The sequence below is a fragment of the Methylobacterium sp. 13MFTsu3.1M2 genome, from assembly GCF_900112625.1.
GTDB lineage: Bacteria > Pseudomonadota > Alphaproteobacteria > Rhizobiales > Beijerinckiaceae > Methylobacterium.
The window spans coordinates 1-52,218 of record NZ_FOMM01000036.1; the positions used below are offsets into that span (position 1 = coordinate 1).

Below are 52,218 nucleotides of genomic sequence, written 5' to 3' on the forward strand. Positions count from 1 at the left end.
GCATACGGGAACGGCGGGGCTCTCGCCCCGCCGCTCACGCCGTCCGTTCGGGCAGTCCGTCGCCCGGGCGGCCCCGAGGGCCACCACGGCTCAGAAGCCCATCAGCACCCCGGCCGAGCCGGTCACCGTCATCGCGAGGCCGCCCAGGAAGGCGCCGATCATCGCGTAGGAGAAGCCCTTCAGGACCATGTCGTGCACTCCTTTCATCAAGCGGCGGGTCCTCAGCCGGACCCGGTCGGTTCGTCTGCAATGATGATGCCGGATCGGCCGGGCGCGTGCGGTGCGAAGAGTCACGCTGCGCCGCGGAACCGTTCGGCGCGCGTTCAGGCGGCGTCGGTGAGCGAAACGGCCGCCGGGCCCGTCTCGCTCACGCGAAATGGGCCGGCAGGCTGAGGGCCTGCGCGTAGGTCACGAGGGCGACCGCGCCGGCGATCAGGGTCGCGGCCAGGGCGATGCGGTTGGTCCAGGTCATCGTCATCTCCATCGGGTTCGCGACTGTGTTCGCGGTGTGATCCCGATGTACGCTCAAGCTTTCAGGTCCGGCGTGTCCCGGAACACCTGCAGGGCCGCCGCTCGCGCACGGATCCCGGGCCGCCCACCGGCCGGAGGCGGGCTGGGAGGCCGCCTCCGGGCTCGGAGGGCCCCGCAGAGCGGGACCGGACCCCGACCCGCCGGCCCGCTCTATCCGGCCTCGGCGCGCTGATCCGCGTTGGAGGCGACCGTGAAACCCTCGCGATCGAAGACGGTGTAGAGGATGCCGGCCGGATCGAGGCCGAGGCCGCCGATATGCGCGATCGCCGCTTCCTTGGCCTCGGCCAGCGTGCTGAACGGGTCCGGCAGCTGATACATCCGCGAGGCCTGCTCGGCGCCGTCGATCCGCACCGGCGGCGTGGTGATCTCGACCGTGTAGGGCACGACGACCGTCCGCCGCGGCCTAGTGGAAGACGCCGAGGAAATACAGCAACAGGATGATCGGCAGCGGGATTCCCAGCAGCCACAGCAATCCACCGCGCAGCATTCGCGCCTCCTCTATGTCGACAATCGCACCGAAATATCGGCCGGTTCGAGATTGGAACGCGCGAACATCGGAAAGGGATGCACAATACTGGCGCGAATGCTCGGAGCGCACCTTCGGTAGAGCTGCGTGAGATCTGCAGGCGTCCGCCCCGCGCGAATGGCCGTTCGCGCCCGACCTCCGCCCAGCCGCGGCTGGGACGGCTCAGCGATGCAGCGCGGCGATCCAGTCCCTCAGCGGATCCACCACGTAGGCCATCCAGGTCCGCGCCCAGGCCAGGGCAGGGCGGTTCGCGTCGATCGGCCGGGCGGCCATCAGGGCCGCCACGTAGGCGTCCTCCTCGGGTTTGCACGCGTCCAGGGCGCCCCGCTCCCGGCCGGGCCTGCTCCGGTGCGCCGGCTGCCGGTCGAAGGCCTCGCGGACGCAGCCGTGCCACGCCCGCTCCAGGCCCGGCAGGTCGGCCGGCTCCACTGCCAGCGCCGCGGCGGGCTCGGCCCCCGCCAGGGCCGCGAGGAGCGTCAGGCCGGCCGCGAGGGGCGAGCGCCTACTCATCCGACGCGCGCTCCGTCTGCGGGGCCGCGTCGGCGAGGGTCATCGCGCGCGCGGCCGTGCGCAACTCGTGGCGGGCCACGCCGTCCGCGAGCGCGACGAGGGCGACGAGCACGAGCCCCAGCATGAGGAGACGGCGGATGGTCGGGGCGGGGATGAGCATCGAGGGCGCCTCAGGGAGACGTCCGCACCGTAGCGGAGCCGTCGCGCGCCGGCTGCCACTCCGATGCCACATGAGTACGGAAAGCGAACGTCCGTCCACGAAATCCCGGCGGGAGCGCCCCGGCGCGCCCGCGAGTCGCGGATGCCGGCCATCGCCGCGCCGGATCGAGCCGCGGTGCCGGGCGCGCCCAAAAGGGGCCGGTCCGGCGCGACGAAGAGACCTCGCGCTCGATCCGATACTGACGATTGTGCGGCGTCGCACGCATTCGCGGCAACCGCCGGCCTAACATCCATGTTGAAGGATGACATTCGGCCCGACAGAGCCGAGGCGATCAAGACCGCCGGAACGACGATCTTCCTCACTCGCGACAGTTGACCGGATGACTTCGTGCCGAAGTCAGAAGAGGTTTGCCATGACCGTCCGCCTGTTCGCTGCCGCCGCGCTCGCCGCGACCCTCGCCGCCGCCCTCGCGACGCCCGCCTCCGCGCAGGGATCCGCCGCACGCCACGGCCTGTCCGACGTCACCGCGGTGATCCTGCCCGAGATCTCCGTCACCTACCACCGGCCCGTGCCGGCCGACCGCTCCGCCGGCCCGCACGTCGCCGGCCCGGCCGGCCGCCAGCCGCGCTGACCGGCCGGGCCCGGCACCCGCAGGACTACCGGCTTTCCGCGATCTGACCTGCACGAGGCCTGCACGGTGCCCGCATGATGCCCGGCGGGGAGGGCGCGTCTCACGGCGCGATGGCAGATCTCGATCCGGTCGGGCCGGGCGGCGACGCGCATTCGCCGAGCGCGCGCCCGGTCGACATGCACGCGCGATTAGTGTTGACGGCCGTCAATGCTATGCTCGGTGGTCCGTCCACGGTATGCATCGACTTCAGGAGCGCGCCGGGACGCGAAGGGCCGATTGCTATGACACGCTTGACCGTCGCCGCGCTGGTGTTCGCCCTCGCAAGTCCCGCGATCGTCGCGCAGGCCCAGCAGGACATCCCGATCCAGCAGGATCTCAAGCGCATGGATCGCCTCGATCAACGGCTCGGGCGCGAGGATACCGAGTTGAAGGTCGACCCCAACGTGACGCCGGACAATCCGGACGGCGTCGTCGGCTTCGACGGACCTCCGTTCAACTACGGGGATCCCGGCGTGATGGGTGACGGCCCCCTCCCGCCGGGATCGCCCGCCGACGACGACGACTGGTACTGACCGGGGACGGCGCGGCCCGCGGTTCTGAGACCGCGGGGCCCTGCCCGGTTCTCAGCGCGCCTCAGCGCCCCTTCTTGTAGAGCTTGCTGGCGATCTCGAAGATCTCCTCGGGGGCGTAGTTGGGCGCGAAGGCCCCGTAATTGCCGTCGAGTTCCGGGATCTTGCCGCCCTCCGGCAGGCCGTCGACGACCTCCAGGTTGCCGGGCGGATCCCCCGGCAGCGCGACCTCGTCGTTCGACCAGACGCCGGCCGCTTCCTTGTAGTCGTCCGGGCTGAAGCGGTAGAGGCGCCGGTGCGAGCCCTCCTGCAGATATTTCTGGCACTCTGGAATCTTGTCGAGAACGATGTTCGGGGTCGGCAGCATCTTCTCGATCTCGACGCCGGTCAGCTTCTTGAGCGCCAGCGCGTAGGCGTGCGCGTGCACCGAGCCGCGCACGAGCAGGTAGCCGCAGACCTCGCGGCCGGTCGGGTCCTTCAGGGTCTCGTAGACGCGCAGCTTGTGCAGGCGCGCGCCGCACTCCAAGTGGAAGTTGTGCAGCAGGTCGATGATGATGTTGCCCGTCGTCGTCACCATGTCGACGTTCCAGGACTGCGCGTTGGAATTGACCGGCGTCGCGCCGCCGCCGTTGCTCAGGAAGCTGCCGGCGAGCCGGATGTCCTGCATGTCGTGGAACGGGGCCTTCGAGACGTCGACCTCCTCGGTGTCGTCGCCGGGGCCGTTGTTGAGCATCGCGATGCCGGTCGAGACCAGCTCCACGTGCCCGAGCTCCTCGGCGAAGATACTCGACACGAGGCTGTAGAAGGGGCGCAGCTTCGACTTGTTGCGGAAGTTGAAGCTCTGGAACATGTAGTTCCCGAGGGTCGACATCTCCCCGTACTTGCCGCCGAGCAGCTCCTGCAGCGCGGCCGCCGCGTTGGGATCGGGCTTCTTCGGCTGTGGCAGTTCGGCCTGAAGGCGGTCGAGCTTCATGAACATGCGAGCAGCTCCGTTCGCGCGGGGTGCGCATGACGGCATCTTCCCGCACGGACGATTGTTCCTGCGGCTGAGATGGGGCGGCCCGCGGGCGGCCTCCCGGCGGCCGGCGCCATCCGGCTGTGGACAGGGGCCTCGGCGCGGGCGCCCGGCCGCCATCCTTTCCGGAGCGGTAACCATGCCGGTCCTACCAGCCGCGACCCCGGACGGTGAGGCAGGTGGACGAATGGGCGACGACGTGGCGGCGATCCTGTTGACCCTCGTGACCGAGAATTCCGAGCTGCGCGAGCAGCTCGCCAGCGCGCAGGACATGCTGATGGAGACGGCCATCGATGCCGGGCAGCTCCATGCCCGGATCCAGGGCCTGGAGGCCGAGCGCGACGCGTGGCGGGCCGAGGCCGGGCACCGGCAGGCCCCCGCCGCCCTGACCGCCTGACGGTTCGGCGGCGCACCGACCGGGCGCGGAGGTGGGGCGGGGCCGGATGCGCGCGGGTCGGATTTCGCGGTCGGATCGCGGAGCGTGTACGCTCGGCGGCCGTCGAACAATCGGCACGGGAGCGCGCGGCCATGGTGACGAACGTCCTGCCCCCGCTCGATCCGGCCGCCCTCCCGGCCGGGATCCGCGCCCGCTTCGTCGAGGGCGTCAACGGCCTGCGCATGCACGTGCTGGAGGCGGGCGACGGCGGTCCCGACCGCCCGCTCATCCTCCTGGTGCACGGCTTCCCCGAGATCGCCTATTCCTGGCGGAAGGTCATGCCGGCGCTGGCCGCGGCGGGCTACCACGTCGTCGCCCCCGACCTCCGGGGCTACGGCCGCACCGCGGACGCGCCGGTCGCCTTCGCGGACGACCTCGCGCCCTACCGGCTGCACAACCTTCTCCTCGACCTGCTGTGCCTGATGAGCGCCCTGGAGCGCGACAGGGTCGCGGCGCTCGTCGGACACGATTACGGGTCCTGGGTCTGCGGCTACTGCGCCCTGGCGCGGCCCGATCTCTTCGGCATGGTCGCCCTCATGAGCGCGCCCTTCGCGGGGGCGCCGGGGCTCGACGCCCTGGCCCGCGGCCTCCGGACGCCGGCCGACGACCCGATCCACGCGGCGCTGGCCGCTCTGCCGCGCCCGCGCACGCACTACCACCGCTACTACGCGACGCGCCGCGCCGCCGCCGACATGGAGCGCAGTCCCCAGGGCCTCGCCGCGTTCCTGCGCGCCTATTTCCACCACAAGAGCGCGGACTGGCCGGACAATCGTCCCCGCGCGCTCGCCGGCTGGACGGCCGAGGCCCTCGCCGAGATGCCGACCTACTACGTGATGGATGAAGGCCGGACGATGCCCGCGACCGTGGCGCCGGAGATGCCGGAGCGGGGCGGCGCGGACTGCGCCTGGCTGACGGAGGCGGAACTCGCCGTCTACGCGGCCGAGTACGCGCGCTCCGGCTTCCAGGGCGCGCTCCAGGGCTACCGGTGCCGCATGGATGGCAGCATCGACCGCGACCTCGCGCGGTTCGCCGGCCGGCGGATCGAGGTCCCCCTCCTGTTCGTGTCCGGGGCGCGCGACTGGGGCCCGTTCCAGGCGCCGGGCGCGCTGGAGCGCATGAAGGAGGCCGCCGGCGCGGGCCTGGTCGGCTGCCACTTCGTGGCGGGGGCGGGGCACTGGGTTCAGCAGGAGCAGCCCCGGGCCGTCGCGGACCTCCTGCTCGACGCGCTCGGTCGCGGCGGGGCCGGATCCCGCCCCGGCGCGTAGGCGCCCGCCGCCGCACCGCGTCCGCTCCTATCGGGGCGCCGACGGCCCGGCTATGTCACCCGCGAATTGACCGGAGGCCCGGTCGGATCGGGCGCCCGGCGTCCGTTCCGGATCCTCGAGGGGGCGACGATGGATGTGGAAGCGCGCGCCATCCGGCGGGTCAGCAGGCGGCTCCTGCCCCTCCTGATCACCTGCTACTTCATCTCCTACCTCGACCGGGTCAATGTCGGCTTCGCCGCGCTGACCATGAACGGGGACCTCGGCATCTCCGCCACGGCCTACGGGCTCGGGGCCGGCATCTTCTTCCTGACCTACTTCGTCTTCGAGGTGCCGTCGAACCTGATCCTGGAGCGGGTCGGGGCGCGGGTGTGGATCGCCCGCATCATGCTGACCTGGGGACTCCTGTCGGGCGCGATGGCCTTCATCGTCGGCGAGAAGAGCTTCTACGCCGTGCGCCTGCTGCTGGGCGCCGCGGAGGCCGGGTTCTTCCCCGGCATCATCTTCTACCTCACGCTGTGGTTCCCCGCGCGCTACCGCGCGCGCATCATCGGCGCCTTCATGGCCGCGGTCCCGCTCTCGAGCGTCATCGGCTCGCCGGTCTCGGGGGCGCTGCTGGGCCTCGACGGGGTCTGGGGCTTCAAGGGCTGGCAGTGGCTCTACGTCCTCGAGGCGCTGCCCGCCGTCATCCTCGCGGGGATCGTCCTGGCCTTCCTGACGGACCGGCCGGCGCAGGCGGCCTGGCTGCCCGAGGACGAGCGCGCGTGGCTCACCGAGCGCCTCGCGCAGGAGCGGCGGGCGCGCGAATCCGCCCGCCGCTACAGCGTCGCGGAGGCGCTCCTCGACCGGCGCGTGCTCGCCGTCGCCTTCGTGTATTTCGGCAACGTGGCGCTGCTCTACGGGCTCAGCTTCTTCCTGCCGCAGATCGTCAAGGGCTTCGACCTCACGAACCTCCAGACGGGTCTCGTCAGCCTCATCCCCTTCGCGATCGGGATCGTCGGCATGCTCGCCCTCGGGCGCTCCTCGGACCGCAGGGGCGAGCGCAAGGGGCACGCGGCCTTCGCGCTCCTGCTCGCGGCCGGCGGCACGGCCGCGGCGGCGCTGGTCTCCGATCCCTACGCCAAGATGGCCCTGTTCAGCGTCTCGGCCTTCGGCATCTTCGGCGGCCTCCCGGTGATCTGGACGCTGCCCACCGCCTACCTGTCCGGCGCCGCGGCGGCCGGCGGCATCGCCATCATCAACGCCCTCGGCAACCTCTCCGGCTTCGCCGCGCCCTACGCGGTCGGCGCGATCAAGGACGCCACCGGCACCTTCACGGGCGGCCTCCTCCTCATCGCGGCGGCCGGCCTCGCCGCCATGGTGACGGTCCTCTGCCTCACCCACGACCGGCACCTGGAGCAGGCCGCGGCGCGCGGCGCGCGGGCGGCGGAGTAGGCGCGGCGGGGCAGACGCGGCGGGGCAGACGCGGTATGTGAACGCGACCCGGGGGGAGGGGGCAGCGCCGCCGCCCCGCCGCGCCCGGGTGGCGGGCGGCCGCCGATCGACCTACGGTCGCGTCGCCATGTCGTCCCGGCGGAGGCCGTGTCGCGGGGCCGCGCGCCCCCCGGGACACGCCGTCCCCGGCGCCGTCCCCAGCGACGCCCCAGTTCGAGCCCATCGGAGCAGCCCATGAACGCCCCCGTTCCCGCCCCGCGGACCCGCCCGGACGCGGCGACGATCGCGGGTCTCGCCGAGGCCCTGCGGGCCGTGCTCGGGGACCGGGTGACGGCGAGCCCGGCGGTGCGCGAGCAGCACGCCAACCAGCTCACCTGGGCGCCGTGCGAGCCGCCGGACCTCGTGGTCTTCCCGCACTCCACCGCGGAGGTGCAGGCCGTCGTGCGCGCCTGTGCCGAGCGCGACGTGCCGATCGTGCCCTACGGCGTCGGCACCTCCCTCGAGGGCCACGTCAACGCGCCGTTCGGCGGCGTCTCGATCGACACGGGGGCGATGAACCGCGTCCGCGCGGTCCATGCCGACGACCTCGACTGCACGGTCGAGGCCGGCGTCACCCGCAGGGCGCTGAACGCGTACCTGCGCGACACCGGCCTGTTCTTCCCCATCGATCCCGGGGCGGACGCCACGATCGGCGGGATGGCGGCGACGCGGGCGTCGGGCACCAACGCCGTGCGCTACGGGACGATGAAGGACGCGGTGCTCGCGCTCACCGCGGTGATGCCGAACGGCGACATCGTCACGACCGCCCGGCGGGCGCGCAAGTCGTCGGCCGGCTACGATCTAACCCGGCTCCTCGTCGGCTCGGAGGGCACGCTCGGGATCATCACCGAGGTCACGCTGCGCCTGCACGGCATCCCCGAGGCGATCTCGGCGGGCATCTGCCCGTTCCCCTCGATCAAGGCGGCCTGCGACGCCACGATCCTGACGATCCAGTCCGGCATCCCGGTCGCGCGCATCGAGCTGCTCGACGAGGTGCAGGTGGCGGCCTGCAACCGCTACTCGAAGCTCGCCCTGCCGGAGACCCCGCTGCTCCTCGTCGAGTTCCACGGCACGGACGCGGGCGTGCGCGAGCAGGCCGAGCGGTTCGGCGAGATCGCCGCCGATCTCGGCGGCGGCCCGTTCGACTGGGCGACCGGGGCCGACGAGCGCGCGCGCCTCTGGCAGGCGCGCCACGACGTGTACTGGGCCTCGGTCGCGCTGCGGCCGGGTCCCACGATCAAGAACATGTCGACCGACGTCTGCGTGCCGATCTCGCGGCTCGCGGAATGCGTGGAGGCGACGAAGCGCGACATCGCCGCGACCGGGCTCACGGCGCCGATCGCCGGCCATGTCGGCGACGGCAACTTCCACACCCTGCCGCTCGTCGATGCCGACAGCCCCGAGGAGATGTCCGCGGTGGCCGGCTTCCTCGACCGGCTCGTCGCCCGCGCGCTGGACCTGGGCGGCACCTGCACGGGCGAGCACGGGATCGGCCAGAAGAAGATGCGCTTCATGGAAAGCGAGCACGGGCCGGAGGCGCTCGGCCTCATGCGGACCCTGAAGCGCGCGATCGACCCCCGGAACCTCATGAATCCCGGCAAGCTGATTCCCTGACGCGCCCCGCGACCCGGCGCCGCCGTCCGCGTCGCCCGTCGATCCCTCCGATCCCTCCGATCCGGGCCGATCGTCTGCATCGGTGCTGTTCAGGGCCGAGCGATCACGTCGTCCGATCCTCAAAGCTGGGATCGCGCCGACGCCGCGGGCCGGGTCTCAGATGGCGCCGGCACACCGAGGACGGGCGTCCGCGAGAGCGGCGGCCGGCCGCGCGATCCGGTAGCACGCGCGAGATCGCCCTCTAATCCCGAATTCTCGGCCGAAACGGATGAATTATTCTGCTTGCCATACGTTCCTGGCACACAGAATAATGCATGCCGCCGTGCCAATTTCGGAACCCGACATAAGGTTCCGGCGCGGGCAAGGAATTCGTCGGCGTGCACGCCAATCCTATAGCACGCCGCTGAATGTCAGCGCAGGAATGAGGGAGGAAGCTCATGGCCATGCCAAATGCCACGCCGGCTACGGCAGTACCCAGTACAAATCGATGGCTGCAGATCGTGCTCGGCGTGATCTGCATGGTTGCAGCGGCGAACATCCAGTATGCCTGGACGCTGTTCGTCCCCGAGATTCAGAAGACCTTCGGCTGGGACCGCGCCGCGATCCAGGTCGCCTTCACGATCTTCGTCGTCGTCCAGACCTGGCTGACTCCGATCGAGGGTTACTTCATCGATAAGTACGGCCCGAGCCGCGTCGTCATGTTCGGCGGTCTGATGACGGGCCTGGCCTGGGTCATCAACTCCTACGCCACCAGCCTGAGCGGCTTCTACCTCGGCTCGGTGGCCGGCGGTATCGGCGTCGGCTGCGTCTACGCCACCTGCGTCAACAACGCGCTCAAGTGGTTCCCGGACAAGCGCGGCCTCGCGGTCGGCCTCACGGCGGGCGGCTACGGCGCCGGCTCGGCGCTCACCATCCTGCCGATCGCCAAGATGATCGACAGCGGCAACTACGCCCAGGCCTTCTTCGTCTTCGGCCTGATCCAGGGTGCCATCATCATCGCCGCCGCCATCGCCATGCGCGCCCCGCGCAAGGATCAGGTGCCGTTCTCCACCAAGGTCCTGCAGTCGCGGCGCGACTACACCCTGGGCGAGGCGCTGCGCACCCCCGTGTTCTACGTGATGCTGCTGATGTTCACCTGCACGGTGACGGGCGGCCTGATGGCCGTGGCCCAGCTCGGCGTGATCGCGCAGGATCTCGGGGTGAAGAACTTCCAGGTCAACCTGTACTTCTTCGCCATGGCCGCGCTGCCCTTCGCGCTGATGCTCGACCGGATCATGAACGGCATCTCGCGCCCCCTCTTCGGGTTCGTCTCGGACCGGATCGGCCGTGAGAAGACGATGTTCATCGCGTTCGCGATGGAGGGTATCGGCATCGTGGCGCTGGGCTACTTCGGCTCCAACCCGTGGGCCTTCGTGATCCTGTCCGGTGTGGTGTTCCTGGCCTGGGGCGAGGTCTACTCGCTGTTCAGCGCCACCGCCGCCGACACCTTCGGCTCGAAGCACATCGGCAAGATCTACGGCGTGCTCTACTGCGCCAAGGGCTTCGCCGCGCTGTTCGTGCCGGTGGGCAACCTGATCATGCAGGCGACCGGCACCTGGGCGACCGTCCTCTACACGGTGGCGACCATGGACCTGATCGCCGCCGTCCTGGCGATCGCGGTCCTGCGGCCGATGCTCAAGCAGCACCACGCGGCGAACAACGACGCGGCGGCTCCGGCGATGAAGCTGGCCCACGCCTGAGCGACCGCCCCGGCCGCTCCGCGGCCGGGGCGAAGCCTCCCCGACCCGGCTCCGGAATTCCGGAGCCGGGTCGGCCAGCACCGGGCAGCTGGCCCGCACGGAGACCGTCTCGTCGAGACGCAGGGCGCCGCGGACGATCGCGCATGTTCGGGCGCGCATCGACGATCGGGCGAGGGGCGGCTGTCCTGGCGCCTCGCTCTCACGCGATAGCCCGGCCGCGCTCGGCGCCATTCCAGGACCTGAGGCCAGAATCCATTCTCGCGTTCCCGGAGTTCGACTGTGCTGCAGCCTTCCGAGACCTCTCTGGGTCTAGCCTCGATCGGACAGACCCTGAGTCTGCGTGAACAGGCCTACGACAGCATCAAGCAATCGATCCTGGCGATGGATCTCTACGCCGGATCGGCGCAGATCCGGCTGCACGAACACCAGATCGCGCAGGATCTCGGCATCAGCCGCACGCCGGTCCGCGAAGCCCTGACGCTCCTGGAGCGGGAGGGCTTCGTGTCCACGGTGCCGCGCCGCGGCCTCTTCGTGACGCGCAAGAACAAGCGCGAGATCGTCGAGATGATCACCGTCTGGGCCGCGCTCGAAGGCATGGCGGCCCATGCCGCCGCACGGAACGCCGAGGATGCCGATCTCCGCGCGCTCGGCAGGGCCTTCGAGGCGTTCGATATCGCGACTCTGCCCGACCATCTGAAGGCCTACGACGAGGCCAACCTCGACTTCCATCGGACGATCATCCGTCTCGGCGGCTGCGGGTTGATGGTCGAGATGACGACCAACCTGTTCATTCACATGCGGGCGATCCGGTCGGCCTTCCTCCATCGGGCCGGGAGGCTCGAGGACTCGATGCGCGAGCATGCCGCCATCATCGCCGCCTTGCAGGCACGCGACGCGGATCGGGCCGCGATCCTCGTCCGCGATCACGCGCTCGGGCTGATCGCGCATGTCGAGGCGCACTGGGTTTGGCCAGAGGGGTGAGAGGCACCTCTGACGGAGGACCACCGATGCTACCGTCCGTTCAGACGACCGATCTGCTCGGCCTCGGCTTCCTGATCATCGGGCTCGCCGCAGCTGGGATCGCCAGCGCGAGCCGGTCCGCGCGTTTCGCAGAGGAGCCGCGCGAGGAGCTCGCGGGCGGGGCTCTGCTGGTGGCGATCCTCGGCCTCGCCTTCGTGCTCGCCGAGTGAGCGGGCGCGGCGCGTCGTGAGCGCCGGACTTCCCGGAAGCCCGCCGCGCGCTACGGGGTCGCCTGCACCGCGCGTGCGTTCCACTTCTCGAACTTCCCGAGCGCGCCCCACGCCGTCAGCCCGATGAAGATCGGCATCGTGTAGGGGCTCAGCCCGAAGGCGGGCGTGAGCTGTGCGAGCACCTGCCCGAGACCGGTGTTGAGCGGCACCTGGGACAGGATCTGCGTGGCGACGGCGCCGATGATGCCGATCGCCGACTTCTTGCCGGAGAGCAGCTGCCCGATCGTCTGCCCGAGCGCGCCGTTGACCGGCCCGAGGACCGCGCCGTCGGGACGCGCCGCGGGCGGGCCGGGCAAGATCGGGGCGGTCGGGAGGCGCGCACCGTCGATCTGTCGGCGCAGGGCCTGGAGGAACTCGTCGAGCCGCGCCGCGACGTCGGCGGGCGGCGCGGCCGGCGCGATCACCACCGGGGGCATCGAGGCAGGTTGCACCGAGGCAGGTTGCATCGGGGCGGGCTGCATCGGGGTGACCGCCCTCGCGGCGAGCTGTCGCTCCAGGTCCTGGATCCGCGTCAGCACCGCGTGGTCCGGCGCCGCCGGCCGCAGCGCCTCCTGGATGGCGGCGATCGTGCGCGCGTCCGCGAGGCCGGTATCGTCCAGACCGCACCGCGCCTGGAACGTCGCGACGGCCGTCATGGTCCGCGGCCCGTTCCGGCCGTCCTCGACGAGGGGCGGCGTCGCGCCGAGGCGATTGAGCGATTGCTGGACCCAGAGCGTGCTGTCGGCGAGTTCGTCGTCGGGCTCGCGGGACACGGCCGCCTCGACGGCGCGCGGCGCCGCGAGCGCGACCGTCGCGTCGAGGTCGATGAGGCTCCGCAGGATCACCGCGGTGCCGATCTGCGTGTCGACCACGTTCGGGTCGAACACGTGGTCGCGCACGAACTTGCCGCCGCGCGCGCCCGGCGGCCCGTAGGCCGTCGATCCGCCCCAGAGATACGGCGAGTTCACGCCCCGGCCGTGGTAGCCGTAACCGTTGAAGCCCTCGAGCCGGTAGAGGGCCCGCGCGACGCTCCAGTCGCCGAGCCCGACCAGGCCCTGGAGGCGCAGCGCGTCGACCGCCCCTTCGACGAAGGCCTGCGGCCCCGTGAACGGCCCGCGCCCCTTCGGGACGATCGTGGTGCGCCGTCCGAGCTTCTGTCCGTTGCCGAGATACGTGTCGAAGTCGAAGGTCGATTCCCGGTAGTGGCAGAGCCCGATGAACCACCAGGGCACGCCGGTGTGCGCCTCGATCTCCTGGTAGCGCGGCTTGCCGGCGGCGAGCTGCTGCGCGAGCTTGCGCACGGTCGCGAGCTTCTCCGGCCGGATCTGGAGCGACGCCCAGGTCCGCTCGTAGCCGTCCTGAAAATCCTGGAAGGATGCCATGTCGATGCTCCGGGCTCTGCGGTGACGAAGCCTTGATGGGACGGCCGGCACCTGCGCGGCCGGGCGCCGATCGGGCGGGGCTCCGGGCGACGCCCCGAATCCGGGCGCGCGCGTTCGCGCGCCGCCCGGGCTCGCGACGGAGGGACCGGGCGCGGTGTCGGCGACGTCCCGCGCGCGCCGGGCTAACCGGGCCCGGCGGCCCCCGCCGGCCGGCCGGCGCAGGAGATCCGGAACGCGGTCGGGAACGGCGTGCCCCCGTCCTCGACCGCGCCCTCGGCCCGCACGGCGTCGCGCAGGAGGATGCGGCGAACGATCTCCGGGACCATCGCGCCCGCCACGTAGCGGCCGAGGCACTCGTGATGGCCCCGGCCGAAATGGAGATAGGTCTGCTCCGGGCGGGCCGGGTCGAAGCGGTCCGGGTCGGGCACGCCGGTCGCGTCGAACATCGCCGACAGGCTGAGGGGCAGGACGACCCGGCCCTTGGCGATCCGGCTCTCGGCCGGGCTGCCCCGGCCGAGCACGTGGTCGGTCTCCGCCTGGCGGAACATGAAGGCGACGATCGGCGCGAAGCGCAGCGCCTCCCACACGTAGCCGTCGAAGGCGGCGGGTCCGGTCCGGGCGGCCGCGCGGGCCGCCGCGAGGATCTGCGGCCGGCCGAGGAGCTCCGCGAGGGCGTGCACCACCGCCTCCGACGTGGTCTCGATAGCCCCGATCAGCAGGCCGCCGACGTTGATGACGACGCGGTCCATGCCGAAGCCGGTCGCCGCCGGCAGGTGCAGCCGGAGCAGCCGGGTGAGGACGTCGTCGGGCAGGTCGGCACCGGCCTCGATCGCCGCGACGCGCGCCGGGATGATCCTGGCGAAGGCCGCCCGCATCTCCTGGCGCGCCAGATCCGCCGCCGCGTGGATCGCGTCGGCGTCCGGGCGCTCGTCGAAGGGGAGGTTGTTGAACTGGTCGAACTGGTTCGCGTACGACCAGCGCAGCAGGTCGGCATCGGGCGCCGCGAACCCGAAGAAGCGCTGCACGATCCGCAGCGGGACGCGGCGCGAGACCGACGCCACGACGTCGATGGATCCGCCGCCCTGGTGGAGCCCCTGGTGGAGCCCCTGGTCGAGGCCCGCGTCGAGGGCCGCGTCGGTCTCGGCGCCCGCCAGAGCGCGGATCGCCGGGAGGTCGCGCAAGGACAGCACGGCGCGCATGACCGCCTTGTCGCGGTAATTCACCTCCGTGCCGTCGAGCGCCAGCATGAACTCGCCCATCTTGGGCTTGTAGAGCGCGACGGAGAAGACCTGCGGCAGGGACAGGATCTCCTCGACCTCGGCGCGGCCGGCGACGAGGATGGCCGCGCCGCAATCCAGGGCGGTCCGCCGCGCGCGCAGCTGCGCGAAGAAGGGCCGGGGGGCGCGGGCGATCCAGTCCCGGGCGCGCTGCCAGCGCTCCGCCACCGGCAGGGCCTCCAGGAAGGCGAGGCAGGGCGTCTCGGGAGCGGCGGCGCGCATGCACGACCTCCTGTGGCGTTCGCGGAGCGGCGCGGGCCGTCCGGCCCGACGCCCGGTGATCAGTTGAGCGAGACGTCCAGCCCCTCGCGCAGGCGCGCCACGAGCTCGCCCTGCCGGTGCGTCTCGGTCTTGGCGAACAGGGCGCGCAGCTGGGTGCGGGCGGTCGAGATCGCGATGCCGCGGTCCTGGGCGTGGTCGTCGAGGGACCGTCCCGAAGCGACCGCGTTGGCGAGGATCGACTCGGCGACGGTCAGCCCGAACAGCTTCTGCAGCCGCGCGGCGTTGCTCCCCTGGACCTTCGGGGTCCCGGTCCGGATCACGATCGCCAGCTCGGCCCGCACCTTCGACCCGGTGCCGGCCGGCCGCTTCGACAGCGGGTGCAGCGACACCCGGTAGGGCATGCCGCTCTCGCCGCAGGTCACGGTGATGTGGTCGGCCTGCGTGATCGCGACGTCGCCGCTCGCGGCCGCGAGCGCCTCGCCGGCCGCGCGGGCGATCCGCCGCCCGGTCTGGCTGTCCTTGAGGACGAGGCTGCCCTTCACGAAGGACAGGCCGGTCCGGGACCGCGCCAGCGCCTCGGCGGCGCGGTTGGCGTGCGCGACGCGCAGGTCGGAATCCGTGAGGATCACGGCGGCGTCGAGCAGGTCCAGGGCGGAGGCGAGATCGGACGTGCGCTCGGAGGCCTGCCGCATCAATGCGTACAGCTCGAAGGCCCGGCGCAGGTGCGGGACGAGCATCGCCAGGCGCCGGACCTCGTCGGACCGGAAGGGGCCGCCCTCCTCGCCCCGCATCGCCGCGAGCGTCGCCATGACGTCGGCTTCCTTGGCGAAGTAGGTGACGAGGCTGTGCTCGATCTCGAAGGGCTGGACGACCTCCTTGAACAGGGCCGACTCGCGGAACTGCACCGCGTCGACCCCCTCCTCGGCGCGGATGACCTTGCCCTGGTTCGACAGGATGTAGGGGAGGCGCGGATCCTCGGTGGCGTGCCGGTAGAGGAACTCGCGGTACCGCGACCGCTCGAAGCCGGACACCGCCCAGAGCGGCTTGCGGTTCCCGTCGAGGCTGAACACGGCGAGCTGGCCGACCCGGCCGCCGACGAAATCGGTCAGATCCTCCAGGAGCGCCGACCACTCCTCCGGCTGGCCGACGCGGTCGTAGATCGACCCCACCAGAACCGAATACGCCTCGAGATCCTGCATGGCCACGCTCCGCGCTGAGTGCGAGTCTTGAGTGTTGTCAGATCTCCAGCCATCCGGTCGGACCGACAGGTGCCGAAATCGGTTGTTCCATTACGGATGCAATCGAACGACAAATCAATACTGATAAGATAGAAATCGAAACCGCGGAGCGCGCCTACAGGGTTCGCAGATACTCCAGGAGCTGCCGGCGCTGCGCGTCGTCGAGCTGCTCGGTCCCGTAGGCGGGCCCCTCGTGGCCGGTATTGGCATTGCCCGGCAGCGCGGTGTCGAACAGGAACGGCCCGCTATCGGACCGGAAGCCGATCCGGTCCTCGTCCAGTTCCCGGCTGCCGACCCGGAACGTCCTGGATCGCCGGCGGGACGGCAGCAGGAGTTCGTACAGGTTCGGCACCGAGCCGTTGTGCAGGTACGGGCCCGTCGCCCAGATCCCGTTGAGCGGCCGCGCCTTGTAGACCATCAGGTCGCGGTCTCTCCGCGCCCCGACGAACGCGGCGACGAGGCCCTTGCCGCCGGCGGTCGAGACATCGTCGAGCATCGCGTTGCGGGCCTCGAGGGCGGCGGTGCCGCGCTTGAGCAGCCGGTCGAGGATGACGGTCTGGTCCGCCCCGACGCCCGCCGGGTCCGGTCCACGGTCGAGGGGCGCCAGGATCGCGCCGGCGACGAGCGTGGCCACGAGTTCGAGGCTGCTCGTCTCGGCGGCCAGCGGCGGCGTCGTCGCGAGGAACGGCATCCGGATCCCTTCGAGGATCCCGGTCCGCGCGCGCCGGGACACGGCGTTCGTCGCCATCTTCGGGTCGGTCCCGATCTCCGCCAGCGGCGTCAGGGTCACCGTCAGCGTGCGGTTCGCGCCGGTCGGGGCGATCGCGTGGCAGGACAGGCAGTACCGGTCGTAGTGGACCTTGCCGGCCGCGGCGTCCCGGGCCTGCGCCTCGGTGCGCGGCGCGATCCGGTCGGGCCAGGCCGGCGCCGTGAGGGCGCCCAGCTGGTTCTCGATCCGCAGGAGGTTGACCCGGTCCGCCGAGGTCTCGAACCAGAGCGGCGGCAGGGTCGGCTCCCGGATGTCGGTGCGGGCGAAGACCCCCAGCACCTCGCCGACGTTCCGGCCCAGGCGCTCGACGGCCAGCCCGTTCGCGGCCGAGCCGTTCCACTGCACCCGGTCGTGCCACGACGTATCCCACAGGAACGGGTAGCTGACGGGCGCGTCGGGCGGGGCGATGTTGTGCGGGTCGCGCAGATCGATGCCCGTCGCCCGGTTGAAGATCATGCCGAACGCGTCGAGGCGTGCCGGACCCCAGGGCACCGCGGTCCGGCTCGACGCGACGTAACGGGAGAAGTCCTCGGCCAGCCGCGTCAGGCTGGCCCGCAGGCGGCGGCGGTCGGGCTCGGACGGGCCCGTCCCCGGCGCCGACAGTTCCGCCGGGATGACGCGGCGGGCGAAGCGCTCGAAGCGCGCCGGGTCGTCGCGTGTCCGCGCGAGGGCGCGGCCGAGTTCCTCGATGAAGGCGAACATGTCGGCATCGGCCGGGCCGCCGTCGATCAGGATCGACCGACCGCGCAGGTCGACCCGGTTCACGTGGCAGGCGGCGCAGGTCATGCCGATCCACTCGCCGCGATCGTCGACGTCCTTCACGAACCCGATGGGGAGCCCGCTGCGGTCCGATCCGCGCGTCCCGTCGTACGGGTTCGGCAGGTAGCCGAAGCGCGCGAGCCCGTCCGCGACGAAGAGCGTGTCGTCGTCCGGGCGCTCCAGGGACATGAACCAGGCATACGGCATGATCTGCGAGCCCTGGCTCGCCCGGTAGAACCACGCGCGCTCCTGCGGCGTCCAGGATTGTTCGAGAAAGTGCGGGGTGCCGTCCAGCCTGTCGCTCGGCCTGTCGCTCGGTCCGTCGCCCGGCCCGTCTGCCGGTCCTCGGTCGGCGGCGCGCGATCCGGCCTGCGCCGGGAGCAGGATCGCCGCGGTGAGCGCGACGACGCGGGCGGCGTGGCGGGCAGTCTGGCGGGCGGCCTGGGAGCGGGTCACGATCGCACCTGGGACATGGCGGGAACCCTGCCTTCGCGAAGCGTCTCGCCGATTTCAATAAACGCCGATCCCCATGCGCGCGTCATTCGAATGGATGATGTTCGAATACAGTTTTTCTGTGAGGGTCGGCGCGCCGGTAGTTTCGGGCTTCGGTGGTGCAGCGCCCCTGCTCGGCCGCAATGCTGATTCGGGTAACCTGTTCTCCCGACCGTTGTTCTCGATATCGTTTATACAGCGGTTACTGATCCCGTAAAATTTTATCGTCACTTGTTTCGACATCGGGCGGGGAGATGTTCGAGAGGTCACCGATCAGGACGGCCGGGGCGCGGTCGCTGGCGTGCACCGGCGGCTGAACCCCGCACAGTCCGGCGCAGTCTGGCACAGCGCGGGCGATAGCGGGCGATAGGAGGAGCGATGAGCGCCAGTGTCGCGGACATCCAGGCGGATGCCTCTCCCCACCATCTGCCCGCCCTGACGACGGGCCGGGACGCGTGGTTCCTCGACACCGAGCAGGCGCTCGCGGAGGAGATGGATCATTTCTGCGGGCCGCCGGAGCCCGGCGATCGCGCGCCCTGGCAGGCGCGGGCCGACCAGGCCCGGCTCGCCGCCCTGTGCCTGTCCGGCGGCGGGATCCGCAGCGCCACCTTCTGCCTCGGCGCCCTGCAGGCCCTGGCCAGCCGGCGGATGCTCGGCGAGTTCCACTACCTGTCGACGGTATCGGGGGGCGGTTTCGCCGGCGGCTGGTTGCAGACGTTCATCCGTCAGTGCGGCAGCATCGCCGAGGCCGAGCGCCAGCTCGGCGGCTCGGGCAACGAGATCTTCGCCAAGCTGCGGCGCTACACGAACTACCTGACCCCGGAGGTCGGGATCTTGTCGCGCGACACCTGGGCCGGCATCGTTCTCTACATCCGGAACACGATCCTCAACTGGTTGATCATCTTCCCGCTGCTGCTGTTCGTCCCCCTCGCGCTGCTCGCCTACCGGACGGCGCTCGAGGCTGCGAGCGGCAGCACGCTGTGGATGCCCCTGGTGCTCGGCAGCGCGGCGCTGTTCGTCGCGACGTTCAGCGCCTGCACCCTCCTGCCGAGCCATCGGCCGCGGACGGGCGGCGTCACGGCGTACGCGTCCCCGGCGCGGATCGCGGCCTGCATCATCGCGCCGACCTGCGTCTGGGCCCTCGCGCTGCCGTTCACGCTCCGCGCGCTGTTCGAGCAGCCGCTGCCGGTCTCGGGCCTCTCCCTGTGCCGCCTGGGCCTCGCCTACTTCGCCGTGCAGGTCGCGGCCTATCTCAGCGGCCTGATCTGGCAGACCTCGAAGGGCCATCCGGGCCTCTGGCTGTACGAGCGGAATCTCGGTCCCTGGCTCGCCAGCAGCCTCGTCTCGGCCGGGCTGATCTGCGTCTGCGCCGACGCGTCCATCGGCTGGCTGGTCGGTGGCTCCGCTGCCGGCTTCGACGCCGCGAAGGCCGAGGTCTCTCAGATCCTGACGGTTGCGGCCCCGCCGGCGCTGATCGTCGTCCACCTTCTCCAGAGCGTCATCTTCATCGGGTTCCGGAAGAGCGCCGAGTGCGCCGACCTCGACCGCGAGTGGGTCGCGCGGGTCGACGGCCAGCTCCTGCTGGCCGCGATGGGCTGGACGGGCCTGTGCCTGTGCTGCCTCGTCCTGTCCGCCGACGCCCTCGGCCGCCAGGACGCGCAGATCCCCGCCCTGTTCGGCGCGCTCGGCGCCCTCGCCACCGGCCCGGCCGCCGCCTTCCTGGGCAAGCAGGTCTTCGTCCGCGCGCAGTCCCTGGCCGCCAAGGGACGCATGGACGACCTCGTGATGATCGGCCTCAGCGCGATGGCGGCGGTCTTCGGGATCAGCCTGTTCGCCCTGATGGGCTGGTGCCTCGGCCGCTTCCTCGGCCAGGCGCACGATTGGTGGGGCAACTGCCTGCTGCCGCGCCGGGCGCTCGGCGGCGCGGACACCGGCGCGGATGCCGGCTCCGTCTGCGGCATCAACCCCTACGGCATGATCGTGATCCTGGACGTCGCGGTGGCGGCAATCCTGGCCGGGGCCGTCTGGCTGTTCGGCCGCGTCAACGTCAACCGCTTCTCCATGCACGGCGTCTACCGCAACCGCCTGACCCGGGGCTTCCTCGGCTCGGCGCGGACGCGGCGCGACGCCGATCCGTTCACGGACTTCGACGAGGAGGACAGCCCGCGCATCGCCGATCTCGGGACCGAGAAGCGGCTCCTGCCCGTCGTCAACATGACGCTCAATCTGACGGATCTCCTCCACACCGAGTGGGCGGAGCGGAAGGCCGCCTCGTTCACCGCGACACCCTTCGCCTGCGGCTCGGCGATCCTCGACCGCGCCGACAGGGCGCGCGACCGGCCCGGCACCGTCGGCCCGCGCGGGGCCTACATCCGCACGTCGCAATATGCCGGGATGGAGACCCCGGGCGACCGTGTCAGCGCGGGCCGAGGGCCGCTGCTGGGCGGTCTGCTGACGATCTCCGGGGCGGCGGTCAGCCCGAACTGGGGCTATCACTCGTCGCGCCTGATCGCGTTCCTGATGACCCTGTTCAACGTCCGGCTCGGCGCCTGGCTGCCCAACCCCGCGGTGGCGCGCCGGGACGACCTCAAGCTCGCGAAGCCGAGGAACTCCGTGCTCGCGCTCCTGAGCGAGCTCGGCGGCCGCAGCACCGATGTCCGGCAGGCGATCTACCTCTCGGATGGCGGCCATTTCGACAATCTCGGCGTCTATGAGATGCTGCGGCGGCGCTGCGCGCGGATCGTGGTGATCGACGCGGGCCAGGACGAACGCTGCACGTTCTTCGACCTCGGCAACGTGATCCGGAAGGCCGAGGTGGACGGGCTGGCGAAGGTCCAGATGGGCGAGATGCGCATTCTCCCCCGCGCGACGATCGAGCGCGAGGGCAAGCGTGCCGGTGCGCTGGGCTACGCGCGGGGTACGATCGCGTATCCGGGGGGCCGCGACGCGGCCTCGCTGATCTACATCAAGCCGAGCTTCCTCGACGACATCCCCGCCGAAGTCCGCGCCTACGGCGCCACCAGCCCGGCCTTCCCGCACGAGAGCACGGCCAACCAGTGGTTCTCGGAGAGCCAGTTCGAGAGCTATCGCGCCCTGGGCTACTACCAGGTCAGCAAGATGTTCGGCTCGCAGCTCACGACCTTGTCGGACTGGTCCGTGTATCTCGACAGCGAGATCGGGCGCCGGACCGCGGATTCCTAGCGCGGGCGACGCCGGACACGCGCACCTCCCGATCACGGTCGCTCGGCCGAACGCTGCGGCCGTGCGGACGCGCAGGTCCGGGACGACCGGCGCCGGGGTGGGGTGTCCGTCGCGCCGGCCGCGCCCCGGCGGCGGCGCGCCGTAGCAGAGCGGAAGATCAGTTCCTTCCGGGGCGGTCAAAGCGCAGGAAAACCGATGCCGGTCCGGCCGCGCTCAGGATCTCGGCACGTCGTTCAAGGCATCGCGGCTCGACCAGAGCGCCCCCTGTCCGCGGCATCCCGAGCGCCGCCCGGCCGGCGGGGCGGGGAAGTCCTTCGAACCCGCGCGCGGTCTGTGTCGAGCCGGCCACCGTCTGCCACGAGACCGAGCGGCCGAAGCTGATCGGGGCCGGGATTATTTCGTGCGCAAGCCAGATCGGTGAAGCGAGGGACGTGGAAACTCTATTGCGCGGCCCGATCAGGGCATCGATTGAGAAATCTACGTAAACTTGCGCGCTGCAGAGGCGCGGAATCGATCAAATGATGGATGCGTTAATTGAAAGTAGCTGCTAGGACACGTCGTGATGTCGTGCGGAGGAGCGGATGCGCTACCGGGCCGTAAGTGTCTTGGATGTGTCGGCGATGGCTTCGGAAGAGAACCCGACGGACGAGACCCTCATGCTCCGCGAGCACATCCGCCGTATCCTGCGCAAGCTCTCCCGCGCGCGGGCCGAGCTTCAGTACAGCTGAACGGCGCGGGGCATGCCGGCATCGGTGCGGATCGCCGCGCCCGCACCGTCGCGATGCGCGGCGTCGCGCGCCGGTCCGAGCCTCCGCGGTCTCACGAGGTGACGTCGGTGTCGTGGCGGCTCGGCGCGGGTTCGACGTCGCGACAGGACGGGGTGTAGGCGCACCAGCCGCACTGCCCGAGGTCGGCAGCCCGGGGCGCGTTCCACTGCGAGCACAGCGGGCAGACCTTCAGCACCAGCTTGGCGCCGTGCGCGAAGGCCAGACCGCGGCCGCGGAACGTGACTCTACCGTGGGGGAGATCAGTGGACATCGTCGCCCTGACTGTAACACAGGTTAGTCACTGGAACCTGTCCAATCTGTCCGATTCCGTCAACTCCGGGCCGGCCTGACGGGTATTCGGGGCCGAGCCGCATGTCCGATTCCGCCGGTCCTGACTGAGATCCTGGCTCAGATCCTGGCCGATCCTCTCCATCCGCCAAGCCCGAGTTCAGGCGATCACGGCCTCTCCCGTCCGGACCGTGAGTTCGCCGACGCGGCGCGCGTCCCTGATCGGGCGCGGGCGCGGGTGCGGTGGCGGGTGCCGTTCGCGGGGGCCGCATCGAACGAACGCCCGTCGGGCGCGTTTATGGCCATGCTTGCGCGATCCCCGAACAGCCCGTCCGACGTCAGAGCACGCGACACCGCCAACCGGTTCGAGGCGGCCGACGTCGCCCTCGGCGTCGGGCTGGCACGCGCGAAAGACCACCCTGTCGTTCGAACGGTGGGGACGGCGAGCGAGATCGGGAGCTGGCAGTCCCTGCTCTCGCTGTCTGCCGGCACCCTCGTCCTGGGGCTCATGGTGCGCGATCGCCGGATGGCAGAAGCGGGGCGGCACATGCTGCAAGCCGGTCTCCTGGCCGGTGTCGTCAAGACGAGCTTGAAGCGGGCGGTGCATCGGACGCGCCCGAACGTCCTGATGGACGAGGGGGTCTACGTGCGGGGATGGCCGGGAACGGGCATCGGTCCGTGGCAATCCTTCCCCTCGGGTCATTCCGCCCTGAGCACCGCCGTCGCGCGCGCCGCCGCGCGCGCCTATCCGGAGATCAGGGGACCGTCCTACGCCGCCGCGGCCGGCGTCGTCACCGCGCAGGTTCTCCGCGGGGCGCACTTCCCCGCCGACGTGCTGGCGGGTGCCGTCATCGGCATCGCCGCGGAGTTCGCCGTCGACCGCCTGACACGCGACCGGCGCAGGTCGCCGCGCTGACGGCGCCGGGATTCTCAGGCCGCGCCTCTCCGCACGGACCGCGCCGAGGCGATGCGCTTCACGTCACAGCCGACGAGATCGAGATCCGCGAGGTCGCGCTCGCTGAACGGCGCGAGTTCGCTCCGCGCGCGACGGCAGTCGAGCCATCGCCTGATGAGGGAGAACGGAGCCGTCATCTGATCCTCCTGGCCTGCGGAGACTGACATGCCCTGTGCGCCGCTCCGCGACCGTGACGAAGGTCACGGACGCCCGGGCGCCTGGCCCGCCGCATGGGCGGGAAGGTGGGAGCCCCCCGGCCGCACACGCCGCGTTGCCGGGGCGTCCCAGGCGGAGACGGCGCCGGCGTCGGCTCATCGGCCGCGAGGGGCGCATCGCCGAGGCCGGCGTCGCGTTCCTCGCGGACCGGGCTTCCGGCCTCGAAGATCCGCGGGATGGACCACCGCGCGTTGTGGCCCGCCGGCGCGCGCCCTTGAACGGCGCCGCGCCAATCGATAGGTTACTATCAATATCGGTGCGGGGCCGCCCGATGCGCGTCACCACGATCCGCCGGGAGGCTTGAGATGGCAGCCAAGACCCTGCGGCAGCTCCGTCTGGCCTACACCCACACGCTGCTGCTCTCCGGACGGCAGTGGCGGCGCCTGGCCAACGCGGCGACCGAGGCCCACGGCATCTCGGAGGCCAAGGCCCTGCCGCTGGTGCTGATCGCCCGCATGGGCGGCGAGCCGCGCCAGACCACCCTGGCGGACGCGATCGGCATCGAGGGGCCGTCGCTGGTGCGGCTCCTGGATCAACTGGAGAAGGCGGATCTCGTCGCGCGCCGGGAGGACCCCACCGACCGCCGCGCGAAGGTGCTGACCCTGACGCCCGCGGGACAGGCGGTCGTCGCGCGGATCGAGGCGGATCTCGAGCGCCTCAGGGAGACGGTGTTCGCGACCGTGAGCGCCGCGGACCTGGAGGCCGGCCTGCGGGTGTTCCAGGCCCTGCAGGATCATCTCCGCGGCGAGGCCGGGCTCGACGGGGCGGAGGCCGGGGCGCGTCGCGGCGAGGCCGCGGAATGACGCTCCCCGGCTGGCGCGACTGGGCCTTCGCGCTCAAGACCTTCGGTGCCGGCATGCTGGCCCTGTTCCTGGCGTTCTGGATCGATCTGCCGAACCCCTACTGGGCGCTCGGCACCGTCTACATCACCAGCCAGGTGCTGGCCGGCGCCACCCGCTCCAAGGCGCTCTACCGGGTGCTCGGCACCCTGCTCGGGGCCGTGGTCACGGTCGCCCTCGTGCCGAACCTCGTGAACGCGCCGGAACTCCTGACGCTCGCCATCGCGACCTGGGTCGCGACGTGCCTGTACTTCTCCCTCCTCGACCGGACCCCGCGCAGCTACCTGATGATGCTCGGCGGCTACACGGCGGCGCTGATCGGCTTCCCGGCCGTGGGCGATCCCGGGACGATGTTCGATGTCGCGGTGGCCCGGGCCGAGGAGATCACCCTCGGCATCCTCTGCGCCAGCCTCGTGAACACGATCGTGCTGCCGCAATCGGTGGCGCCGGTGATCTCCGGCCGGCTCGACCTCTGGCTGCGCGACGCGCGGGGCTGGGTCATCGACGTCCTCGGCCGCACCCGCGCGACGACGGACACGCAGGCCACCCGGCTGAAGCTGGCCTCGGACGCGGTCGCGTTCGATGCCCTGGCGACGCCGCTGCGCTACGACATGACCGGCGCGGAACGCTCGGCGGACGCCATGGCGACCCTGCGCCAGCACATGCTCATGTTCCTGCCCATCGCCTCGGCGGTCTCGGACCGCATCGAGACGCTGGAGCGGGCGAGCGCGCTGCCGCAGCGCCTGCGCACCCTCCTCGACGCCATGGCCGCCTGGCTCGCCTCCGGAACCACCGAACAGGCTGAGGCCGACCGCCTGAAGGCCGACGCGGACGCCCTCGAACCCGGGCTCGGGGAGCGGCCGTCCTGGGACGCCCTCGTGCTGGCGAGCCTCCTGGCGCGGCTGCGCGACTTCATCGACCTGCGCCAGGACGCCCGGATCCTGCAGCGGCACATCGCGGACGGGACGCCGGTCACCGAGGACCTGACCTTCCGGTACACCGCGGCGGCGCGCACGATCCGCCACCGCGACCACGGCATGGCGCTGCTGTCGGCCCTGGGCGTGTTCCTGACCATCCTGGTCACCTGCGCGATCTGGATCGCGACCGGATGGCCGCACGGCTCGGCGGCCCCGATGATGGCCGCGGTCGGCTGCTGCTTCTTCGCCGCCCAGGACGATCCCGCCCCGTTCATCGTCAGCTTCGCCAACTCGGCCATCGTCGGCGCCCTGGGGGCGGGCGCCTACCTGTTCGCGGTCCTGCCGCTGGCCACCACCTTCGAGATGCTGGCCCTGGCGCTGGCCCCGGCCCTCCTGGCCTGCGGGGTGTTCATGGCCCAGCCGAGGACCGCGCCCCTGGCGATGGGCGCGGCGGTCAACGGCTCGGCCATGATCGCCCTCCAGGGCAGCTACACGGGGGACTTCGCGGCCTTCACCAACGCCTCCGTCGCGGTCATCGTCGGCATGTGGGTCGCGGCCATCGTCACGCGCCTCGTCCGCTCGGTCGGCGCCGGCTGGTCGGCGCGGCGCCTGCGGGCCGTCAACCGCCGCAGCCTCGCCCGCGCCGCCGGGCGCCAGGGCGCGCAGAACGGTCTCGAACTCGCCGCGCTGATGCTCGACCGGGTCGGCCTGATCGCGCCGCGGCTGGCCGCCCTGCCGTCCGACGACGCGGAATGGACCGCCGACCTCCTCGCCGAGGTCCGGGTCGGCATCAACGTCGTGGAACTGCGGCGCGACCGGCGGCAGCTCTCGGAGCCGGCCCGGGCGGCGGTCGAGGCACTCCTCGTCGCGCTGTCGCGGCACTTCGCGGCCGAGCCGGGGAAGCCCGCCCCCGGCCTGCTCGATGCCGTCGACGGGGCCCTCGACGCCGTCTCCCGCGACGCGCGGCGGGCGGCCGGCCGGGCCGCGCTGATGGGTCTCGTCGGCGTCCGGCGCGGCCTGTTCCCGGACGCGCCGCCCTACCGGTCGACGCTGCCCACCACCACGCATCCGGAGCTCGCGGCATGACGGGTGAACTCGACCTGTACGGCGTGTTCGTGCCGAGCCTCGCGGCCTGGATGCTGATCGCCTTCGCCCTGAGCCTGCGCGTGCGGCGGGTGCTGGCCCGAACCGGGTTCTACCGCATGGTCTGGCACCGGCCCCTGTTCGACCTCGCCCTCTACGTCGTGCTCCTCGGCCTCGTCGTCTCGGTCGCGGTCCCTCTCACCTCCTGACCGGCGGGCTCGTCCGGCCGCCCGGTCTCGCCCTGCCCACACCTTCCGGATCCCTCCATGCCCCGGCTTCTCGCCCTCTCGTTCCGCCTCCTCGTCACCCTCGGGACGGTCGCCGCCGCGATCGTCGTCGGGCTGGCGCTGTGGGACTACTACATGGAGGCGCCGTGGACCCGCGACGGGCGCGTGCGCGCCGACGTGGTGCAGGTGGCCCCCGACGTCTCCGGCCTCGTCACCGAGGTGCTGGTGGCGGACAACCAGGTGGTGAAGCGGGGCGACGTGCTGTTCCGCATCGATCCCGAGCGCTTCGATCTCGCCCTGCGCCAGGCGGAGGCGGTGGTCGAGGGCAAGCAGGCGACCGCCGAGCGGGCCGCGGCCGACTACGTCCGCTATCAGAAGCTCAGCGACGCCGCCGCGTCCCAGCAGAGGGTCGAGGCCGCCCGGGCGACCGACCTGGAGGCCAGGGCGGCGTACGGGCAGGCGGTGGCCGACCGTGACCTCGCCAAGCTCAACCTCGAACGCTCCGCGGTGAAGGCCGCGGTCAACGGGCGCATCACCAACATGGAGCTGCGTCCCGGCACCTACGTGTCCACCGGGCGGGGCGTGATGGCGCTCATCGACAGCGACACGCTGCGCGTCGAGGGCTATTTCGAGGAGACGAAACTCCCGCGCATCCATGTCGGTGACAAGGCCAGCGTCCGCCTGATGGGCGAGACGTCGACGCTGAACGGCCGCGTGGAGAGCTTCGCGGGCGGCATCGAGGACCGCGAGCGCACGGCGGGCTCGAACCTGCTGGCCAGCGTCAACCCGACCTTCGCCTGGGTCCGGCTGGCCCAGCGCATCCCGGTGCGGATCAAGCTGGACGACGTTCCCGACGAGACCCGCCTGGTCGCGGGCCGCACGGCGACGGTCGCGGTCGCGTCCGAGGGCGGGACCCCGCATTTCAGCCTGTTCGGATCCTGGCGCGGGGCGCCGGAGCCCGCCGCCCGGGAGACGAGAAGCCGCTGAGGACCGGCCGGCGATCCCACCTGCCGGACGGACAGAGATCGGGAGACGAACCATGGCGACACCCGCTTCGAGCCGGCCCCAGGCCGGGCCGGACCGCGTCCTGGCCGAGGCGCCGTACCGGATCGGTGCGGTGACCCTGGCCGTGCGCGACCTCGACGCGCTCACGCGGTTCTACCGGGACATCATCGGGCTCGGCATCCTCTCGGAGACCGAGAGTGCCGTGCAGCTCGGGACGGGCGAGGCGACGCGCCTCGTCCTGCGCCGTGACCCGAACGCGCGGTCACGGGACCCGCGCGAGGCAGGCCTGTTCCACACGGCGTTCCTCCTGCCCGACCGAAGCGACCTCGGTGCCTGGCTCCTGCACGCGGAGAGGCACGGCATCGCGCTCACGGGCGGCGCCGACCACCTCGTGAGCGAGGCCGTCTACCTCGACGATCCGGAAGGCAACGGCATCGAGATCTACGTCGATCGCCCGGCATCGGCGTGGCCGCGTGCGTCGGACGGTTCGGTCGTGATGCGCAACGAACGGCTCGATCAGGCCGGGATCGTCGGTGCCGCGACACGTCCCTGGTCGGCGATGCCGGCCGCCGCCTGCGTCGGGCACGTCCATCTCCAGGTGGGTGACCTCGGAGCGGCAGAGCGCTTCTACGCGAACCTGCTCGGCTTCGACGTGATGTGCCGCTATCCGGGGGCCCTGTTCCTCGGCTCCGGCGGCTACCACCATCAACTGGCCGGCAACGTCTGGAACAGCCGCGGTGCGGCCGTCAGATCCGAGGGGCGGACGGGCCTCGCCGAGGTGCTGCTGCTGGTCGATCGACCGACCCTGGCATCGACGGGAGACCGTCTGCGCGAGGCCGACGCGCCCCTCGGCGCGGACGACGGCGCGCTCGTTGTCCGCGATCCCTGGGGCATAGCTCTGCGGCTCCAGCCCACCGACTGATAGCGCCGCCGACGCTCCGTCGGGCGCGATGCGCGGAGCGCGAGACCTGATGGCTGGAGCCGCATCACCGTCGCGGCCGCCACCACCGGAGCGATGCCGGATTCCGGACCCGAGCCGTGCCCGCCGCGCCCGCAGAGCGTCGCCTTGAGGCTGTCGGACCGCGAGCGCACGGCGACGCCGGCACGCGGACGACATGGCGGGAGCGTCCGATCCCGACGCAGCGAACCCGCTTGCCCGAGCGGTGCGCTTCAGGCGCCGGCTCCCGGCACGGCCTTCGGCTTCGGACGCACCGGCGGCACGAGGCGGAACAGCAGCATGCCGGCCACCATCGCCGCCACGAAGGTCAGGGCCTCGGCCGGGGCCACCGTCAGGATGGTGAGGGCGGGGCCGGGGCAGAGGCCGACCAGGCCCCAGCCGAGGCCGAAGATCGCGGCCCCGGCGATGAGACGCAGGTCGAGGTCGCGCCGGGTCGGGACATCGAACCTGGGCGCGAGCACCGGCCGGCCGCGCCGCAGAGCCAGGCGGTAACCGGCGGCCGAGACCGCGACGGCACCCGCCATGACGAGGGCGAGGCTCGGATCCCAGCGACCCGTCACGTCGAGGAAGGCGCGCACCTTGGCCGGGTCGGCCATGCCCGAGACGAGGAGGCCGAGGCCGAACAGGAGACCGGCGGCGAGGGCGGAGACGGTCTTGGCCATGGCTCAGGCTCCGACGAGACGCCGCGCGACGAGGACGGTGAGGATCGCGACGGTCATGAACGTGCCGGTGGCGGCCAGCGAGCGGGGCGAGCCGCGGCCTATGCCGCAGACGCCGTGGCCGCTGGTGCAGCCGGATCCGAGGCGCGCGCCGAAGCCGACCAGCAGGCCCGCGACGACGAGGAGCGGGAACGACGCCCCGATCGTCACCGGCGGCAGGTCGCCCCCGAGACCGCTGTAAGCGACCGGCGCCAGGACGAGGCCCGCCACGAAGGCGGCCCGCCAAGCGGTCCCGCGCGCGGGCGGGACCAGGAGGCTGCCGAGGATGCCGCTGATGCCGGCGACGCGCCCGGTGAGGAGGAGGAGGAGCGACGCGGATGCGCCGATCATCGCTCCGCCGAGAAGGGCGCCGACCGGGGTGAAGTGATCCATCTCGATCTGCCCACAGCTCCGGTCCAGGCGAGGCCCGGCTCGGCGGCGGAGAACGCTGTCCCGCGCGAGAACATTAGACGGTTCTTATTTAGCGTACCCTAATGTTCTGCGGCAAGCCTGCGAGCGCCGGAGCGACGCGCCGGCCGGCTTCCCGGAGCACGCGGGCTTCCTCCGCGGTCGCCGCGCGCGACGGGCCGCGGGCTCGCTCTCGCCATCGCCGCGATGGCGGCGCGCCGCAGCGGGCCGAGCCTGCGGCTGCGCAACCGGCCGGACCGTTCGGGACTCGCGGTGGAGATCCTGCGTGGCTGACGCGGTCAGGCGAGTTCGGGGCAGAAGATGTCCTTGAGCGTCGCCAGCACGCGGGCGACCCGGGGATCCTCCAGGCGGTAGTGAAGCGTCTGGCTCTCGCGCCGGTACGCGACCAGCCCGTCCTCCCGCAGCTTGGCGAGGTGCTGCGACAGGGCCGACTGGCTGAGTCCGACCGCCTCGGCGAGGCTCGTCACGTCCATCTCGCCGCGGGCGACCAGCAGGCACAGGATGAGCAGGCGCTTCTCGTTGGCGAGGAGACGGAGCAGACGGGCCGCGTCGCCGGCCCTGTCCTGAAGGCGCAGCAGTTCGTTCGGCGTGACGACGTCCATCGGTCCGGATCCGGGCGCTCTCAGGGTCTCTTATTTAGCGGATCCTAATATATCGCGGGCGTCGCCATTTGCCACGCCGGCGCGCGCCTCGCCTCACCGAGCAGATCGGCGAGCCTGTCCGGTTCCGAGGGCCGGCTGCGGCGACGAGACCCGGCAGGACGGTCGTCGAGGGACAGCCGTCATTCCTGTTCCGTCTCCGGCCTGTGGCGGTGTGAAACGCGTCCCCCGACGGGATGGGCAACGCCGACCGTCTGAAATCCACCGCAACCATATTGCTGCACCCGCGACGCGTGCAATTCGCTCGAGGCGCGGCCTCGAATATCTGAGGACGTTTAAACATGGGATCAGATACTAAAAATCGTGAATTCACCAAGAAATATGGGTTCGGTCACTGTCAAAAGTATCGATCTCAGTCCGCACATTTGCTTCAGAATTGGGGAAAATAGCGCCATCCTCGGCTCGAAAGATCGTTCTAAACGATTTGTTAACCATGTGAGAGGAATGCATTCAAAACTTCGTGTGGACGATCGCTGGGTGCCCTGAGCCGCGAGGGCCCGGATTTTTTTCTTGAGACAGCGGCGCAGAGAGACGCGTTCCTGATGGGTCACCGGCCAGGTCAGCTCTGTGTCCCACGCCGCGACCGGCAAATCCGCGATGGCGGACGGCTCGTCGTCGCGGCCAGCACCGGCCTGGTCCTGGTCCTCGACCTGCCGGCGCGCGCCCTGGAGCGACCTCGGCCCGAGGTGGTGACCGCCACCAGCGGCCGCGATGGAAGAGCCAACGTCATCGCGTCGAATGTCGTCGCGACGGCCGGTGCCGACGGCCCTGACCTGTCCTTGATCAATGTCGATGCCGCGGCCGCCGGCAACGACCTCGCCGCGACGATCCGGACCGGTTCGGTGGGGGGAGCGGGCGGGCGCGGCGACGCGATCCCGGGGCTGGCATCCGTCCCGGGCGCGAGCGGCGGGCGCGGCGGTGCCGTCGCGGTGACGCTCGGAGAGGATTTGAGCGGAGAGGGGGATCAGGTCGGCTACACGACGCGCGCCCGCGTCTCCCAGCTCCAGTTTCGGCCGATCCCGCGGTTCTGGGTCTTCTCCCGGGGTGGGAACGGCGGCGACGCCCAGAAGGATGTCGGCGCCGGCGGCGATGCCGGGCCGGCGACCCTGACCCTGTCGTCCCGCGTCGCGACCGAGGGGCAGGCCTTCCTGGGGGTCCGGGTCAGTGCGGTCGGCGGCGATGCCGGCCGCGGGGGCACCGACGCCGACCAGACCGCCTCCAGACGGGGCGGCGCCGGCGGCGCGGCCGCGCTCACGGTGACACGCTCCGGGCAGGTGACGACCGACGGTGTCGGGGCGACCGCGGTGATCGTCGAGTCCATCGGCGGCGCGGGCTCGATCCGCGGGTCCGGGACCTTCTACAGCAACCCCTTCGTGACGCCGGGCGGCGCGGGCGGCACCGCGCGCCTCGACATGGCCGGGACCATCCGGACCTCCGGCGACTCTGCCCTCGGCGGCCTCGTCCAGAGCATCGGCGGCGACGGCGGGATACAGCCCGATGCCGGCGGCCGGCCCGGTGGCCGGGGCGGTGACGGCGGGACCGTCACGGTGACCCAGAGCGGCACGATCGTCACGGCGGGCGACTACGCCCTGGGCCTCGTCGCGCAATCGGTCGGCGGGCCGGGCGGCAAGGGTGGCGGCGGCGTGTTCGGCGGCGGCGGCGGGGGCGATGCCGCCCCGGGCGGATCGGTGACCCTGACCAACAGCGGGACGGTGACGACGTCCGGCGCCGGGGCGACCGGCCTCGTGGCGCAGAGCATCGGCGGCGGCAGCGCCCTCTCGGCCCTGCCGCTCGCGGCCCTCGACGTGGCGCCCGGGAGCGGCGGCGGGGCCGGAGGCATCTCGCTCTGGTTCGGCCGCGGCGGGGCCGGCGGGACCGGGGGCGCGGGCGGGACCGCGGAGATCGTCAACGCGGGTGGCCGGATCACGACCGAGGGCGACTCGGCCTTCGGGGCGTTGGTGCAGAGCATCGGTGGCAGCGGCGGCAGCGGTGGCGGCGCCTTCCCGGCCGGGGCCTTCTTCGCGGTCGGCCTGGGCGGCAGCGGCGGCGGCGGCGGCGATGGCGGTCTCGCGCGCTTCACCGGCCGGGCCGGCGCGATCGAGACCGGCGGGGCGGGATCGACGGCCGTGCTGGTGCAGAGCATCGGCGGCGGCGGCGGCGCCGGCGGCGACGTCAGGAGCATCGCGGTGGGCGCGGCGCTCTCCGCCTCGTGGGCGATCGGCGGATCCGGCGGCAAGGGGGGCAACGGCGGCGAGGCCCGCATCGAGAGCAGCAGCACCGTGACCACCGCCGGTCTCGGGGCGGACGGCCTGGCCGTCCTCAGCATCGGCGGCGGCGGCGGCGTCGGCGGCCTGGCCAGCGCGACGGCGATCACGACGCCCCTGGCCACGCCGAGCGGGCAGTCGCTGCCGAGCTTCGCCTTCTCCACCGCGATCGGCGGCTCGGGGGGCGACGGCGGCAACGGCGGCCCGGCGGGCGTGATCAATGCCGGCCGGGTCACCACCTACGGCGACGCGGCCGCGGGGCTGCTGGTCCTCAGCGTCGGCGGCGGCGGCGGGATCGGCGGCGATGCCGCCGCCTACGCGCTGGCGGTCGCCCCGCCGGGCCAGATGGCCGTGTCCGCCACCTCCACGCTGGGCGGGACGGGCGGCGGCGGCGGCAATGGCGGCACCGTCACCGCCGCGAATAGCGGCGCGGTGCGCACGTCCGGGGACGGCGCGATCGGCATCCAGGCCCAGAGCATCGGCGGGGGCGGCGGCAATGGCGGGGGCGCGACCGCGACGAGCAACAGCCTGAGCCTCAAGCAGAACGTCACGGTGGCGCGGAGCGTCGGCGGCACCGCGGGCGTCGCCGGGATCGGCGGCGCGGTCACGGTCACGCAGTCCGGCAGCGTCACCACCGGGGGAGCCGGCGCGGTCGGCATCCTCGCGCAGAGCATCGGTGGGGGCGGCGGCAACGGCGGCAGCGCCGCGAGCCTCGCGGCCCCCGGCTTCTCCTTCGACAAGACCCTGAACGGCCTCGTCGGAAAGCTTCCGATCGCCGATACCCTCTCGGTGACGGAGACGATCGGCGGCGGGAAGGGCAAGGGCAATGTCGGCGGCGCGGTCACGGTGACGAACCGGGGCGCGATCACGACCGGGGGGTCGAACGCCCATGGCATCGAGGCGCAGAGCATCGGCGGGGGTGGCGGCAACGGCGGCACCGTGTCCGGATCGGCCGTCGGCAAGCTCACCGTCGGCCTGACACTCGGCGGCCAGGGCGGCAGCGGCGGCGGCGGCGGGGACGTGACCGTCACCAATGCCGCCGCCGGCGCGATCGCGACCAGCGGCGACGGCTCGCACGGGATCGTGGCGCAGAGCATCGGCGGCGGCGGCGGCATGGGCGGCAGCGTCGCGGCGCGTGACGTTTCCGACCCCGACACCGTCGGAACGATCTGGACGCAGATCAAGAAGACGATCGGTGTCGCCGCCTACCAGGAGTGGGCGAAGGACAAGGAGAACAAGGACGACCTCGATCGATTCCTGAAGGACATCAAGTCCAGCGACACGTACAAGGGCCTGGCGGATCAGCTCAAGAGCTCGGATTTCGGCAAGGCGCTCAAGTCCTACAGCGGCAGCGTCTCGAGCTATCTGGACGCGCAGAAGAAGGGCGCCACCAAGCTGCCCGACGTGGCGTTCACCCTGTCGCTCGGCGGGAGCGGCGCGCAGGGCGGGAACGGCGGTCGCGTCTCGGTCGAGAACGGCGGCACCGTCCGGACGATGGGGATCGGCGCGCACGGCATCCTGGCGCAGAGCATCGGCGGCGGCGGCGGCCAGGGCGGCCTCGCCTACGCGGAGGCGACCAACAGGACGACCGTGACGGCGACGCTCGGCGGCACGGGCGGCAGTGGCAACATCGGCGGCACGGCCAAGATCGTGAACACCGGTTCCGTCGCCACCGCGGACGATGCCGCCTACGGCCTCTACGCGCAGAGCATCGGCGGCGGCGGCGGCAACGGCGTCGGCGCCACGGTCGCCGGCAGCCAAGCGAACAAGGGCCTGACGCTCAACCTGACCGTCGGCGGATCGGGAGGGACCGGCGCCCGGGGCGGATCTGTCCAGGTCGATAACCGCGGCTCGGTGACCACCGCCGGGGCCGAGGCGCATGCCGTCGTCGCCCAGAGCATCGGCGGCGGTGGCGGAAGCTTCTCGGCGCCCTCCGCCGAGGCCGACGCCGACACCCCCGACGCTGACACCCCCGCCGCTGCGGCGGAGGGGACGAAATCATCCAAGGAGCCGGGCGCGAGCCAGATTCAGAGCCAGACCAAGAGCGAGACGACGGGCGGGACGAAGAGCGACGCCCAGGCGCTGGCGGACGCCCTGCTCGCCGCGCTCGACATCGAGCGGATCGCCCCACCGGAGGATCCGGCCGGCGTCTCCGAGAGATCCGGCAGCCTGACGCTCGGCGGCTCCGGGCGCGTGGCGGGCGATGGTGGCGGCGTGACGATCGTGCAATCCGGCACGGTCGCCACGACGGGCTTCGGGGCGGTGGGCATCCTGGCGCAGAGCATCGGCGGTGGCGGCGGTCTCGCCTCGGTGGCGGCCGGCCCGGGCGGCCACCGCTACACGTTCGGGATCGGCGGCGCGGGCGGCGCCTCGGGGAGCGGCGGCCCGGTCGGGGTGAGCCTGACCGCAGGCGCGCAGGTCTCCACCGTCGGCGACGCGGCGCCGGCGCTGCTGCTGCAGTCGATCGGCGGCGGCGGTGGCTACGGCGGCGCGCACCAGGCGATGGGATACGCGGTGCCCTACGCACTGCGCGACGGGTCCGACGGCAACGGTGGGACGATCCGGGTGACGCTGGAGGAGGGCAGCGCGATCCGCACGTCGGGCGCCCAGTCCCACGGCCTCCTCGCCCAGAGCCTCGGAGGCGGCGGCGGCCTGCTCCTGGACCTCGCCGGCCCGGCCGCCGGGGCGTCGGGCCAGAGCCGTCTGAACGCGACCGGCAAGGGCGGCGACATCTCCGTCGCGTCGTCCGGATCGATCATCACGTCGGGCCGCGACGCGAACGCGATCTTCGTCCAGTCCGGCGTCCAACGCACCGACGGGAGCCTCGAACCCGACCCGGAGCGGGGCGGCAGGATCAACCTCCAGGTGAACGGCCTCGTCACGGGCGGCAGCGGCACCGGAGCGGCGATCCGCATCGACGGCGGGCGCTCCACTACGATCGTGATCGGCGGGCGCGCCGTGGTCAGCGCGGCTTCGGGCCGGGCCATCGTCGGCGCGTTCTCCGCCGGCGAGATCAACAATTACGGCACCGTGATCGGCGACGTGGACCTGGCTGCCGGCCAGGCGGGGGGCGTCACCTTCGTCAACGGCGGTTTCCAGAACACGGGTGGCACCTCGGCGATCCTGCGCACCGGACCCGAAGGCGTCATCGCCCTGGGGCCGAACGGCCGCCTGCACAACAGCGCCACCCTCGACATCGGCGGCGTCGGCAAGGTCGCCCGAGCGACGGTGACCGGCAATTTCGAGCAGAGCGCGTACGGGCGGATGCTCGTCGACGTGGCGCCCCTGGCGCCGGAGGGGGCCCTGCGCGCCGATCTCCTCACCGTCACCGGCACCGCATCGCTGAAGGGCCTCGTCGAGCCGCACCTGATCGACGGGCTGCTGCCCGGCCGGTACGCCTTCCTCCGGGCCGGTCAGGTCGTGGAGAGCGGCGCCATGGCTGTCGGCAGCAGCCTCCATTCCGGCGCGGTTCCGATCTCCTGGTCGATCGTCGCGTCGGGCGACACCCTCTCCCTGGTCCCGAGAGCCCGGTTCACGGAGCCGACGGGCGTCACGCTCACGCCGGACCAGCGCAGCGTCGCACAGGGCCTGCAGGATGCCTGGGACGGCAATACCAGGCAGCTCGGAACGCTCTACGGGCGCTTCCTCTCGGTCGACAGCCAGAAGGCCTACGCCGCCGCCCTCGACGAGTTGAAGCCCGAGTCCAACCAGGACATCCTGACCGACCGGACGCTCGACACCCGCAAAGGTCTTCAGCGGGCCATGAGCTGTCCGGCCTTCAGCGGTACCGGCACGCTCCTGCGGGAGGGCGAGTGTGTCTGGGGGCGGATCACGAGCGCCCACACGACCCTTTCCGCGACCGCGGAGGACGGCGGCTATCGCCAGACCGCCCTCAGCTACCAGACCGGCCTCCAGACCGAGTTCGCCCCTGACTGGTTCTTCGGTCTGACCGGCGCCTACACCCGCGCCATCCAGAGCGATCCCGACCGGATCACCGGGACGACCAGCGATGCCGGCGATGTCTCGGCGGCGCTCAAGCACCAGATCGGCCCTTGGCTGCTCGCGGCATCGGCCAATCTCGGCTATTCCTGGGCCGAGAACAGGCGCCTGATCGACTTCGGCGGCGCCACGGCCACGGCGCGCAGCAAGTCCGGGATCCTCTCGGCGGGCGGGCGGCTGCGGGCAAGCTACCAAGTCCTGTTCGGCGATTGGTATCTCAAGCCCTACGCGGATCTGGATCTGCTCTACAGCTACAGTCCCGCCTATTCAGAGACCGGGGCCCCCGGCTTCAACCTCGACATGCGACCGGTCGCCAAGACGCTGGTGGCGTTCAGCCCGATGCTGGAGATCGGCGGCCGGATCGACCTCGATGCGGGGCGCTGGATCCGGCCTTACGGTATCCTCGGCGTGACGCTCCTCTCGGACGACCATTTCACCGGTCGGGCGAGCTTCCAGGGGACCGGCGCTCTCGGCCTGTTCGCTACGGAATCGTCGATCCCCGATCGCCTCGGCGAGATGGGGCTGGGCTTTCAGATCAGCCTCGGTGGCGGCATCGAGGTGACCGGCGAGTATCAGGGTCAAGTCGGCGATCACTTCCTCTCGCATGCGGGGACTGCTCGGATGCAGCTGCGCTTCTGAGCGCGACGTGGACCATTCCAGGGACGTCGCGTGGGCGGCGGTGACGAAGCGGGCGTGACGGACAGGCCGGTGTGACCTGACCGACTGGCTTTGGACCGGGCTGATTGAGAGGATCGGCCAGGACCGAAGGAGTCGGGCATGCGGCGAGGTCAGAAAACGAGCGCGGAGCAGGTGGTGCTCGGACCTTACGCGAGGGCTCGCAGATACTGCTCGGCGGTCTCCCACGCGCCGTCCCTCGCAGCCAGACCGATATAGCCGTCGGGTCGGACAACGATGAGGTCGGAACCGCTCGGCAGCGACCGACGCGTCGGTTCGAGCAGGCCGGGGAAGCGCTCGATCAGTTCAGCCCCACGCGTCGCGTCCGTCGCATAGAGGACGAAGCGCGGCTCGCTGCCGGCGCCCGGGGGCGGTCCCGCGTAGGCAGCAGGCTCCCAACGCGCCCCGGCGCCGTGTCCGAGGGAGAGCGGGCTGTCGGCATAGGCGATCTCGATCTCGCTCAGCTGCGTCGCCATCCGGTCGCGGACGACATGGAGGCCGAGCAGGAAGCGCAGCGCGAGGTTGCGCGCCGTCTGCGCCGCCGGGTTCGACAGCGTCGCCATGTCGGTCAGCCGGGTCGCGTTGCGCAGGACCAGCTCCCCGACCGCGCTGCGCTCTGGGCTGTAGCTGTCGAGCAGGGACGCGCTCGCTTGACCGCGCACCACCATCGCCAGCTTCCAGGCGAGGTTCACCGCGTCCTGCATACCGGTGTTCATCCCCTGTCCGCCTGCGGGACTGTGGATGTGCGCCGCATCGCCGGCGAGAAAGGCGCGCCCGCGCCGGTAATCCGCGACCTTGCGCTCGTTGATGCGGAAGTGCGTCAACCAGACCGGGTCAGACACGCGGAAGCCGCCGCCGGCGCGCTGAACGACGAGGGCTTGCACGTCGTCGAGGGTGGGCTCCGGCCGCGGGTGCGCCGCATCCGCCTTGCCCACCGTCGCGATGACGCGCGCCCGACCGCCCGGGATCGGGAAGACGACGAAGGGGCCGTCACGGTGCAGGTAGGTCGCGATCTCGTCCGCCGGGGGTGCTGCGGGCCCCTCGAGGCGCACGTCGGCGAGCAGCCAGTCGTCCCCCTGCGCCGAGCCGGAGAACGGGATGCCGAGTTTGTGCCGGACCGTGCTGTGAGCACCGTCGCAGCCGATCAGCCACGGCGTCCTCACCGTCTCCTCGCGCCCGTCGGCGTGTCGCACGTGCGCGTCGATGTCGTCGGCCGTCTCGGCGAAGTCGACCAGCTCGACCTGACGCTCGATCTCGACGCCGAAGGCGCCCAGGTGCGCGGTGAGAAGGCGCTCCGTCTCGCATTGTGGGATCATCAAGGCGAAGTTGTACGCGCTCGCCACGCCTTCCAGGCGCGGGCTGCCGAGCACCTTGCCGCCGCTGCGGATCGAGGCACCGGGAGCGCGCAGTCCGGCATCCAGGAAGGCTCGCGTGCAACCCATGCGATCCATGAGTTCGAGGGTGCGCGACCAGACCACGAGGGCCTTCGAGGTCTCCGTGGCGTGCGGGGCGCGGTCGATCAGGCGCACTCCGACGCCGTAGCGGGCCAGCTCCGCCGCCATGGTCAGACCGACCGGCCCCGCGCCGACGATGAGAATGTCCGTCATGGACCCGCCTCCCGCGCCACGTGGCTCGCTCGGTCGCATATCCTGAGGCGGTACCACCTCAGTCTCGAATTCGCCCAGCGGAGAGACCCGACCCTAAAGGGCGCCGTCCGGCGGTCAAGGCTCACCGCACTCGCTCGGTGCCCGCACGCCGGCGGAGCGGTCACCGATCCGGTCGAGGGCCGCCGGCGCAGCGTCCTTGGCCATCGACAGATGTCCCACGCCAGGCACGCGGTCGAACGCGACCCGGCTGCCGGCTCGGCACAGCCGCGCGCGATACTCCTCGGTCACCCGCGGCGGCACGCGGTTGTCCGTGCTGCCCTGCGCCAGGAAGATCGGGATGCGCGGCGGAGCAAAATCAGGAGCCGCGTGAGAGCTGGAGAGCCGCGCCTTCGTGCGGCCTGAGCGGCATCCGGCCTGTGCCGCACGTCACCGCATCCTCTTGAAGATCGCCTACAATCCTACACAGTTCGGCGGGCCGACGTAAACGCGGATCTGCTAGACGCCACCATGCATGCAGAAGGTGTGGGATAGTGAAGACGTTGCTCGCAGCCGCCATACTTCTCGGATCGACGGTCGGCGCGATGGCGGTCGAGTCGTACGGGGATTACCGTGACTATTTCGATGCGAAGCCCGTGACCGCGAAGCGCGCGCCGCGCAGCGCTTCCCGGAAGATGGCTCCCATCGACATCACCACGGACCTGAGCGCGGTGCGACGCCGCGCCGATGGCGACCGCCGTGAGATGTACCGCTACGAGACTGGGTCGAGGCTGATCGCCGACATGAGGCCTCGCAACTGGGACGGCGGGCATGTTCCCGTGCAGCCGCACAGTTGGTCGCCGGATGGCTTCTGGAGCCCGATGGTACAGTCACACGAGGGGCGCGAGCGGCCCGACCAGTCATTCGAGGGGCGGGGACGGCCCGAGCGATTCCGGTGATGCTGCGTCCTGTAGGGCGCGATGGACGCTGCGGCGTGAGATCTTGAGCGCTCGTTCGAGACGATCGAGTACGCCACCCTCGAATGGGTCGACTGGTTCAACCACCGGCGGCCGCTCGAACCGATCGGCACGCTGCTTTCCGCCGAGACGGAAACCCGCCGCTTCTACCGAAGCCGAGGTCCGAGCCTTGGGTGCCTGACCCGAACCGGACAGGCTCCGGGAAAGCCGCTGCGGTTCACTGCGGGTGACGGCGCAGGCCCGCAAACCGATAGACCTCGATGAGCTTGTCAGCGGACTAGCTCATCGCCGTGGCGTGACGACGCCTGTTACGCGGCGTACAGAAACACAGGCGCTTGCGCTGCGCGGACTCGGGTTTGTCCGACGGGTCTGCGACGGTTGCCGAAGTCAGAGCGGGAACGCTGGTGGCTCGCGGCAACGAGCAAACCTAACATTCGCCTACCATGCAGGGCCGATTTCCTGCTGCACCATAGCTGGTGACGTCGCTTATTCGCGGACGTGCGACAAGGTCGTCGGATGAAATCCTTATCCCGTCTCTTTGTGGCCGCATCACTGGTCGGATTTTACAGCATTGGGTGCGCGCGAGGGCATGCTCCGGGACTGGGTGACGCACGTGGGGCCATCGTGCGTCCCGCGGCCATGAAGCTGTTTGACGCCGAACCCGTCCTTCCTCGGGTCCCGGCGATCATGCCAAGTCCGTGGATGCCCCTCGAGGTTGGGCGGACCATGGGGGCGATCTGCAAGCCCCACGACGCGGGCGGAGGGACCTCGTTCCTCGGGCTTCATTTCGACGATTACTGCTTCGGCCCGGCTCCTGAGCACGTGGCACACGCTGTCTTGGCCCTCCCTGTCCGAGCGTTCGACCTCGAACGTGACACGCGCCGTGAGGATCTGCGCAAAGCTTTTTACCTGGCGGCTCCCGGCTTCGGGCGCCGTCCTGACTTCACGCTGGGGGCCGGCGCGTTCATGGTCCGCAGCTTCGAGGGAGCGGACCCCCGAGACACCGTGTACCTGATCTGGCCCGTACGATGCGACGAGGGTGAGGCGGGGTTGAATTGCTACAACGGCATGGGTCGGAAGGCTTTTCGGTTCGCTGCCGACGGCGCCTTGCGGGATGTCAGTGCGGACGTGCTGCCGGCGGATCCGGTCCTGAGCTCCGAAGACCGCGTGCGTCAGACGAAGTACGGCGGCAGCGTCCTGTTTCTGCTCGACGACAAGCTGCCTTATGCGCCCACCATGCGCTGGATCATGGAATTCGATCCTGACTCGCCACCACTCGAGAAGGACGATCCGAAGGCCGCGGGCCCTTGGGCCCACTTCGGCTTCGTCCACTGGACCGGTTCTCGTTTCGAGCTCGTCGATCGAATTGCCCGATCGCAATGGCCGTGTCGGAAGCTCAATGACGCCCCGGCCTGCTCGACGTATCCCGACGGCTTCGAGGATCCCTTTGTCATCCCGTGAGCGGAACTCTCGAAGTGGAGGGTGGGGCGGTGCCATCGCCGGAGCATTTGCTGCTCAGGATCGACGGTCCGCCTCTCGATCCGGGTGACGCTCGTCCTCTGTTCGCTCTCTCAGGGAGACGATGATCGTCCCGACACTTTTGAATAGGGGCGCATCGTGGCTCTGTCGGGCGACCGTTGGCACGCGACAGAGGAGGTCGAACAGGCAGCGATGGAAGGACATCGGCGAAGGCGCACGCCCGCATGGCGTGCTCAATGTGGCCGGTTGCACCCTCGACGCGGCCAACACCGGAGACACACCGTTGACCAGCCGTCCCAAGATCAGCTCCGTTCCGATCGTCCCCAGTGAGGTCGAAGGTACCCTCGAAGCTCCCGTCATCTACTTCGAAGCCACATCGACGCATGGCGTCGGAGGAGGCGTCGGTCGCCTCGCTCTCGAGATGATGCTCTCCGAGCCCAGCGCGGACGGCACCCCGATCAGTCGGCGAAAGATAGTCGTACACCTGCGCGGCCCGCTGGGCGCGTTCATAAGTCTGAAAGCCGCGATTGAACACATTGAGGAAATGGCCGCCGGCCCGCTCACGGCGGACATCGCGGAAGATGGGAAACCCAATTGAATCGCGTGCAGACCTGCGTCAAGCGGTGCTCTCGTACTCAGGTCCTATGGTTCATTCCGGTTTTCAGTAAAATAGAACTTGTATTGATGCTTGGATCGGAGCAGGTCGAATTTTCGGGTTGCGTGAGGGATAATCGATTGGCATGGCAGTATGTGATGTATCCCGCGCTGGACATATAGCGTGTTGACATCGAGTATTCGTTCGTCATTCGGTCATAGGGCAGAACAGGGCGACTATTCGGGATAGTTGGCTTCTTGCCCGTCCTCTCCCGGACGGCGGATGCATCGCGGCGGACAGATCCAGTCGCGGATTGCCGCGAAAAATCTTGCATTCCTCAAGCTTGCGAGGGATTCGAAAATCGCCCTCAGGATTTTCCCTGGCAATTTCGAATGATATCGATTCTGAACGCGTTGCTGCGAGCCTACTGGCGTGACGCCCGCCTGACGACCATCGCGGTGATCTCGGCCAGTTTGCTCGGTGCATTGGCCTCGATCTCGGCTCCGTACCTTTTCTCACGCGCCGTCGACGATCTGGCCCGCGGACAAGTGCGGTCCGACGCGCTCCCGCTCCTCATGTCCTACGCGTTCCTGTTCGGATGCGCGAAAGCTCTGGGCATAGGATCACGGTTCCTGATCGTGCTTTGCGCGGAGCGTCTATCGTTCATTGCAAATACGGCCTTCTTTGCGCGCCTCCTACACAAGACGCCAGCCTTCTTCCTGGAGCACAACGCCGCGGAGATCGGGACTGCCCGTCAGCAGGGAACCCAGACGCTGAACCTCATCACCCAGCTCGGGCTCGGAGGCTTGCTCCCTGGATGCGTCCAGATCGCCTTCAGCGTCCTAGTCCTCGGCAACCTCGTCAGCTGGGACATAGCCCTGATCATATTCATCTACGGCGTGGTCGTGATCGCGCTCGACTACACGCGTATCGGCAAAGTCAAACCCGCTCTCAATGAGGCGATGAATCAAAGTCAGGCCAATGCGCGCCTGGTCGGCAACGCCATCGCCGTCATCGACACCCTGCGCCAGACACGCGGCGAACGATGGATCACCGAGCGCTTTACTGCCAGCGCGGGTGATGCCTTCGCGAATTTGCGGCGCTACGCGCTGGTGAGCAGCGCCTTCTGTGGGCTTCTGGGCATCGCTGCAGCCTTGCAGTTGACCGTCACGTTCCTGATCCTCGTCCCCCGGTTCGAGGGCGGCCTGATCTCGATTGGCGGCATCGTGCTCTTCAACACGTTGCTGATCCAGTTGAATGAGCCGTTCCACATGGTCGGCATGGCCATCAAGGAGTCGGTCGAAGCGGCGGCCCGCTTCCGGCCCTTAGCGATGATGTGGAGAGCACCGGAAGAGCTCGAGCCCGCCGATCCGCTGCCCTACCGGCCGTCCCTCGGCATCGTCGCTTTCGAGAACGTCAGCTTTCGCTACGCCAATGGTCGTGGCGTTGCCGACCTCTCCTTCGTCGCTCGCCGCGGCACGCCGACCTTCCTTACGGGTGAGACCGGTGCAGGCAAATCAACCGTCGTTCGCCTGCTGTTGAAGGGGTTGCAACCGAGCGGCGGCCACATCTTCGCCGACGGAACCGACCTGACTCGCATCGCGAGCGATGATTGGTTCAACCATGTCGGCGTCGTGCCGCAAGAGGTGACACTGCTCAACGATACGCTGTCGGCCAACATCGTGCTGGGCCGTCCGTTCGACGCGGAGCGCCTCCGCCGGGCCTCCGCGCAGGCCTCCATCCTCACGCGCATCGAGGCCATGCCGGAAGGGTTTGAGACCGTCGTGGGCGAACGGGGCCTCAAGCTGTCGGGCGGTGAACGGCAGCGCATCGCCATCGCGCGGGCGCTCTACGGCGAACCGGCGATTCTCGTTCTGGACGAAGCCAGTTCGGCCCTCGACGACGAGACCGAGCGGCACATCATGGACGGCTTACGTGACCTTGTTGACGGGTTGACCATCATCGCGGTCACGCACCGCACCTCCATGATACGGCCAGGAGATCAGAACGTCCGCCTGTCGGCGTCCCCACCACGGGCGTAACCGTCTGAGATGGGCCGACAGCCGAAGGGCGGCTCCGGGTGGAATGCCGCCATTTTTGCTGTGGGACGGCAGATGTAGCGAAGCGGATATAGCCGCACGGACCAAGTCCGACCCTTTTCCGACCCTCGCAGCGCCAGAGTGCAGGCCGCGTTGCGAGGCGAAGGTGCGTGGCCGGAACGGGCGGCTCCGCGATCGGCCGGGTTCGAGCACCATGTCGAGGACGTGGGCGTTCGACGGCTGACGGAAGGCCGCCCCGGGACGCTGAGCGCGTCTCGACCACGAACGGCGCGAAGCCGGGTCCAAGAGCGCCACCGGCATGCCCCGATCCATGCCGCAGATTTGCAACAGAACATGGAAAACAGCCGTTCTACTAGAGCTATTCCAGTTCAAGGCCCTGCATTCGCATCGCTGTTTCGTTGCGGCCGAACAAGCGTTTGGCTGAGAGCAGGTGCATCAGTTTAGATCGGCTAAAAGCGTTCAGAACGCTTGCATCTATCCTCGGCGTGACAGTCTAATCAGTCGGCGCCGCGCGCTCGTGTGCGTCGGCGAGGCACCTGAGGATTGGAGTTATGGCGGCGGTATCATTGGATGCCCTACATCGTAGTGAGAACCTGAACCTCCAGCGGTTCCTTCTTCGCAAACTCGGGAACCCTGCCGACGCAGCCGACGCCGCGCAGGAGACGTATCTTCGCCTCGTCAAAGCACTCACGACCACCGACTTGGAGCATCCGCGCCTCTTCCTGTTCCACCTCGCGCGCAACGTCGCCGCCAATCTCGGCAAGCGCCGCCGGTTCGAAGCGCGCCTCTTCCGATCCATGACCGATCTCGAACTGTCGAGCGTCGTGGACGGGCACGCCCAGACCGAGACGCAGGTGATCGCCCGCGAGCAGCTGCGCCTCGTGGCGGCAACGATCGACGGGCTGCCGCCGCGCTGCCGGGAGGCGTTCCTGCTCAGCACCGTCGAGGGCCTCTCGAACGGGGAGGTCGCCGTCCGTCTCGGCGTCAGCCGCAACATGGTCGAGAAGCACCTCATCAAGGCGCTGCTGCACATTCGCCGCGCGTGTCACGAGTTTTTCTGATCGGGCACGTCAGGAGTTCGCGGCCTCGATGGTCTTCATAGGTCGGACGGGCGGAGCGGGCAGCGGGTCGACATGGAGGAGGAGCGCAAGCCCGCGGGCGACGACGAGGCCGCGGACGACCCGATCTACGCGCGGGCCGCGTTCTGGGTGGTTCGCCTGTCCTCCCCCGACGCGACCGACGCCGACCGGGCAGCCTTCGAGACCTGGCGCGCCGCTGACCCGGCCCATGCCGAGGCCTACGCGGAGATGGAGGCGTGGCGGGGCATCGCCGGGCGCGTGCCCGATACGCGCCGGCGCAGGCGGCCGCCACCGACGCGCCTCGTCGGTCTCGCGGCAGCGCTGGGCCTGTCCGGATTCATCATCTACGAGAGCGGGATCCTCGACCGTGTCCGCGCCGACGTCTGGACCGGGATCGGGGACATCGAGACGGCGCGGCTCCCCGACGGCAGCCGCGCCGCCCTCAACACCGACACCGCGCTCGCCCTGCACTTCACGGCCGCCGCGCGCGACGTCCACCTGCTGCGCGGCGAGGCGGTGTTCGATGTCGTGCCCGACAGCGCCCGACCCTTCGTGGTCTACGGCGGCGGGTTGCGGGTGCGCGCTGTGGGGACGCGCTTCTTCGTCCGGGCCGGCGGGGACGCCGAACCGGTCGGCGTGGCGGAGGGGCGCGTGGACGCGTCGACGACCGCGGGCGCCGTGACCATCGGAGCCGGCGAGGTCGCCCTCCGGAGCGCCGACGGCCATCTGATGGTCGAGCGCGGCGATGTGGGGCGCGCCACGGCGTGGCGGGAGGGCAAGCTCGTCGTCACGGGGCAGCCCCTCGCCGCGGTCGTGGCCGACCTGAACCGCTATCGGCGCGGGCGCATCGTCCTGCTCGGTTCGGGGCTCGGCGCGCAGCGCTTCAGCGGGACGCTCGACATCCGCGACACCGACGACGCGCTCGACGTTCTGGCCGCGACGATGGGCCTGCGCGTCACGCGCCTGACCCCGTACCTCGTCCTCGTCAGGCCGCCGGCCTGACGAGGCGAAAAAACCGACGCGGGGAGGTCAGGAGTTTCGCGCCTCGATTGTCGTTTGTCCGTGAGGGCCACGGAGCGCGCGCCAAGCGCGCCGCCCTCCGCGGAACGGGGGCATGAATGGCAGTGTGGGATCTTGGCGGCACGCTCGGCCGCGCGCCGGGCGGTCCATGGCGCGGTGCGGCCCTGGCGAGCGCGTCCCTGATCGCGCTCGGGCAGGCGTCGGCCGCGCAGGACCGTTCGATCACCCCGACCTTCGTGCGGGCGGGCGAGCGGCTCAACATCGTGCCCGTCGCCACCGGCGATGCCGCGCCGCCGCGCGCGCTCTCGGAGCGGCGCGTTCGGCTCTCGATCGCGCCCGGCCCCCTCGAGCCGGCCCTGGCGAGCCTCATCGCGCGGACGGGTCTGTCGCTGGCCTACCGGACGGCGCTGACCGAGAACCTCGCGACGCGGGGCGTCGAGGGGGACGTCCTGCCCCTGGAGGCGCTGACGCAGCTGCTCGACGGGACGGGGCTGACCTACCGCGCGGCGAAGCACGCGACGATCACGCTCGTGAACCCGCGCTACGCCCAGGCGTCCCTGCCGCCGGGGGATTCGAACGCGCCGACGCCGGTCGGGGCGGCCGCCGCGTCGGTCACCCTCGACGAGCTCTCGGTCGAGGCCCAGCAGCCGACCTTCGGGACGACGGGCTTCGTCGCGACCCGGTCAACGGCGGGCTCGAAGGGCAACGATTCCATCCTGGAAACGCCCGCCACCGTCAGCGTCATCACCCGCGACGAGCTGAATGTCCGGGGCGTGCAGGACGTCAACCTCGCGGTCGCCTACACGCCCAACGTCCAGGCCGTCGACTATCCCGGCGGCCAGGGCGGTCCGACCTTCACGCTGCGCGGGTTCAACGCCAACAATTTCGACAGCGTCTACGAGGACGGCCTGCGCTACGGCTTCAACTCGTTCGACCAGAACATCGAGCCCTACGCCTACGAGCGCATCGACGTCGTGAAGGGGCCGATCTCGGTCCTCTACGGCCAGGGCCAGCCGGGCGGCATCATCAACCTCGTCTCGAAGCGCCCGACCTTCGTGCCGTTCAACGAGGTGTTCATCCAGGGCGGCAATTACGGGCGCGTCCAGGCCGGCTTCGACCTGTCCGGCCCGGTCGAGGGGGCGCCGCAATTCGCCTACCGGGTGACCGGCCTCGTCCGCAACGCCGACAGCCAGGTCAAGTACACGCCGGATGACCGGACCTTCATCGCCCCGGCTCTGACCTGGCGGCCGGACGCCGACACGTCGCTCACGGTGCTGGGCAAGTACGCCGAGTACCGCGGCGGCGGCTCGGAGCAGAGCCTGCCGATCGTCGGCTCGATCCTGCCGAGCGCGCGCGGCTTCTTCCCGCGCAGCCCGTTCGTCGGGCAGCCGAACTTCAACACCGGCCTCCTGGAGAACAAGGAGATCGGCTACATCCTCGACCACAGCTTCGCGCCGGGATGGCTGCTGCACTCCGCCTTCCGGGCCTACGAGACCACCTCGAAGTTCGACGCGGTCGGCGCCAGCCCGGCCTTCACGCCGCCCGGTTTCCTCGCCGTCTCGGTCTTCCCGTACCTGCGCGACCAGTCGAGCCAGGGGCTCCTGACCGACAACTATATCCAGGGGCGCTTCGACACCTGGGACGTCCAGCACGACGTCGTCTTCGGCGTCGGCTTCCAGAACTACTACCGCCGCGACGCGCGGACCTTCCCGAACGGCTACCCGACGATCGCCGCGAACCGCCTGATCGACCTGTACAATCCGGTCTACAACCTCGGCATCGCCTTCCCGCAGCGCACGAACGTCTCGACCCGGGCGCTCCAGCAGCAGACGGGCGCCTATGTCCAGGACCAGATGAAGTGGAACGGCTTCATCCTCACGGGGAGCCTGCGCAACGACTGGGTCGACCAGCAGGTCCGGACCACCTTCAACTTCCCGAACCTGCCGGTCGCGACCCTCAACCGGACGACGGTCGACAACCAGAACTTCTCGGCCCTGAGCTACCGGGCCGCCCTGGGCTACGAGTTCGCCGCCGGAATCGTGCCCTACGCCGCCTACTCGACGTCGTTCAACCCGCAGATCGCCGGCCAGCGGGCGGACGGGTCGGCGCTGCCGCCCCGCGAGGCCAGCCAGATCGAGGGCGGCGTCAAGTGGCAGCCGCCCGGCACCAACGCGCTCGTCACCGCGTCGTATTTCGAGATCACGCAGACCAACATCCCCCTGGCCGATCCCCGCAACCCCGGCTTCTTCATCGTGACCGGCGCGGCGGAGTCGCGGGGCTTCGAACTGGAGGGCAAGGCGAGCCTGTTCGACGGGTTCAACCTGATCTTCGGCTACGCCCACCTCGACACGAAGGTCACGCGGAACGCGACCAACCCGGCGCTCGTCGGCAATCGCCTGCCGAACGCGCCGGACAACACCCTGTCCCTCTTCGCCGACTACACCTTCCCGCTGAACTCGCCCTTCGCCGGCTTCCGGGCGGGGGCGGGCGTGCGCTACGTCGGCGAGCGGACAGACGCCACCAACTTCGATCGCATCCCGGCCTACGCCCTCGTCGACGCCTCGCTGAACTACGACCTCGCCCAGCTGAACCCGGCCTGGAAGGGCGCAATCCTGTCGGTGAACGCCAACAACATCTTCGACCAGCGGTACTTCACGTCGGGCTTCTACACCGGCTACGTCTTCGAGGGGTTCCGCCGGAGCGTGTTCGGGACGCTCACCTATCGCTGGTAGGATCGTCGGACGATGACGCGCGCGGCGCCGACCGTCTCAGGGCGGCCGGGACCGGAGGGGAATCGACGGGCGTCGGCCCCCCGGTTCACCGCCGCGCGAACCTTCCGCCAGTGCCTGTGGCCGCATCGTGGGAGCGGGCTGGTCCCGGCGCCGTTTTGGCCCGATCTGGCCGCATCGAACCGCGGCGCTCGGCCAAGCTCGCGATTGCGGGGGGCTATCCGTTCCAGAAAGGGGGATCCCCGTTTCAGGACGTCGCGCGCGGCACCGAGTGTGGCCGCAATGTGATAGTCCGTTAAACCCGCATTTCCTAACCCCCGTGCAAAGCTTGCGGCAGGCATGACGGGGGTCAGTCCGGTGGTCCAACAGTATAGCGATGTAGAGCGTGTGACCGGATCCTGTGATCCGAGCCGGGGCGGGGGCGCCGGAAGCCGGCGGCGCGGCCCCGTGCGGCTCGGATTGCTGGTCGGCAGCTCGCTCGCGACGCTCGCGCTGGCTCTGGGATCTGTGGCGGCGCAGACCGTGCCGGCGCGCTCGCCCTCGACCTTCGATGCCTTCGGCGTTCCGTTGACGGCGGCGCAGTTCGACACGCCCGAATACCGGGCTGATTGGGGGTTGGCAGCGATCAACGCCGCGACCGCCTATGCGCGCGGCTTCACCGGAAACGGCGTCCTGGTTGCTGTTGTTGATAGCGGCATTGACCCGAATCATCCCGAATTTAATAACCGCCTCGGCCGTATTTCTCCATATTCCCGCAATTTCATTCCTCCAAACGATCCTTTTCTTCTCGGTGACACGGACCCCAAAAGCCACGGCACCCATGTAGCGGGAACAATAGCAGCAGCCCGCAACGGAACGGGTATGATGGGCGTCGCTTTCGACAGCACGCTCCTAGCACTCTTCGACCTGACGAATACTGCAAATGCAATCGATTACGCAGCTCAGCAGAAAGCTAGGGTTTTAAATGGCAGCTATGGACCTGCTGTTTCCGAACCATTCGATAGTAACGGCATTCCGAATCCAACCTATCGGAGATTGACGACACAAGAATACACGCTAGGCGATATTAATGAGTATCGAGCGATAAAGCGGGCGGTCGACCGCGACATGCTTTTGGTGTTTGCGGCTGGCAATGAACGTCTGGATCAACCCGATGTGACGACGAGTCCGACGGGTGCCGCGCTATACCCGTTCATCAAGCCCGAAAATGCCAATAGCGGCATCTACCAATTTTACACTCGCCGCGGACTGAACTCCGCCAACATGGAAAGCGTGGATGTAGCTCCGGTCGGACCAGTCGATCAGAGCAAGATCGACTTCTCCAGTCTTTCTGGCTACATCATGTCTGTAGTCGCAGTTGACTCCAGCAACCGAATTGCCTGGTTCAGTAATCTGTGCGGTGTCACAGCGGCGTGGTGCATTGCAGCGCCGGGAACAAACATCTACTCCACCGTCCAGGTCGGAACGGGGCTTAACGGCTCAAACTACGGATCTAAGCAAGGCACCTCGATGGCCGCGCCGCACGTAGCGGGTGCCGCCGCTGTCCTGCGTCAGGCGTTCCCGTTCCTGACGGCGCCGCAGATCGCCCAGACCATGTTCACCACCGCCACCCATCTCGGCGACGGGCCCGCCAACGCCCCGAACGCCACCTTCGGCTGGGGCCTGCTCAACCTCGGCAAGGCCATCGACGGCCCGGGCCAGTTCACCTCCGACTGGACCGTCAACACCACCTACAACGGACAGGCCTATTACGGCCGCTTCGCCAACGCCATCTCCGGCGTCGGCGGCCTGACCAAGGTCGGGCTCGGCACCCTCGAACTCGCCGGCACCAACACCTATGCCGGACCGACCACCGTCGCCGGCGGCACCCTGTTCCTGTCCGCCAGCGGCAGCCTGACCTCACCGGTCTCCGTCCAGAGTGCGGGCACCTATCTCAATGCCGGCTGGACCCAGAGCAGCGTCAGCAATGCCGGCCTCCTGGTCAACACCGGCACCATCTCCGGAGGTGCGACCAATGCCGGCACGGCGCTCAGCAGCGGCGTGATCGCCGGCGGCGTGGCCAACAGCGGCACGCTGTCCAACAGCGGCACCGTCGCGGGCGGCCTGACCAACACCGGCACGGCCCTCAACACCGGCACCATCGGCGGCGGCGCGACCAACAGCGGCAGCTTGGTCAACGCCGGCACCCTCGCGGGCGGACTGAGCAACACCGGCACCGCCCTCAACACCGGCGCCATCGGCGGTGGCGTCATCAGCAGCGGCATCCTGAGCAACATCGGCGCCATCGGCGGCGGCGTGGCCAACACCGGCCTCCTCGCCACCAGCGGCACGATCAGCGGTGGCCTGACCAATGCCGGCACCGTGCTCGCCAGCGCCGGCCGCATCGACGGCGCCATCGCCAACAATGCCGGCCTGCTCGCCGTCGCCGGATCCGTGGCCGGCACCGGCCCCTTCGCCAACGCCGCCGGCGCGACGCTCGCCGTCACCACGGGCGGCAGCTACAGCCTCGCCGGCCCCCTCGCCAATGCCGGCCTCGTCGCCGTCGCCCAGAGCGCCAGCCTCACCGCCTCCGGCGGCCTCAGCAACGCCGGCCTCGTCGCCAGCGACGGCACCCTCACCGCCGACCTGACCAACACCGGCATCGCCCGCCTGTCCGGGCAGTTCAACGGCACGCTCACCAACACCGGCCTCGTGCAGATCACCGGCCCGCTCGCCGGGCTCACCGGCCTGACCAACACCGGCGCCCTCGACCTCGGCGGCACCGCCCTCACGCTCACCGACCTCGCCGGCCCGGCCGCCGCCGTCCTGGGCAACGGCGCCCTCACGGTCTCCAGTGCGGCCGCCTCCACCTACGCCGGCGCCATCCTGGAGACCGCGAGCCCGACCAGCCTGACCAAGGCCGGCCCCGGCACGCTCACGCTCACCGGCCCCGGCCTCTTCTCCGGCCCGACCACAATCCAGGCCGGCACGCTCTCCCTCAACGGCCTCTGGACCTCGCCGGTCACGGTCGCGGCCAATGGCACCCTGCGCGGCATCGGCACCGTCGCGGCCCCGGTCACGGTCGCGGGCGCCCTGCGGCCGGGCAACTCCCCCGGCACGCTCACCGTGCTCGGCCCGGTGGCGTTCGCCCCCGGCAGCAGCCTCGGCCTCGACATCGACGGACCGGGCACCGGCACCGGCGCGGGCAGCTACGCCCGCCTGCTGGCGCTCGGCCCGACCGGTACGGTCTCGGCCAACGGCACCCTGGTGCCGGAGCTGCGCGGCATCACCGGCAACGCCACGAACAGCTTCACCCCCGCGCTCGGCCAGCGCTTCGGCGTGCTCACCGCGCAGGCCGGGCTGTCGGGCTCGTTCAGCGGGCTCGCCCAGCCGGCAGCGGGCCTGCCGGCGGGCACGCGCCTCGACGCGCTCTACGCCGCCACCGGCCTCGACCTCGTGGTCACGCCCGCCGCCTACGGCAGCCTCGCCGGCCTCGGCCTCGCCCAGACCGGCAACGCCCGGGCCGTGGGCGCGGCCCTCGACCTCGCCCGCCCGGCCGCCGGCACGCGGCCGGACGCGGCGCGGGCGCGGGTGTTCGACCCGCTCTACGCGGCCGGCCCGGCGACGCTGCCGGGCGGCCTGGCGAGCCTGTCGGGCCAGAGCTACGGCGACGCGGTGATGACCGACCTCGCCGCGCGCCGTC

39 protein-coding genes and 1 pseudogene are annotated in these 52,218 nt (G+C 70.6%); 26 read left to right on the forward strand and 14 right to left on the reverse strand.

Going from position 1 to position 52,218, the window contains the following annotated elements; translation table 11 throughout:
* Positions 1-681: 681 nt before the first annotated feature.
* The 3 genes from BM314_RS27105 to BM314_RS30775 all read right to left on the reverse strand — a co-directional run bounded on the left by BM314_RS27105 (position 682) and on the right by BM314_RS30775 (position 1,727).
* Entirely contained in the window at positions 682-915 is a 234-nt protein-coding gene (locus BM314_RS27105) for a hypothetical protein (protein ID WP_056524217.1), read from the reverse strand.
* A 304-nt stretch (positions 916-1,219) separates the two neighbouring features.
* The gene (locus BM314_RS27110; protein ID WP_091981525.1) at positions 1,220-1,567 is read right to left on the reverse strand and encodes a hypothetical protein; all 348 of its coding nucleotides are present in this window, start codon (positions 1,565-1,567) and stop codon (positions 1,220-1,222) included.
* The gene (locus BM314_RS30775) at positions 1,560-1,727 is read right to left on the reverse strand and encodes a hypothetical protein (RefSeq protein ID WP_020095859.1); all 168 of its coding nucleotides are present in this window, start codon (positions 1,725-1,727) and stop codon (positions 1,560-1,562) included. The genes BM314_RS27110 and BM314_RS30775 overlap by 8 nt, the downstream gene beginning before the upstream one ends.
* Positions 1,728-2,139: 412 nt before the next feature.
* Between BM314_RS30775 and BM314_RS27115 the strand changes: the two genes are divergently transcribed.
* Both BM314_RS27115 and BM314_RS27120 read left to right on the forward strand, forming a co-directional pair.
* Positions 2,140-2,358: a hypothetical protein gene (locus BM314_RS27115; RefSeq protein ID WP_091981527.1), complete on the forward strand. Its 219-nt coding sequence runs from the start codon at positions 2,140-2,142 to the stop codon at positions 2,356-2,358.
* 281 nt (positions 2,359-2,639) lie between these two features.
* A complete protein-coding gene (locus BM314_RS27120) occupies positions 2,640-2,930 on the forward strand; it encodes a hypothetical protein (RefSeq protein ID WP_026605349.1) in 291 nt (96 codons plus the stop codon).
* 61 nt (positions 2,931-2,991) lie between these two features.
* Here BM314_RS27120 and BM314_RS27125 read toward each other — a convergent pair whose 3' ends face one another.
* On the reverse strand, positions 2,992-3,906 hold the full coding sequence (locus BM314_RS27125; protein WP_010685278.1) for a manganese catalase family protein: 915 nt from the start codon (positions 3,904-3,906) through the stop codon (positions 2,992-2,994).
* Between the two features lie 223 nt (positions 3,907-4,129).
* Here BM314_RS27125 and BM314_RS27130 point away from each other — a divergent pair, with 223 nt between their 5' ends.
* The 7 genes from BM314_RS27130 to BM314_RS27160 all read left to right on the forward strand — a co-directional run bounded on the left by BM314_RS27130 (position 4,130) and on the right by BM314_RS27160 (position 11,656).
* A complete protein-coding gene (locus BM314_RS27130) occupies positions 4,130-4,339 on the forward strand; it encodes a hypothetical protein (protein ID WP_091981529.1) in 210 nt (69 codons plus the stop codon).
* 131 nt (positions 4,340-4,470) lie between these two features.
* Positions 4,471-5,643, forward strand: coding sequence for an alpha/beta fold hydrolase (locus BM314_RS27135; protein ID WP_091981532.1), 1,173 nt, complete (start codon positions 4,471-4,473; stop codon positions 5,641-5,643).
* A 129-nt stretch (positions 5,644-5,772) separates the two neighbouring features.
* Positions 5,773-7,074, forward strand: coding sequence for an MFS transporter (locus tag BM314_RS27140; protein ID WP_091981535.1), 1,302 nt, complete (start codon positions 5,773-5,775; stop codon positions 7,072-7,074).
* Positions 7,075-7,308: 234 nt separating this feature from the next.
* Positions 7,309-8,727, forward strand: coding sequence for an FAD-binding oxidoreductase (locus tag BM314_RS27145; protein ID WP_091981537.1), 1,419 nt, complete (start codon positions 7,309-7,311; stop codon positions 8,725-8,727).
* A gap of 437 nt (positions 8,728-9,164) precedes the next feature.
* Positions 9,165-10,466, forward strand: coding sequence for an oxalate/formate MFS antiporter (oxlT, locus tag BM314_RS27150; protein WP_026605350.1), 1,302 nt, complete (start codon positions 9,165-9,167; stop codon positions 10,464-10,466).
* A gap of 279 nt (positions 10,467-10,745) precedes the next feature.
* Positions 10,746-11,447, forward strand: coding sequence for a GntR family transcriptional regulator (locus tag BM314_RS27155; RefSeq protein ID WP_020095868.1), 702 nt, complete (start codon positions 10,746-10,748; stop codon positions 11,445-11,447).
* A gap of 26 nt (positions 11,448-11,473) precedes the next feature.
* Positions 11,474-11,656: a hypothetical protein gene (locus tag BM314_RS27160; RefSeq protein WP_020095869.1), complete on the forward strand. Its 183-nt coding sequence runs from the start codon at positions 11,474-11,476 to the stop codon at positions 11,654-11,656.
* 50 nt (positions 11,657-11,706) lie between these two features.
* On the opposite strand, the gene BM314_RS27165 is transcribed toward BM314_RS27160, so the two are convergent.
* The 4 genes from BM314_RS27165 to BM314_RS27180 all read right to left on the reverse strand — a co-directional run bounded on the left by BM314_RS27165 (position 11,707) and on the right by BM314_RS27180 (position 17,798).
* Entirely contained in the window at positions 11,707-13,077 is a 1,371-nt protein-coding gene (locus BM314_RS27165) for a peptidoglycan-binding protein (protein WP_091981539.1), read from the reverse strand.
* A 182-nt stretch (positions 13,078-13,259) separates the two neighbouring features.
* Positions 13,260-14,576, reverse strand: coding sequence for a cytochrome P450 (locus BM314_RS27170; RefSeq protein ID WP_091981541.1), 1,317 nt, complete (start codon positions 14,574-14,576; stop codon positions 13,260-13,262).
* Positions 14,577-14,635: 59 nt separating this feature from the next.
* Positions 14,636-15,775 (reverse strand): helix-turn-helix transcriptional regulator, encoded by a 1,140-nt coding sequence (locus BM314_RS27175; protein ID WP_020095872.1) that lies wholly within the window; start codon positions 15,773-15,775, stop codon positions 14,636-14,638.
* A 154-nt stretch (positions 15,776-15,929) separates the two neighbouring features.
* Positions 15,930-17,798, reverse strand: coding sequence for a di-heme-cytochrome C peroxidase (locus BM314_RS27180; protein WP_091981543.1), 1,869 nt, complete (start codon positions 17,796-17,798; stop codon positions 15,930-15,932).
* A gap of 414 nt (positions 17,799-18,212) precedes the next feature.
* Between BM314_RS27180 and BM314_RS27185 the strand changes: the two genes are divergently transcribed.
* Entirely contained in the window at positions 18,213-21,035 is a 2,823-nt protein-coding gene (locus BM314_RS27185; RefSeq protein WP_091981546.1) for a patatin-like phospholipase domain-containing protein, read from the forward strand.
* 819 nt (positions 21,036-21,854) lie between these two features.
* On the opposite strand, the gene BM314_RS27190 is transcribed toward BM314_RS27185, so the two are convergent.
* A complete protein-coding gene (locus BM314_RS27190) occupies positions 21,855-22,073 on the reverse strand; it encodes a hypothetical protein (protein WP_091981547.1) in 219 nt (72 codons plus the stop codon).
* Positions 22,074-22,340: 267 nt separating this feature from the next.
* Between BM314_RS27190 and BM314_RS27195 the strand changes: the two genes are divergently transcribed.
* Positions 22,341-23,006 carry a phosphatase PAP2 family protein gene (locus BM314_RS27195; RefSeq protein ID WP_244491847.1) on the forward strand — a complete coding sequence of 222 codons (666 nt, stop codon included), beginning with the start codon at positions 22,341-22,343 and terminating at the stop codon, positions 23,004-23,006.
* Positions 23,007-23,020: 14 nt separating this feature from the next.
* Here the strand turns inward: BM314_RS27195 and BM314_RS27200 are convergent, their stop codons facing one another.
* Positions 23,021-23,182 carry a DUF1127 domain-containing protein gene (locus BM314_RS27200; RefSeq protein ID WP_244540053.1) on the reverse strand — a complete coding sequence of 54 codons (162 nt, stop codon included), beginning with the start codon at positions 23,180-23,182 and terminating at the stop codon, positions 23,021-23,023.
* Between the two features lie 384 nt (positions 23,183-23,566).
* Between BM314_RS27200 and BM314_RS27205 the strand changes: the two genes are divergently transcribed.
* From BM314_RS27205 to BM314_RS27225, 5 genes are read left to right on the forward strand one after another with little or no spacing between them, the layout of a single operon-like run.
* On the forward strand, positions 23,567-24,064 hold the full coding sequence (locus BM314_RS27205) for a MarR family winged helix-turn-helix transcriptional regulator (RefSeq protein ID WP_020095879.1): 498 nt from the start codon (positions 23,567-23,569) through the stop codon (positions 24,062-24,064).
* Positions 24,061-26,103 carry an FUSC family protein gene (locus tag BM314_RS27210; protein WP_091981551.1) on the forward strand — a complete coding sequence of 681 codons (2,043 nt, stop codon included), beginning with the start codon at positions 24,061-24,063 and terminating at the stop codon, positions 26,101-26,103. Before BM314_RS27205 ends, BM314_RS27210 begins: the two co-directional genes overlap by 4 nt.
* Positions 26,100-26,309, forward strand: coding sequence for a DUF1656 domain-containing protein (locus BM314_RS27215; protein ID WP_091981554.1), 210 nt, complete (start codon positions 26,100-26,102; stop codon positions 26,307-26,309). Before BM314_RS27210 ends, BM314_RS27215 begins: the two co-directional genes overlap by 4 nt.
* Positions 26,310-26,366: 57 nt before the next feature.
* On the forward strand, positions 26,367-27,314 hold the full coding sequence (locus BM314_RS27220; RefSeq protein ID WP_020095882.1) for an efflux RND transporter periplasmic adaptor subunit: 948 nt from the start codon (positions 26,367-26,369) through the stop codon (positions 27,312-27,314).
* 52 nt (positions 27,315-27,366) lie between these two features.
* On the forward strand, positions 27,367-28,254 hold the full coding sequence (locus tag BM314_RS27225) for a VOC family protein (RefSeq protein ID WP_091981555.1): 888 nt from the start codon (positions 27,367-27,369) through the stop codon (positions 28,252-28,254).
* A gap of 248 nt (positions 28,255-28,502) precedes the next feature.
* On the opposite strand, the gene BM314_RS27230 is transcribed toward BM314_RS27225, so the two are convergent.
* The 3 genes from BM314_RS27230 to BM314_RS27240 form a co-directional block, all read right to left on the reverse strand.
* Complete coding sequence (locus tag BM314_RS27230; RefSeq protein WP_091682069.1) at positions 28,503-28,952, reverse strand: DUF6691 family protein; 450 nt, start codon at positions 28,950-28,952, stop codon at positions 28,503-28,505.
* 3 nt (positions 28,953-28,955) lie between these two features.
* Entirely contained in the window at positions 28,956-29,381 is a 426-nt protein-coding gene (locus BM314_RS27235) for a YeeE/YedE family protein (RefSeq protein ID WP_056524264.1), read from the reverse strand.
* A gap of 314 nt (positions 29,382-29,695) precedes the next feature.
* Positions 29,696-30,019, reverse strand: a complete 324-nt coding sequence (locus BM314_RS27240; protein ID WP_020095886.1) for an ArsR/SmtB family transcription factor — start codon at positions 30,017-30,019, stop codon at positions 29,696-29,698.
* A gap of 599 nt (positions 30,020-30,618) precedes the next feature.
* Between BM314_RS27240 and BM314_RS27245 the strand changes: the two genes are divergently transcribed.
* Complete coding sequence (locus tag BM314_RS27245; protein ID WP_091981558.1) at positions 30,619-36,978, forward strand: autotransporter outer membrane beta-barrel domain-containing protein; 6,360 nt, start codon at positions 30,619-30,621, stop codon at positions 36,976-36,978.
* A gap of 185 nt (positions 36,979-37,163) precedes the next feature.
* Here BM314_RS27245 and BM314_RS27250 read toward each other — a convergent pair whose 3' ends face one another.
* The gene (locus BM314_RS27250) at positions 37,164-38,621 is read right to left on the reverse strand and encodes an FAD-dependent monooxygenase (RefSeq protein WP_091981559.1); all 1,458 of its coding nucleotides are present in this window, start codon (positions 38,619-38,621) and stop codon (positions 37,164-37,166) included.
* 530 nt (positions 38,622-39,151) lie between these two features.
* Here BM314_RS27250 and BM314_RS27255 point away from each other — a divergent pair.
* From BM314_RS27255 to BM314_RS31320, 9 genes and pseudogenes are all read left to right on the forward strand, one after another.
* Positions 39,152-39,556, forward strand: coding sequence for a hypothetical protein (locus BM314_RS27255; protein WP_244540054.1), 405 nt, complete (start codon positions 39,152-39,154; stop codon positions 39,554-39,556).
* Positions 39,557-39,604: 48 nt separating this feature from the next.
* Positions 39,605-39,838: pseudogene (locus BM314_RS31110) on the forward strand (hypothetical protein); the annotation flags it as partial.
* A 375-nt stretch (positions 39,839-40,213) separates the two neighbouring features.
* The gene (locus tag BM314_RS27260) at positions 40,214-41,035 is read left to right on the forward strand and encodes a hypothetical protein (RefSeq protein ID WP_091981564.1); all 822 of its coding nucleotides are present in this window, start codon (positions 40,214-40,216) and stop codon (positions 41,033-41,035) included.
* A 301-nt stretch (positions 41,036-41,336) separates the two neighbouring features.
* A complete protein-coding gene (locus BM314_RS27265; protein WP_020095892.1) occupies positions 41,337-41,651 on the forward strand; it encodes a hypothetical protein in 315 nt (104 codons plus the stop codon).
* Positions 41,652-42,040: 389 nt separating this feature from the next.
* A complete protein-coding gene (locus BM314_RS27270) occupies positions 42,041-43,690 on the forward strand; it encodes an ABC transporter ATP-binding protein (RefSeq protein WP_056524280.1) in 1,650 nt (549 codons plus the stop codon).
* A gap of 569 nt (positions 43,691-44,259) precedes the next feature.
* A complete protein-coding gene (locus tag BM314_RS27275; RefSeq protein WP_056524283.1) occupies positions 44,260-44,769 on the forward strand; it encodes an RNA polymerase sigma factor in 510 nt (169 codons plus the stop codon).
* A gap of 72 nt (positions 44,770-44,841) precedes the next feature.
* Complete coding sequence (locus BM314_RS27280; RefSeq protein ID WP_091981566.1) at positions 44,842-45,789, forward strand: FecR family protein; 948 nt, start codon at positions 44,842-44,844, stop codon at positions 45,787-45,789.
* Between the two features lie 116 nt (positions 45,790-45,905).
* Positions 45,906-48,539: a TonB-dependent siderophore receptor gene (locus BM314_RS27285; protein ID WP_091981569.1), complete on the forward strand. Its 2,634-nt coding sequence runs from the start codon at positions 45,906-45,908 to the stop codon at positions 48,537-48,539.
* 336 nt (positions 48,540-48,875) lie between these two features.
* Positions 48,876-52,218 (forward strand): S8 family serine peptidase (locus BM314_RS31320; RefSeq protein ID WP_091981573.1); only part of this gene is annotated, 3,343 nt, incomplete at its 3' end.

Coding starts and splice junctions, on each gene's coding strand:
- BM314_RS27110 (WP_091981525.1), bottom strand. CDS start 1,567: ATGAGTAGGCGCTCGCCCCTCGCGGCCGGCCTGACGCTCCTCGCGGCC.
- BM314_RS30775 (WP_020095859.1), bottom strand. CDS start 1,727: ATGCTCATCCCCGCCCCGACCATCCGCCGTCTCCTCATGCTGGGGCTC.
- BM314_RS27115 (WP_091981527.1), top strand. CDS start 2,140: ATGACCGTCCGCCTGTTCGCTGCCGCCGCGCTCGCCGCGACCCTCGCC.
- BM314_RS27120 (WP_026605349.1), top strand. CDS start 2,640: ATGACACGCTTGACCGTCGCCGCGCTGGTGTTCGCCCTCGCAAGTCCC.
- BM314_RS27125 (WP_010685278.1), bottom strand. CDS start 3,906: ATGTTCATGAAGCTCGACCGCCTTCAGGCCGAACTGCCACAGCCGAAG.
- BM314_RS27130 (WP_091981529.1), top strand. CDS start 4,130: ATGGGCGACGACGTGGCGGCGATCCTGTTGACCCTCGTGACCGAGAAT.
- BM314_RS27135 (WP_091981532.1), top strand. CDS start 4,471: ATGGTGACGAACGTCCTGCCCCCGCTCGATCCGGCCGCCCTCCCGGCC.
- BM314_RS27140 (WP_091981535.1), top strand. CDS start 5,773: ATGGATGTGGAAGCGCGCGCCATCCGGCGGGTCAGCAGGCGGCTCCTG.
- BM314_RS27145 (WP_091981537.1), top strand. CDS start 7,309: ATGAACGCCCCCGTTCCCGCCCCGCGGACCCGCCCGGACGCGGCGACG.
- oxlT (WP_026605350.1), top strand. CDS start 9,165: ATGGCCATGCCAAATGCCACGCCGGCTACGGCAGTACCCAGTACAAAT.
- BM314_RS27160 (WP_020095869.1), top strand. CDS start 11,474: ATGCTACCGTCCGTTCAGACGACCGATCTGCTCGGCCTCGGCTTCCTG.
- BM314_RS27165 (WP_091981539.1), bottom strand. CDS start 13,077: ATGGCATCCTTCCAGGATTTTCAGGACGGCTACGAGCGGACCTGGGCG.
- BM314_RS27170 (WP_091981541.1), bottom strand. CDS start 14,576: ATGCGCGCCGCCGCTCCCGAGACGCCCTGCCTCGCCTTCCTGGAGGCC.
- BM314_RS27175 (WP_020095872.1), bottom strand. CDS start 15,775: ATGCAGGATCTCGAGGCGTATTCGGTTCTGGTGGGGTCGATCTACGAC.
- BM314_RS27185 (WP_091981546.1), top strand. CDS start 18,213: ATGAGCGCCAGTGTCGCGGACATCCAGGCGGATGCCTCTCCCCACCAT.
- BM314_RS27190 (WP_091981547.1), bottom strand. CDS start 22,073: ATGTCCACTGATCTCCCCCACGGTAGAGTCACGTTCCGCGGCCGCGGT.
- BM314_RS27200 (WP_244540053.1), bottom strand. CDS start 23,182: ATGACGGCTCCGTTCTCCCTCATCAGGCGATGGCTCGACTGCCGTCGC.
- BM314_RS27205 (WP_020095879.1), top strand. CDS start 23,567: ATGGCAGCCAAGACCCTGCGGCAGCTCCGTCTGGCCTACACCCACACG.
- BM314_RS27210 (WP_091981551.1), top strand. CDS start 24,061: ATGACGCTCCCCGGCTGGCGCGACTGGGCCTTCGCGCTCAAGACCTTC.
- BM314_RS27215 (WP_091981554.1), top strand. CDS start 26,100: ATGACGGGTGAACTCGACCTGTACGGCGTGTTCGTGCCGAGCCTCGCG.
- BM314_RS27220 (WP_020095882.1), top strand. CDS start 26,367: ATGCCCCGGCTTCTCGCCCTCTCGTTCCGCCTCCTCGTCACCCTCGGG.
- BM314_RS27225 (WP_091981555.1), top strand. CDS start 27,367: ATGGCGACACCCGCTTCGAGCCGGCCCCAGGCCGGGCCGGACCGCGTC.
- BM314_RS27230 (WP_091682069.1), bottom strand. CDS start 28,952: ATGGCCAAGACCGTCTCCGCCCTCGCCGCCGGTCTCCTGTTCGGCCTC.
- BM314_RS27235 (WP_056524264.1), bottom strand. CDS start 29,381: ATGGATCACTTCACCCCGGTCGGCGCCCTTCTCGGCGGAGCGATGATC.
- BM314_RS27240 (WP_020095886.1), bottom strand. CDS start 30,019: ATGGACGTCGTCACGCCGAACGAACTGCTGCGCCTTCAGGACAGGGCC.
- BM314_RS27245 (WP_091981558.1), top strand. CDS start 30,619: ATGGGTCACCGGCCAGGTCAGCTCTGTGTCCCACGCCGCGACCGGCAA.
- BM314_RS27250 (WP_091981559.1), bottom strand. CDS start 38,621: ATGACGGACATTCTCATCGTCGGCGCGGGGCCGGTCGGTCTGACCATG.
- BM314_RS27260 (WP_091981564.1), top strand. CDS start 40,214: ATGAAGCTGTTTGACGCCGAACCCGTCCTTCCTCGGGTCCCGGCGATC.
- BM314_RS27270 (WP_056524280.1), top strand. CDS start 42,041: ATGATATCGATTCTGAACGCGTTGCTGCGAGCCTACTGGCGTGACGCC.
- BM314_RS27275 (WP_056524283.1), top strand. CDS start 44,260: ATGGCGGCGGTATCATTGGATGCCCTACATCGTAGTGAGAACCTGAAC.
- BM314_RS27280 (WP_091981566.1), top strand. CDS start 44,842: ATGGAGGAGGAGCGCAAGCCCGCGGGCGACGACGAGGCCGCGGACGAC.
- BM314_RS27285 (WP_091981569.1), top strand. CDS start 45,906: ATGGCAGTGTGGGATCTTGGCGGCACGCTCGGCCGCGCGCCGGGCGGT.